At 68.2% G+C, this 48,262-nt stretch carries 43 protein-coding genes and 1 pseudogene (1 of these 44 running past the window's edge); 25 read left to right on the forward strand and 19 right to left on the reverse strand.

Translation table 11 applies throughout. From position 1 onward, the window contains the following. The 5 genes from fdhD to DK26_RS25695 form a co-directional block, all read right to left on the reverse strand. Positions 1-32, reverse strand: partial view of a formate dehydrogenase accessory sulfurtransferase FdhD gene (gene fdhD / locus DK26_RS25675; protein WP_066479062.1) — the start only. 811 nt of this gene lie to the left of the window's left edge; 32 of the gene's 843 nt are visible here — the first part of the coding sequence; it begins with the start codon at positions 30-32; its stop codon lies off the left edge, out of view. Next, the gene (gene fdhF / locus DK26_RS25680; RefSeq protein WP_066478924.1) at positions 19-2,901 is read right to left on the reverse strand and encodes a formate dehydrogenase subunit alpha; all 2,883 of its coding nucleotides are present in this window, start codon (positions 2,899-2,901) and stop codon (positions 19-21) included. The genes fdhD and fdhF overlap by 14 nt, the downstream gene beginning before the upstream one ends. Before the next feature lie 10 nt (positions 2,902-2,911). Beyond that, positions 2,912-4,483, reverse strand: coding sequence for an NADH-quinone oxidoreductase subunit NuoF (locus tag DK26_RS25685; RefSeq protein WP_066478926.1), 1,572 nt, complete (start codon positions 4,481-4,483; stop codon positions 2,912-2,914). Continuing rightward, a complete protein-coding gene (locus DK26_RS25690) occupies positions 4,480-4,950 on the reverse strand; it encodes an NAD(P)H-dependent oxidoreductase subunit E (protein ID WP_066478929.1) in 471 nt (156 codons plus the stop codon). The genes DK26_RS25685 and DK26_RS25690 overlap by 4 nt, the downstream gene beginning before the upstream one ends. Before the next feature lie 235 nt (positions 4,951-5,185). Then, positions 5,186-6,100, reverse strand: coding sequence for a LysR substrate-binding domain-containing protein (locus DK26_RS25695; RefSeq protein ID WP_066478938.1), 915 nt, complete (start codon positions 6,098-6,100; stop codon positions 5,186-5,188). 219 nt (positions 6,101-6,319) lie between these two features. Between DK26_RS25695 and DK26_RS25700 the strand changes: the two genes are divergently transcribed. The 8 genes from DK26_RS25700 (at position 6,320) to DK26_RS25735 (ending at position 13,908) form a co-directional block, all read left to right on the forward strand. After that, positions 6,320-7,843, forward strand: a complete 1,524-nt coding sequence (locus tag DK26_RS25700; RefSeq protein ID WP_066478940.1) for an FGGY-family carbohydrate kinase — start codon at positions 6,320-6,322, stop codon at positions 7,841-7,843. Positions 7,844-7,966: 123 nt separating this feature from the next. Beyond that, complete coding sequence (locus tag DK26_RS25705) at positions 7,967-8,746, forward strand: SDR family NAD(P)-dependent oxidoreductase (protein WP_066478942.1); 780 nt, start codon at positions 7,967-7,969, stop codon at positions 8,744-8,746. Between the two features lie 8 nt (positions 8,747-8,754). Then, the gene (locus DK26_RS25710; RefSeq protein ID WP_248310105.1) at positions 8,755-9,702 is read left to right on the forward strand and encodes an ABC transporter permease; all 948 of its coding nucleotides are present in this window, start codon (positions 8,755-8,757) and stop codon (positions 9,700-9,702) included. A gap of 34 nt (positions 9,703-9,736) precedes the next feature. Next, entirely contained in the window at positions 9,737-10,678 is a 942-nt protein-coding gene (locus tag DK26_RS25715; RefSeq protein ID WP_066478943.1) for a sugar ABC transporter substrate-binding protein, read from the forward strand. A gap of 139 nt (positions 10,679-10,817) precedes the next feature. Beyond that, positions 10,818-11,579: an ATP-binding cassette domain-containing protein gene (locus DK26_RS25720; protein ID WP_066478945.1), complete on the forward strand. Its 762-nt coding sequence runs from the start codon at positions 10,818-10,820 to the stop codon at positions 11,577-11,579. A 5-nt stretch (positions 11,580-11,584) separates the two neighbouring features. Further along, positions 11,585-12,514 carry a nucleoside hydrolase gene (locus DK26_RS25725; protein WP_066478948.1) on the forward strand — a complete coding sequence of 310 codons (930 nt, stop codon included), beginning with the start codon at positions 11,585-11,587 and terminating at the stop codon, positions 12,512-12,514. A 12-nt stretch (positions 12,515-12,526) separates the two neighbouring features. Next, a complete protein-coding gene (locus DK26_RS29475; protein WP_066478951.1) occupies positions 12,527-13,048 on the forward strand; it encodes a hypothetical protein in 522 nt (173 codons plus the stop codon). 5 nt (positions 13,049-13,053) lie between these two features. Beyond that, positions 13,054-13,908 (forward strand): GNAT family N-acetyltransferase, encoded by an 855-nt coding sequence (locus DK26_RS25735; RefSeq protein ID WP_066478954.1) that lies wholly within the window; start codon positions 13,054-13,056, stop codon positions 13,906-13,908. On the opposite strand, the gene DK26_RS25740 is transcribed toward DK26_RS25735, so the two are convergent. After that, positions 13,889-14,797, reverse strand: coding sequence for a nickel/cobalt efflux transporter (locus DK26_RS25740; RefSeq protein WP_066478957.1), 909 nt, complete (start codon positions 14,795-14,797; stop codon positions 13,889-13,891). The two genes, DK26_RS25735 and DK26_RS25740, sit on opposite strands and share 20 nt — an antisense overlap. Positions 14,798-15,062: 265 nt before the next feature. On the opposite strand from DK26_RS25740, the gene DK26_RS25745 reads away from it, so the two are divergent. The 3 genes from DK26_RS25745 to DK26_RS25755 all read left to right on the forward strand — a co-directional run bounded on the left by DK26_RS25745 (position 15,063) and on the right by DK26_RS25755 (position 17,608). Next, on the forward strand, positions 15,063-15,353 hold the full coding sequence (locus tag DK26_RS25745; protein ID WP_066478960.1) for a metal-sensing transcriptional repressor: 291 nt from the start codon (positions 15,063-15,065) through the stop codon (positions 15,351-15,353). Between the two features lie 103 nt (positions 15,354-15,456). Then, positions 15,457-16,221, forward strand: coding sequence for a glucose 1-dehydrogenase (locus tag DK26_RS25750; protein WP_066478962.1), 765 nt, complete (start codon positions 15,457-15,459; stop codon positions 16,219-16,221). Between the two features lie 142 nt (positions 16,222-16,363). Next, the gene (locus tag DK26_RS25755; RefSeq protein ID WP_066479064.1) at positions 16,364-17,608 is read left to right on the forward strand and encodes an alpha/beta hydrolase; all 1,245 of its coding nucleotides are present in this window, start codon (positions 16,364-16,366) and stop codon (positions 17,606-17,608) included. 188 nt (positions 17,609-17,796) lie between these two features. Here DK26_RS25755 and DK26_RS25760 read toward each other — a convergent pair whose 3' ends face one another. The 7 genes from DK26_RS25760 to DK26_RS25790 all read right to left on the reverse strand — a co-directional run bounded on the left by DK26_RS25760 (position 17,797) and on the right by DK26_RS25790 (position 23,791). After that, on the reverse strand, positions 17,797-18,663 hold the full coding sequence (locus DK26_RS25760) for a TonB family protein (protein ID WP_066478964.1): 867 nt from the start codon (positions 18,661-18,663) through the stop codon (positions 17,797-17,799). After that, the gene (gene exbD / locus DK26_RS25765; RefSeq protein WP_066478967.1) at positions 18,660-19,103 is read right to left on the reverse strand and encodes a TonB system transport protein ExbD; all 444 of its coding nucleotides are present in this window, start codon (positions 19,101-19,103) and stop codon (positions 18,660-18,662) included. Before exbD ends, DK26_RS25760 begins: the two co-directional genes overlap by 4 nt. Positions 19,104-19,109: 6 nt before the next feature. Then, positions 19,110-20,189 (reverse strand): tonB-system energizer ExbB, encoded by a 1,080-nt coding sequence (gene exbB, locus DK26_RS25770; RefSeq protein ID WP_157089852.1) that lies wholly within the window; start codon positions 20,187-20,189, stop codon positions 19,110-19,112. A 353-nt stretch (positions 20,190-20,542) separates the two neighbouring features. Beyond that, positions 20,543-21,022: a copper chaperone PCu(A)C gene (locus DK26_RS25775; protein ID WP_066478969.1), complete on the reverse strand. Its 480-nt coding sequence runs from the start codon at positions 21,020-21,022 to the stop codon at positions 20,543-20,545. Positions 21,023-21,063: 41 nt separating this feature from the next. Then, positions 21,064-22,659, reverse strand: coding sequence for a copper resistance CopC/CopD family protein (locus DK26_RS25780; RefSeq protein ID WP_066479071.1), 1,596 nt, complete (start codon positions 22,657-22,659; stop codon positions 21,064-21,066). A gap of 44 nt (positions 22,660-22,703) precedes the next feature. Further along, on the reverse strand, positions 22,704-23,225 hold the full coding sequence (locus DK26_RS25785) for a DUF1775 domain-containing protein (protein ID WP_066478970.1): 522 nt from the start codon (positions 23,223-23,225) through the stop codon (positions 22,704-22,706). A 212-nt stretch (positions 23,226-23,437) separates the two neighbouring features. Further along, the gene (locus DK26_RS25790) at positions 23,438-23,791 is read right to left on the reverse strand and encodes a hypothetical protein (protein WP_066478971.1); all 354 of its coding nucleotides are present in this window, start codon (positions 23,789-23,791) and stop codon (positions 23,438-23,440) included. A 320-nt stretch (positions 23,792-24,111) separates the two neighbouring features. Between DK26_RS25790 and DK26_RS25795 the strand changes: the two genes are divergently transcribed. The 5 genes from DK26_RS25795 (at position 24,112) to DK26_RS25815 (ending at position 29,690) form a co-directional block, all read left to right on the forward strand. Next, positions 24,112-24,426: an NIPSNAP family protein gene (locus DK26_RS25795; RefSeq protein ID WP_066478973.1), complete on the forward strand. Its 315-nt coding sequence runs from the start codon at positions 24,112-24,114 to the stop codon at positions 24,424-24,426. 4 nt (positions 24,427-24,430) lie between these two features. Then, positions 24,431-26,293 (forward strand): TRAP transporter large permease subunit, encoded by a 1,863-nt coding sequence (locus tag DK26_RS25800; protein ID WP_248310106.1) that lies wholly within the window; start codon positions 24,431-24,433, stop codon positions 26,291-26,293. Beyond that, on the forward strand, positions 26,293-27,279 hold the full coding sequence (locus DK26_RS25805; protein WP_066478985.1) for a TRAP transporter substrate-binding protein: 987 nt from the start codon (positions 26,293-26,295) through the stop codon (positions 27,277-27,279). Before DK26_RS25800 ends, DK26_RS25805 begins: the two co-directional genes overlap by 1 nt. 162 nt (positions 27,280-27,441) lie before the next feature. Further along, a complete protein-coding gene (locus DK26_RS25810) occupies positions 27,442-29,379 on the forward strand; it encodes a mechanosensitive ion channel domain-containing protein (protein WP_066478986.1) in 1,938 nt (645 codons plus the stop codon). 83 nt (positions 29,380-29,462) lie between these two features. Next, positions 29,463-29,690: a hypothetical protein gene (locus tag DK26_RS25815; protein ID WP_066478987.1), complete on the forward strand. Its 228-nt coding sequence runs from the start codon at positions 29,463-29,465 to the stop codon at positions 29,688-29,690. 38 nt (positions 29,691-29,728) lie between these two features. Here the strand turns inward: DK26_RS25815 and DK26_RS25820 are convergent, their stop codons facing one another. Together DK26_RS25820 and DK26_RS25825 are read right to left on the reverse strand one after the other, a co-directional pair. Next, positions 29,729-31,057, reverse strand: coding sequence for an ATP-binding protein (locus DK26_RS25820; RefSeq protein WP_066478988.1), 1,329 nt, complete (start codon positions 31,055-31,057; stop codon positions 29,729-29,731). Beyond that, positions 31,054-31,716, reverse strand: coding sequence for a response regulator transcription factor (locus DK26_RS25825; protein WP_066478989.1), 663 nt, complete (start codon positions 31,714-31,716; stop codon positions 31,054-31,056). The genes DK26_RS25820 and DK26_RS25825 overlap by 4 nt, the downstream gene beginning before the upstream one ends. A gap of 208 nt (positions 31,717-31,924) precedes the next feature. Between DK26_RS25825 and DK26_RS25830 the strand changes: the two genes are divergently transcribed. After that, on the forward strand, positions 31,925-32,512 hold the full coding sequence (locus DK26_RS25830) for a DsbA family protein (RefSeq protein WP_248310109.1): 588 nt from the start codon (positions 31,925-31,927) through the stop codon (positions 32,510-32,512). A 53-nt stretch (positions 32,513-32,565) separates the two neighbouring features. Then, positions 32,566-33,228 carry a L,D-transpeptidase gene (locus tag DK26_RS25835; RefSeq protein WP_066479000.1) on the forward strand — a complete coding sequence of 221 codons (663 nt, stop codon included), beginning with the start codon at positions 32,566-32,568 and terminating at the stop codon, positions 33,226-33,228. Between the two features lie 89 nt (positions 33,229-33,317). On the opposite strand, the gene purU is transcribed toward DK26_RS25835, so the two are convergent. The 4 genes from purU to DK26_RS25855 form a co-directional block, all read right to left on the reverse strand. Further along, positions 33,318-34,178: a formyltetrahydrofolate deformylase gene (gene purU / locus DK26_RS25840; protein ID WP_066479002.1), complete on the reverse strand. Its 861-nt coding sequence runs from the start codon at positions 34,176-34,178 to the stop codon at positions 33,318-33,320. Positions 34,179-34,378: 200 nt separating this feature from the next. Continuing rightward, the gene (locus tag DK26_RS25845) at positions 34,379-34,657 is read right to left on the reverse strand and encodes a GNAT family N-acetyltransferase (RefSeq protein WP_066479003.1); all 279 of its coding nucleotides are present in this window, start codon (positions 34,655-34,657) and stop codon (positions 34,379-34,381) included. Positions 34,658-34,766: 109 nt separating this feature from the next. Continuing rightward, complete coding sequence (locus DK26_RS25850) at positions 34,767-36,155, reverse strand: HAMP domain-containing sensor histidine kinase (RefSeq protein ID WP_066479005.1); 1,389 nt, start codon at positions 36,153-36,155, stop codon at positions 34,767-34,769. After that, entirely contained in the window at positions 36,155-36,829 is a 675-nt protein-coding gene (locus DK26_RS25855) for a response regulator transcription factor (RefSeq protein ID WP_066479009.1), read from the reverse strand. The genes DK26_RS25850 and DK26_RS25855 overlap by 1 nt, the downstream gene beginning before the upstream one ends. 450 nt (positions 36,830-37,279) lie before the next feature. Between DK26_RS25855 and DK26_RS25860 the strand changes: the two genes are divergently transcribed. The 7 genes and pseudogenes from DK26_RS25860 to DK26_RS25890 all read left to right on the forward strand — a co-directional run. After that, on the forward strand, positions 37,280-39,808 hold the full coding sequence (locus DK26_RS25860) for a hypothetical protein (protein WP_066479014.1): 2,529 nt from the start codon (positions 37,280-37,282) through the stop codon (positions 39,806-39,808). Between the two features lie 41 nt (positions 39,809-39,849). Next, the gene (locus tag DK26_RS25865) at positions 39,850-40,359 is read left to right on the forward strand and encodes a hypothetical protein (RefSeq protein WP_066479019.1); all 510 of its coding nucleotides are present in this window, start codon (positions 39,850-39,852) and stop codon (positions 40,357-40,359) included. A gap of 38 nt (positions 40,360-40,397) precedes the next feature. Continuing rightward, positions 40,398-40,862 carry a hypothetical protein gene (locus DK26_RS25870; protein WP_157089853.1) on the forward strand — a complete coding sequence of 155 codons (465 nt, stop codon included), beginning with the start codon at positions 40,398-40,400 and terminating at the stop codon, positions 40,860-40,862. A gap of 30 nt (positions 40,863-40,892) precedes the next feature. Continuing rightward, complete coding sequence (locus tag DK26_RS25875) at positions 40,893-43,061, forward strand: cysteine peptidase family C39 domain-containing protein (protein ID WP_083533606.1); 2,169 nt, start codon at positions 40,893-40,895, stop codon at positions 43,059-43,061. Then, positions 43,061-45,619: an ATP-binding cassette domain-containing protein gene (locus DK26_RS25880; RefSeq protein ID WP_066479025.1), complete on the forward strand. Its 2,559-nt coding sequence runs from the start codon at positions 43,061-43,063 to the stop codon at positions 45,617-45,619. Before DK26_RS25875 ends, DK26_RS25880 begins: the two co-directional genes overlap by 1 nt. After that, positions 45,616-46,926, forward strand: coding sequence for an NHLP bacteriocin system secretion protein (locus DK26_RS25885; RefSeq protein WP_066479027.1), 1,311 nt, complete (start codon positions 45,616-45,618; stop codon positions 46,924-46,926). Before DK26_RS25880 ends, DK26_RS25885 begins: the two co-directional genes overlap by 4 nt. Positions 46,927-47,013: 87 nt before the next feature. After that, a pseudogene (locus DK26_RS25890) lies at positions 47,014-48,027 on the forward strand (P1 family peptidase); the annotation flags it as partial. Positions 48,028-48,262 lie beyond the last annotated feature (235 nt).

The raw sequence follows: 48,262 nt of genomic DNA on the forward strand, positions 1-48,262 counted from the left end.
GGCGGTTGGGCAGGAGGGCTATTCCGCGGCATCGGGCAGGCGTCCCGCAATCAGGCGCAACGAGACATCGTGCTCGCGGTTGCGCTCCTGCCATTCGGAGAAATAGTTCGTCCGCCGCACCTCGACCGCCGTTACCTTGTATTCCGGGCAGTTGGTCGCCCAGTCGGAATAGTCGGTGGTGATGACGTTGGCGCCCGTCGTGGCATGGTGGAAGGTGGTATAGACCACGCCGGGCTGCACCCGCTGGGTGATCTCCGCCCGCAGCGAGATGTCGCCGGAGCGGCTGGCGAGGGCGACGAGGTCGCCGTCCTGGATGCCGCGGCTCTCGGCGTCGAACGGATGGATCTCCAGCCGGTCCTCGGCATGCCAGGCCTGGTTCTCGGTGCGCCTGGTCTGCGCGCCGACATTGTACTGCGAGAGGATGCGGCCGGTGGTCAGGATCAGCGGGTAGCGCGGTCCGGTGCGCTCCTGCGTTGGCACATACTCCGTGATCATGAACCGGCCCTTGCCGCGCACGAAGCGGTCGACATGCATCAGCGGCGTGCCGGAAGGCGCCTTCTCGTTGCAGGGCCACTGCACCGAGCCGAGCGTCTCGAGCTTGTCGTAGCTGACCCCGGCGAAGCTCGGTGTCAGCGCCGCGATCTCGTCCATGATCTCGGAGGGATGGCCGTAACCCATCTCGTAGCCGAGCGCCCGGGCGAGCTCGATCGTCACCTGCCATTCGGCCTTGCCGGAGAGCGGCGCCATCACCTGGCGGACGCGGTTGATGCGCCGCTCGGCATTGGTGAAGGTGCCGTCCTTCTCCAGGAAGGAGGAGCCCGGCAGGAAGACATGGCCGTATTTCGCGGTCTCGTTCAGGAACAAGTCCTGGATGACGACGCATTCCATCGAGGCGAGGCCGGCGGTGACATGCTGGGTGTTCGGGTCCGACTGGGCGATGTCCTCGCCCTGGACATAGAGCCCCTTGAAGCTGCCGCCGACCGCCTCGTCGAGCATGTTGGTGATGCGCAGGCCCTGCTCGGCATCGAGCGGCACGCCCCATAGCGCCTCGAAGCTCTGCCGCGTCGCGTCGTCGGCGACATGGCGATAGCCCGAGAATTCGTGCGGGAAGGAGCCCATGTCGCAGGAACCCTGGACATTGTTCTGGCCGCGCAGCGGATTGATGCCGACGCCGTCGCGCCCGATATTGCCGGTCGCCATGGCGAGATTGGCCATCGCCATCACAGTGGTTGAGCCCTGGCTGTGCTCGGTGACCCCGAGCCCGTAATAGATCGCGCCATTGCCGCCGGTCGCGTAGAGTCGCGCTGCGGCGCGGACATCGGCTGCCGGCACGCCGGTGAATGCCTCGCTCGCTTCCGGCGAGTTGCGCTCCTCGGCGATGAACCGGGCCCAGATCTCGAAATCGGCGAGATCGCAGCGCTCGCGCACATAGTCTTCGGCGATCAGCCCTTCGGTGACCACGACATGGGACATGGCGTTGATCAGCGCGACATTGGTGCCGGGCCGGAGCTGGAGATGATGCTCCGCCGCGACATGCGGCGACCGAACGAGGTCGATCCGGCGCGGGTCGATCACGACGAGGCGGGCGCCCTGGCGCAGGCGCTTCTTCATCCGCGAGCCGAAGACCGGGTGGCCGTCCGTCGGGTTGGCGCCGATCACGACGATGACGTCGGACTTGGCGACCGATTTGAAGTCCTGGGTGCCGGCCGAGGTGCCGAGCGTCGTCTTGAGCCCGTAGCCGGTCGGCGAATGGCAGACGCGGGCGCAGGTATCGACGTTGTTGTTGCGGAAGGCGGCGCGCACCAGCTTCTGGACGAGGAAGACCTCCTCATTGGTGCAGCGCGAGGAGGTGATGGCGCCGACCGATTCCCGGCCATACTTGGCCTGGATGCGCTTGAACTCGCTGGCGGCGTAGTTGATCGCCTCCTCCCAGGACACTTCGCGCCAGGGATCGGTGATCTTCTCGCGGATCATCGGGCTGGTGATGCGGTCCTTGTGGTTGGCATAGCCCCAGGCGAAGCGTCCTTTGACGCAGGAATGGCCCTCATTCGCCTTGCCGTCCTTGTAGGGTACCATGCGCACGACCCGGTCGCCCTGCATCTCGGCCTTGAACGAGCAGCCGACGCCGCAATAGGCGCAGGTGGTGACCTTGGAATGCTCGGGCTGGCCGAGCTCGATCACCTTGTTCTCGATCAGCGTTGCCGTCGGGCAGGCCTGCACGCAGGCGCCGCAGGAGACGCATTCGGAACCGAGGAAATCGGTCGGCCCCGCGGCGACGCGCGAGTCAAAGCCGCGCCCGGTGATCGTCAGCGCGAAGGTGCCTTGCACCTCGGCGCAGGCGCGCACGCAGCGATTGCAGACGATGCACTTCGACGGGTCGTAGGTGAAGTAGGGGTTGGACGTATCCTTGGGCAGCCAGCTCTCGTTGGCATAGCCCTCCATCGTCACCGGCTTGACGTGGTTCTCGCCCTCATAGCCGTAGCGGACTTCGCGCAGGCCGACCGCGCCCGCCATGTCCTGCAATTCGCAATCGCCATTGGCCGAGCAGGTCAGGCAGTCGAGCGGATGGTCGGAGATGTAGAGTTCCATCACGCCCTTGCGCAGGCCCGACAGCCGCTCCGACTGGGTGCGCACCACCATGCCTTCCTCGGCCGGGGTCGTGCAGGAGGCGGGCGTACCACGCCGCCCCTCGATCTCGACCAGGCAGAGCCGGCAGGAGCCGAAGGGTTCGAGCGAGTCTGTAGCGCAGAGCTTGGGAATGGCGGTACCCATGCTCATTGCCGCGGCCATCACCGAGGTGCCGGCGGGAACCGTGACGCTCTCGCCATCGATCGTCAGCGTCACCGTCTTCTCGGCGACCCGGATCGGCGTTCCGAAATCGATTTCCTTGATCAGGCTCATGATGAGCTCCTCACTCGGCTGCCTGCGGCAGGGCCTCTGGCGGCGGGCGGTCGAAATCCTCGGAGAAATGGTTCAGCGCGCTCATCACCGGCATCGGGGTCAGCCCGCCCATGGCGCAGAGCGAGGCGTCCGTCATCAGCCGGTTGAGGTCGCGCAGCACCGCCAGGTTCTTCGGCCGCTCATGGCCTGCGATGATCCTGTCGACGATCTCGACGCCCCGCGTCGCGCCGATACGGCAGGGCGTGCACTTGCCACAGCTCTCCTTGGCGCAGAATTCGAAGGCGAAGCGGGCCTGCTTGGCCATGTCGACGCTGTCGTCGAAGACGACGATGCCGCCATGGCCGAGCATCGCGCCGATGCCGGCCAGCGCCTCATAGTCCATCACCGTGTCGAGCTGCTTCGCGGTGAGATAAGCGCCGAGCGGCCCGCCGACCTGCACGGCCCGGATCGGCCGGCCCGAAAGCGTGCCGCCGCCCATCTCCTCGATGATCTCGCGCAGTGAGATGCCGAAGGCGAGTTCGATCAGCCCACCGCGCCTGACATTGCCGCCGAGCTGGACCGGCAGTGTGCCGCGCGAGCGACCCATGCCGTAATCGGCATAGGCCTTGCCGCCATGGTCGAGGATCCAGGGCACGGCTGCGAAGGAGAGAACGTTGTTGACGACGGTCGGCTTGCCGAACAGGCCTTGCAGGGCCGGGATCGGGGGCTTGGCCCGCACGATGGCGCGCCTTCCCTCAATGCTCTCCAGCAGCGAGGTCTCCTCGCCACAGATATAGGCGCCGGCGCCGACCCGGACCTCCATGTCGAAGCTGTGGCGCGAGCCCAGCACCGCGCTGCCTAGCATGCCGGCATTGCGCGCCTTCAGCACGGCGCACTGCATGGTCCTGATCGCGTGCGGATATTCCGAGCGGATGTAGAGATAGCCCTTGGACGCGCCGACCGCGATGCCGGCGATCGCCATGCCCTCGATCAGCAGGAAGGGATCGCCCTCGAACAGCATCCGGTCGGCGAAGGTGCCGCTGTCGCCCTCGTCGCCATTGCAGACGATGTATTTCTGGGTCGACTTGGCGTCGTGGACCGTCTGCCACTTTATCCCGGTCGGGAAACCGGCGCCGCCGCGCCCGCGCAGGCCTGACGCTTTGATCTCGTCGACGATGCCCTGGCCGGACAAGGCGAGCGCGGCTTCCAGCCCCTTCAGCCCGCCATACTTGCGATAGTCTGCGAGCGAGAGCGGATCGGTAACGCCGACGCGCTCGAAGGTCAGGCGCTGCTGGCGCTTCAGCCAGCCGAGTTCTTGGGTTGGCCCGAGGCACAGCTTATGCTTGCCACCACTCTGGAAACCGGCCTCGAAAAGTCCGGCGACATCCTTGGCCGCGACTGCGCCATAAGCGATGCGCCCACCCGTCGTCTCGACCTCTATCAGCGGCTCCAGCCAGAGCATGCCGCGCGAGCCGTTGCGAATGAGATCGACGGCGATCCCGCGCGCCTGTGCTTCCTGCGCAATGGCTTGCGCGACCGCCTCGGCGCCGACCGAAAGAGCGGCGGCGTCGACCGGGACGTAGATGCGGATCGCCTCGCTCATTGCCGGGCTCCGCAGAGGGCGGCGATCCGGTCGGCGTCGACCCGGCCGATCAGCTCGCCCTCGACCAGGGCCGAGGGGCCGAGCGCACAATTGCCGAGGCAATAGACGGTCTCGACCACCGCATCCTGGTTGCCATGATGACTATCGACGACGATGCCGTGCTCGCGCGCGAGGTCCTCGACCAGCGTCTCGCAGCCCTGCGCCTGGCAGGCTTCGGCCCGGCAGAGCTTGACGATCTTGCGCGGCGGCGGGGCGGTCCTGAAATCGTGGTAGAAGGAAATGGTGCCGTGGACATCGGCCCGCGACAGGTTGAGCGCCTCGGCGATCAGCGGCACGGCCTGCGGATCGACATAGCCGAATTCCTCCTGCAGGGCGTGCAGGATCGGCAGGGTTGCCCCCTCGAGATGAGCCAGGCTCGACACAATCGAGCGCGCCTCGTCCTGGTCCCAGGCTGGGTAATGGACCATCGTCCCTCCTCCGTGCGGACCGTTCTCCGGGCCCGCGCCTTTGAGGAAGGGTGGCGAAGTTTAGGATGATTTCAAATCGTTTGTTCTGACTGTTCGATAGTCAGTGACTATCAAAACGATAAGTGGCTGTTCCAAAGACGGGCTTGCGGTGCGATGAAAATGCCGATAGCCATGACTTATCGCGCGACCATACAGGCGAGGCGCCAAGCCCTGCAGCTCGATCGATAGTCGTTGTCTATTTCACGATCGGGCGCCGCGGCAGCGCTGCCTCGGTCACCGTCTCGGACATGGCTAGCAGGTTACGTGCGAGTGGCGCTGCGGGCTGGCGATCGGCCATGATCAGGCCGATCGTGCGCTTGGCGTCGGGTTCGATCAGCGGCAGCGCCTTGGTGCCGAGCGGGACGCCGAAGAACTCCAGCAGCTGGATCGAAACGATGCTGGAGACGCCCTGAATGCCGGCATGCGAGCACAGGTTGAAGATAGAGTTGGTCTCGATCGCCGGCTTCGGTGCATGTCCGACCGAGCGGAAGATGCCGTCGATGATCCGCCGGTTCTGCATGTCGGAGGTCAGGAGGCAGAGCTTCAGCGCCGCGGCCTCGGCCCAACTGATCGTCTCGCGCCCGCCGAGCGGCCCGTCCTCGCGGGTCAAAAGCACATAGGATTCCTGGTAGATCGGCTTTGAGACGACGCGCTCCAGCGGCTCGTTGTCGAGATAGGTCAGGCCGACATCGAGCTCGAAATTGTCGATCCCGTTCTGGATCTCGGTCGAGGTCAGCGACAGCACGGTCAGCGAGGCGCCGGGATAGCGCGTCGAGAACGGCGCGGTGATATGGGCGATCATCGGCAGGGCGGTGGGGACGGCGCCGAGCCTGATCCGGCCGCTGACGCCGTCGCGCAGCTCCGCGATCGCATCCTTCATCTGGTCGGCCTCGGCGAGGATGCGCCGCGCATGGGCGAGCACGAGTTCGCCCTCCCGGGTCAGTCCCTGGAAACGCCGGCCGCGCTCGACGATCAGGATGCCGAGTTCCTCCTCGAGCTGCGCGATGGCGGCAGACAATGTCGGCTGCGAGACATGGCAGGCCTCGGCGGCGCGGCGGAAATGCTTCTCGCGGGCGAGGGCGTCGAGATAGACCAGTTGGCGGATGATCATGCGGCGGTTCTGCCCCAGCCTCGGCGCGAGCCTTTCGTCAGCATGAGCATTTCGGTAGCGGCCTGCCTTGGCAAGCGCTAGAGCCGGCAGGGTTAAGTCCCGTCTCGGTCCGCACGGCTTGATCTGCATGGCTTTATCTCGTCCGCGCCTGTCCGCGAGCGCCTGTCCCGACCCGGCATCAGCCGCGCTCCCGGTCTTCCTCGCTGCGGAGCGCCGAGCGTGAGCGTCGTCCTCGCCTGCGATCTCGGCGGTACTTCCTTCCGCGCCGCTTTGGTCGACGGGAACGGGCAGGTTCTCGCCCAGAATGCCATTCCGGGGCCCGCCAGCCGCGATGTCGCAGGCTCGTCCGAGATCGAGGCCGAAGCCTGGTGGCGAGCGCTGATCGAGGCCTGTGCCGGGCTCGCCCGCGAGGCGCCCCGGCTCTTCGACGCCGTCGAGGCCGTGGCGATCTGCGGTGTGACCCGTACCCAGGTCCTCATCGACCGCGACGGCCGGCCCGTGCGCCCGGCCATGACCTGGAAGGACACGCGGGCGGAGGCGCTTTTGCCTCGTCTCCGCGAGCGGCTAGACCCGGCCCATCCTGAAACCGCTGCGATCAACGCCTTCCACCCGCTGGCACGGCTCGTCTGGCTGCGCGAGCAGGAGCGGGAGAACTTCGACGAGCTCGCCTGCGTGCTCGAGCCGAAGGACTATCTGAACTTCCGCCTGACCGGCCGGCAGGCGAGCGACCCGGTCTCGCTGGCGCGGCTGCTCGCCGCTGCGGAGCAGGCAGCCAGCGGCGACCTGCTCGGCGCGATCGGGCTTTCTGCCGCGATCCTGCCGCAGCTTCTCGAGCCTTGCGAGCCGGTCGGCGAGGTCCAGCCCGATCTGCCGGCGCCGCTCGACCGGTTGGCCGGGCGCCCGGTCTTCTGCGCCTCGAACGACACCTGGGCAGCAGTGGTCGGGCTCGGCGCGATGCGCGAGGGGTTCGCCTACAACATCTCCGGCACCACCGAAGTGCTGGGCGTCATGGGGCCGGAGCCGGCCAGGGCCGAAGGCCTGATGACCGTGGATTGGCGCGGCCTGTTCCAGCTCGGAGGCCCGAGCCAGAACGGCGCCGACACCGTGTCCTGGCTGCTCTCGCTGCTCGGTCGCGACGGGGAGGGCCGCATCGGGCACGAGATCGACGCGCTGCTTGCCGGGGTTCGCCAGCCGCAGCCGGTGCTGTTCCTGCCCTATCTCCAGGGCGAGCGCGTGCCCTACTGGAACCCGGGTCTGCGCGGCGCCTTCATCGGCCTCAATCGCTGGCATGGCGCGACCGATCTCGCCTTCGCGGTGCTGGAGGGCGTCGCTTTCCTCAACCGGATCGTGCTCGCGCGCGCCGAAACTGCGACGGGAAGGCCGGTCGCGGAGATCCGCTTCGGCGGCGGCGGCGCAGCGAATCCTGTCTGGAGCCAGATCAAGGCGGACATCTGCGGCCGGCCGGTCGTAGTCGGAGCCTCGCAGGAGCCGGGATTGCTCGGCGCCGCGATCATCGCCTTCACAGGCCTCGGCCGCTTTGCCTCGCTGGCGGCGGCGCAGGCGGCGCTGGTCACGACCGCAGCTCGTTTCGAGCCCGATCCTGACCGTGAGAGGGCCTATGACGCGCTTTTCGCGCTCTATCGGCAGAGCGAGCAGGCGCTCGCCCCGGTCTCGCAGGCGCTGGCCGCCTGGCCGCCGGACGGAGCCGGGGTTTTCACAGGGGTGGGCGTGCTGCGCAAATGAGGTTGCCGCATTCGCATTTGCGCCTTACCGACGGGCATCCGAAGGTTCGAGACGTCTGATGCCATCGCCCGATCCCGCAGTGCCGGTTCCCTCTCTCCCTTGCCCGGCAGGCGGGGCGGCCTGATGCCGAGGCCCGTCACCCTGATCACCGGGGCTTCCGGCGGCATTGGCGGTGCGCTCGCCGCGACGCTGGCGCCCGCTCACCGGCTCGTCCTGTCCGGGCTCGACGCCGGTCCGCTCTCCGAACTCGCCCAGCGGCTCCAGGGCGAGGGCGCCGAAGTCGCGGCGCTGACCGGCGACGTTCGCGACCACGGGCTCGGCTCGGCTTTGGTCGAGCTCGCCATCGAGCGCTTCGGCCGCCTCGACAATCTCGTCACCGGGGCCGGCGCCTCCCGCCCGGTGCCGATGGTCGAGATGGAGGATGAGGAATGGGAGAAGTTCGTCGACATCAACCTCTCCGCCGTGTTCCGCATTTCCAAGGCGGTGTCGAAGCAGCTGATCGCGCACGGCGAGGGCGGTGCCATCGTCCACATCTCCTCGATCGCCCATAGCAATGGCGGGGCGAACCTCGCCTACGGCGCGGCCAAGGGCGGCGTCGCTACGCTGACCTACGGCATGGCGCAGCAGCTCGGCCGACACGCGATCCGGGTGAATGCGGTGGCACCAGGGATCATCGACACGCCGATGGTCCGCGGCGGCTTCGCGAGCCAGTTCGATGCGCTGGTCGAGGGCGCCGCGCAGCGTACCCCGCTCGGCCGGCTCGGTCGGCCTGAGGATGTCGCCGGCGTCATCGCCTTCCTGCTCTCGCCGGCCGCCGCCTTCGTCACCGGCGCGCTGATCCCGGTCACCGGCGGCATCGAAATCCTCTCGCCGATCTCGGCGATCGCCAAGGGGCCCGCTTGATGGCCGGCATGAGCATGCGCGACTTCATCGGCCGCTACGGCACCGCGGTTGCGGGGCTTCTGCTGATCACCTTCTTTGTCGTCTTCGCGCCGAACTTCGCGACGACGATGAACATCGTCAACGTGCTGAAGGATACGAGCTTCCTCGCCATCCTGGCGCTCGGCTTTGCCCTCGCCTTCACCGTCGCCGAGCTCGATCTCTCGATCTCGGAGGTCGCGAGCCTCGCCGCCGTGGTCTGCGGCTGGCTGGTCCAGTTGCAGTACCCGCCGCTGGTCGCGGTCGCGGCGGCGCTCGCCGTCGGCGTCGTGCTCGGCTCGGTCAATGGCTACGGCGTCACCGTGCTGCGCATCCCCTCGCTGATCATGACGCTCGGCACGGCCGCGATCGCCAAGGGCTTCGCCTTCATGATCACCCAGGGCGTCGCCTTCGTCGGGCGCTGGCCGACTGGCTTCACCGGGCTGGCGCGCGGCTACACCTTCGGCATCCCCAATCTCGTGCTCTGGCTCGCCGGCGTCACGCTCTTCGCATGGGGGCTGGTCAAATGGACGCGCACCGGTGCCCATATGGTCGCGACCGGTGAGGCGGACGAGGCGGCGCGGCTTGCCGGCATCGCCACCGCGCGCATGAAGCGCATCGGCTTGCTGCTCGCCGGCGTCCTCGCCAGCATCACCGCTGTCCTGCTCGCGGCGAATTTGTCCTCGGCGGCGCCGAACATGGCCGGCGACTACCTGCTCTACGCCATTGCCGCCGTGCTGCTCGGGATGACCATGTTCGAGCCGGGCAAGCCGAACGTGCCTGGCACTGTCTTCGCGGCGCTGGTGCTCAAGGTGCTCGGCAACGGCTTGGTGCTGCTCGGCCAGCCCTATTACGTTCAGGATATCGTTCTCGGCCTCATCATCATCGGCTCGGTCGCCTTCTCGGCCAGCGCGATGAAGAAGGCGGCGTTCAAGGTCTAAGTCAGCCATCGTAAGGCTACGGGGAGAGCTCATCATGGTCGGTATCAGGAAAGTGCTGCTGGCGGCGGTCGCCGTGGTCGGGTTGGGGCAGGGCGCGCAGGCTTTCGAGCTTGGCGTCATCGGCTTTCAGTTCTCCTCGGAGACGCATGCCCGCGTCGCCAATGCCGCAGCTGCTGCGGCCAAGGCCAAGGGCTGGAACGTCACGCTGCTCAACTCGGAGGGCGCACTGCCCAAGCACGCCGAGCAGTTCGACGCGCTGATCGCCAAGAAGGTCGATGCGATCATCATCGCCATGGGCAAGCCGGTCGAGGCCGACGCCCAGTTCAAGGCGGCCAAGGACGCCAAGATCCCGGTCATCACCGTGCAGTCGGGGGCGAGCCCGCACGCGCTCTTCGACATCCAGACCAACGAGTACAAGGTCGGCGCCGAGGCGGCGCTCTACCTGCTCGGCCAGCTCGGCTACCAGGGCAACATCGTTTCGGCCCGCTTCGATCTCAACGTCGCCTCGCGTATCCGCGGCAAGCTGCTCGACGCCGTGCTTTCCGAGAACCAGGCGGTGAAGGAACTCGGCAAGTTCTCGATGGCCCGCACCCAGAGCTGGCGTGATGATGTCCGCGCCGGCATGCAGGCGCTGCTCCTGCAGAACCAGGGCAAGATCAATGGCATCTGGGCTTCCTTCGACGGCCAGGCCTACATCATCGACGATCTCCTGCAGGCGCAGGGCGTCAAGAAGGGCCAGATCCCGCTGGTCTCGGTCGATGGCGGCAAGGAGACCTATGCCCGCATCGCCGACCCGGCTTCGACCTTCATGGCGACCGTCTCCATCCCCTTCGAGGAGATGGGCAAGCAGGCGGTCGACGCGGTTCAGACCATCGTCGTCGACAAGAAGCCGAAGGAGACGGTGACCTCCGGTCCCTACCTCTTCACCGACGCCGTGCTGGTCGACAAGAGCAACGTCCAGCAGTTCCTGAAGTGAAGATAAGGGCGAACCTCTCATCGTCATGGTCGGGCTTGTCCCGACCATCCACGTCTTCCTTCGCCAGCTTTGGTGTTCAAGACGTGGATGCTCGCCACAAGGGCGAGCATGACGGACGGAGCGTCCGGAGCCAGTTGCGATGACCGCCACCCCCCTCCTGTCCCTGCGCGGCATCGGCAAGAATTACGGCCCGGTCGTCGCCGTGCGCGAGGTCGATCTCGACATCCATCCCGGCGAGGTGGTGGCGATCTGCGGCGACAACGGCGCCGGCAAGTCGAGCCTGATCAAGGTGATCTCCGGCGCCGAGGAGGCGAGCTCGGGCACTATTTCGATGCGCGGCAAGGAGGTCGTCTTCGCCTCGCCGCATGATGCGCTGAGCCACGGCGTCGCCACCATCTATCAGGACCTCGCGCTGGCGCCGCGCCTTTCCATCGCCCAGAACGTCTTCATGGGCTCGGAGCTGACCAAGCCCGTGCTGCTGCCCTTCCTGCGCGTGCTCGACAAGAAGAGGATGGCGCAGGAGGCGCGCGGCTTCCTCAAGCAGCTCTCGGTCACGGTCGAGGACATGGACCGCCCGGTCGAGCGGCTTTCCGGCGGCCAGCGCCAGGCGGTCGCGATTTCGCGGGCACTGCGCTGGAAGGCCGAGATCATCATCATGGACGAGCCGACGGCGGCGCTCGGCGTCAAGGAGACGGCGCTCGTCCTCGACCTGATCCGCAAGCTCAAGGCCGATGGCAAGACGGTGCTGCTGATCAGCCACAACATGCGCGACGTGGTCGCGCTCGCCGACCGCGTTGTGATCATGGGCGCGGGTCGAAAGTACGTCGATCAGCCGCTCGGCGATCTCACCGCCGACGATCTCAGCCACATGATCATGGCTGGAAACGCCCGCGCGGCCTGAAGATCATGCGCGAAACCACCATCATCGACACCGATCCCGGCCAGGACGACGCCGTCGCCCTGCTGCTTGCCTTCGCCAGCGCTGGCGAGCTCGACCTGAAGGCGATCACCACCGTCGCCGGCAATGTCCCGGTGGCGCAGACCACGGCCAATGCGCTACGCATCCGCGAGCTTTGCGGGCGCGAGGACGTGCCCGTCCATCGCGGCGCGGACGTGCCGCTGGTCTACCCGCTATCTACGGCGGAGTTCGTCTGCGGCCCGGACGGGCTTGCTGGCGCCGACCTGCCGCCGCCGCGCGGCGAGGTGGCGCCCGGCCATGCGGTCGAGGCGCTGATCGCAACCTTGCGCGCAGCGCCGGATGACGGCGTCACGCTCTGCCCACTCGGGCCGCTGACCAATCTCGCGCTTGCTTTCCGGCTGGCGCCCGATGTGTTGCCGAAAGTGAAGCGCATCGTCTTGATGGGCGGGGCGCTGGCGCTCGGAAACGTCACCCCGGCTGCCGAGTTCAACATCCATGTCGATCCGCATGCGGCCGCGATCGTCTTTGGCTGCGGCCGGCCGATCGTGATGATGGGCCTCGGCGTCACGCTGCAGGCCATCGCCGCGCACGAGCAGGTCGCGCGCCTGCTCGAACACGGCAACGCCGCCGGCCGCGTTGTGCACGGCATGCTGACGCGGCCTCGCCCCGGCGGGCTCGGCACGGTCGGCCATCCCATGCACGACCCCTGCGTTATCGCCTTTCTGCTCTGGCCCGAGCTGTTCTCCGGCCGCGACTGCTTCGTCGAGGTCGAGACCAGTGACGGCCCCTTGCGCGGGCGCACCACCATCGACTGGAACGGCCGCCTGAAGCGCGAGCCCAACGCCCATGTCGTCGCGACTGTCCAGGCCGAGACGCTGTTCGAGCGGATGTTCGCCCGCCTCGCGACGCTGCCCTGACCGGAGAAGATCATGCCCCATTTCGTCGAGGAACTGCAGCAGGAGGCTGTGGACTCCATCGCCGCCATGCAGAAGGCTGCCCTTGCCGCGCGTCACATCCACGCCCGCGCCGAGCTGATGCGGCACATGCTGACCACTGCCCGCAAGGTCGCCGACAAGCCGAAGGCTGAGGCCGTCGAAACGGTCGTGCGCGAATGGATGGACGCCTGGAATCTCGGTCGCGCGGAATGGCCGCATATCGCCCGCGAGATGGAGGCCTTCACCGAGGCCTTCCACGACTATGCCAATGATCCGAGCGACGCCCATGACGCCGCGCTGCGCCAGAGCTGCGAGGCGCTCGACGCCGCCCTCGCGCGCGAAGGCACCTCGATCAGCGACCAGATGGCCTTCCGCTCGCAATGTGCCCATCGCTGGTGGGAGCTGGTCGTGCCGGTCCCGGCCGATCTGCCCGGCGCCAAGCCGCGCCCCTCGGTTCCGCCACTGGCGGAAGCGGCGCGGTTCTGGGACGCCGGCTGCGCCGACTTCTGCCGGTGAGCGCCTTGCCTAACGCCGTTGGCGCAGCCCATCTGCGCGCGCTGACGCCGGATGATCTCGACGCCTGCCATCGCCTGTCGCAACAGGTCGGCTGGGCTCATCGGCGCGAGGACTGGGCGCTGGTGCTAGGCCTCGGCCAGGGGCTCGCCGCCATCGCCGCGGGCGAGGTGGTCGGCACCGCGATGTGGTGGACGTTCGGCTCCGGCCACGCCTCGCTCGGCAGCATCATCGTCGCGCCCGAGCGCCAGGGCGCCGGCCTCGGCAAGCTGCTGATGCAGGGGCTGCTCGATGCCACCAGAGGCCGTTCGCGCGGCCTGATCGCGACCGAGCAGGGGCGGCCGCTCTATGCGAAATACGGCTTCGAGCCGGTCGGGACGGTGCTGCAGCACCAGGGGCCGGCGCCCGCAGTCGGGCTTCCGCCTCTGGGGCCGAGTGAGACTCTGCGCCTTGCGACCGAGGCCGACCTTCCCGTTTTGGCCGCGCTCGACGAAGCCGCGACCGGTCTTCCGCGTGCCCCGGTTCTCTCGGCCCTGCTCGGTCGCGGCGAGGCGTATGTTCTGGATCGGGACGGCGTCGCCGCGGGCTTCTCGGTCCTGCGCCGCCGCGGGCTTGGCTGGCTGATCGGCCCCGTCGCTGCCGTCGACTATCGGGCCGCGCGCTGCCTGATCGCGCATGGCCTAGCGGCCCGGCCGAGCGAGTTCATCCGCGTCGACGTGCCTGCGCCGACGGGCCTCGGCAGCTGGCTGACGGAGCTGGGCTTGCCGGAAGTCGATACCGGCCTGGTGATGCTGTGCGGCGAGCGGCCGGCGCCCCCCGGTCCGGCCAGGCTCTTCGCGCTGGTCAACCAGGCGCTGGGCTGACCAGCATCGCCGCGGCGCGCGCCGCCTGCACCTGCAGGCCGCTCCAGCCGTGATAGACGGTGTACAGGCCGACGAGCACGATCAAGACGCCCGAGACATAGGGCGCCCTTGCCGAGAGAGTCGAAAGCCAGTTCGACCGCTTCTCGACCGCTCGCAGGCTGAGCGAGGCGGCGATACCGACCGAAACCAGCGTCAGTGCCAGACCGATCGAGAAGCACAGCACCAGCACCGCGCCGAGCGCGATCTCGCGCAGCTGCATGCAGATCAGCAGCACGGTGATCGCGGCCGGGCAGGGGATCAGCCCGCCGGTCAGCCCGAACAAGGCGATTTGCCAGGTCGTCACCGGCCGGTCGGTGAAGCGTCTGCGAATGTCCTCCGCATGGGCGCGCTGATGGGCGTCCATCGGTTCTTCGCTGTCGGCGGCATGGTGATGACGATGGCTCTGACCGTGCGAGTGGCCATGCGCGTGTCCATGCCCGTGCGAATGACTATGGCGATGCCCGCCGCCCTCGCCATGGCCGTGACCGACCGGCCGCAGTGCGCGCTGCCCCTGCCAAGTTCGCCATAGCATCCAGAACGCGATCGCAATGATGATCAGGCCGGAGGCGAGCTGGAACCAGGGCTCCGTCGCCTCGGCGTCGAGATCACGCGCCAGATAGAGACCGGTGAGGGCGACTGCCCAGACCACGAGCGTGTGGGACAACGTCGCGGCGAGCCCGAGCAGGATTGCTTGCGGAACGGACCCTCGTACAGCGACGATGAAGGCCGCCATCATCGTCTTGGAATGGCCGGGCTCGAGCCCGTGCAGTGCGCCGAGCAGGATCGCGCTCGGAATGAACAGCCAGGCATGGCCCGCACCCTGTGCGAGCAGTTCGGTAAAACTAGGCACGAAATGGCCCCGGATCCGGAACGGATCGCGCGCTGCCGTGCCGTCCGGCTCTGCCGGCGCTGGTCGGGGGCGCCCGTCTCGTCCTCGCCCGCCCGATCTTCGGGGATGCGCCCGGTCTCGCGCCGGCGCCTGCCCGATCGGACCGCTGCTTGCCTTGGCACGCATCCCGCCCCGGCCCGACGCAGCCGGCTGGCGGCCATGCGCGCGATCGATATGCGCAAGCACCGTGGCAGGTCTATAACCTCCCGGGGAGGATAGGAGCAAGATGCAGGACGAGGCTCACGCCCGGATCCACCATCACCGGAATCCGGAGGTCATCACCCGGCTGAGGCGGGCGGAGGGACATTTGCGCGCGACCATAGAGATGGTCGTCAATGTCCGCTCCTGCCTCGACATCGCGCAGCAATTGCAGGCGGTCGAAGGCGCAATCGCGAATGCTCGCAAGATTCTGATCCAGGAGCATATCGACCATTGCCTGGAGGAGGCTGCCGGTCACATCCCGGACGGTTCGCGCGAGCTCCTGGCCGAGTTCAAGGCGATGACCAAGTTCCTCTGAAACGGCGCCAGCGAATGGCCGGGTTGCCCGCATGGCGGTGGCGGTCCGGCGCCCGGTCGCGCATGATCGTGATTGAAACGATTAAAACCAAAGCGGAGGAATTATGCTTGACGACCTGAAGGGCATGCGCGCCCTGATCACCGGCTCCAGCACCGGCATCGGCGCGGCCGTCGCCAAGGCCTATGCGGCCCATGGCATGCGCGTCATCGTCCACTACAAGTCGAGCGAGGCGGAGGCGAATGCGGTCGTCGCCGAGATCCGCGCTGCGGGCGGCGAGGCCCATGCGCTCCAGGCGGACGTCTCCGACAGCGCTGCGACCGAGGATCTGGTCGGCAAGGCGGCCGAAAAGCTCGGCGGGCTCGACGTCCTCGTCAACAATGCCGGCGCGCTTGTCAAACGCACCCCGATCGGCGAGGTCGACGATGCCTTCTTCGACAGCGTCGTCGATCTCAATGTCCGCTCGGTCGTGATGGCCTCGAAGGCGGCGCTGCCGCACCTCAAGCAATCCGGCCATTCCAGCGTCATCAACCTGAGCTCGGTCGCGGCGCGTAATGGCGGCGGCCCGGGCTCGTCGCTCTATGCCAGCTCCAAGGCCTTCGTGCTCAACCTGACCCGTGGCATGGCCAAGGAGTTCCTGCCCTTCGGCATCCGCGTCAACGCGGTCTCGCCGGGCGTGATCATGACGCCGTTCCATGAGCGCTATTCGACGCCGCAGCAGATCGAGGCGATGCGCCAGACGATTCCGATGGGTCGCCTCGGCACGCCGCAGGAGAATGTCGGCGCGTTCCTGTTCTTCGCCAGCCCATCGATGAGTGGCTACATCACCGGCCAGACCCTCGAGGTCAATGGCGGCCAGTTCATGGTGTAGCCGGCAAGGCGTCGACGTGGAGCTTGACGCGCCCGTCGGCGCCGACAATGGTCGGGCGCGTTGAGGCGGCTCGGGGTGGCCTGTGACTTTGTTCAGCAGCAATCAGGCCGCGGCCCGGCATCGACGTTCCGCGGCGCCTGCGGTGTTCCTGCTGGGCGGCCTGCTCGCCGGCTGTGCCGGTGACGTCAAGGGCGTGCTCGGGCCCGTCGCGGCGACAGTGCCGGGAACCAGCAAGGTCACCATGCTGGTTGGCACGACGCGCGCGCCCGATGCGGATGAGGGCGTGCTGTTCTCGGGCGAGCGTGGCAAGAGCGCTTTCGCCGAGATCACCGTCTCCCTGCCGCCGGACGGCAAGCGCGCTGTCGGCGAGGTGCAGTGGCCGAGCAAACTGCCCGGCAATCCGGCGACCGATTTCGTAACGCTGAAGGTCGAGAAGCTCGATCGGACCGCCGCGCTGGCGCGCCTGCATTCGGCAGCGTCGAAGGTGCCGAAGCGCCGGGTCATGGTCTTCATCCACGGTTTCAACAACCGCTTCGAGGATGCGGTCTATCGCTTCGCCCAGATCGTTCATGATTCCGGCGCCGAGGTCGTGCCGGTGCTGTTCACCTGGCCATCACGCGGCTCGATCTTCGCCTATGGCTATGATCGCGAGAGCACCAACTACTCCCGCCACGCCCTCGAGAACCTGCTGCAAGCGCTCGCCCGCGACCCGGCGGTCGGCGAGGTCTCGATCCTCGCCCACTCCATGGGCAACTGGCTCACGCTCGAGGCGCTGACGCTGATGGCGATCCGCAATCGCGGGATTCCCGCGAAGATCGCCAATGTCATGCTGGCGTCGCCCGACGTCGACGTCGACGTCTTCCGCACCCAGGTCAAAGAGATGGAGGGGCGCCGTCCGAAGTTCACCCTGTTCGTCTCGCAGGACGACCGGGCGCTCGCCGTCTCCCGCCGCGTCTGGGGCTCGACGGCCCGCCTCGGCGCGATCGATCCTGATGTCGAGCCCTATAAAAGCGAGATGGAGGCGGACAAGATCACCGTCCTCAATCTCACCAAGCTGAAGAGCGGCGACAGCCTCAACCACGGCAAGTTCGCCGAGAGCCCCGAAGTGGTGAAGCTGATCGGCACGCGCTTGGTTTCCGGCCAGCCGATCACCGATTCGCGCGTCGGCATCGGTGACCGGCTGATCCAGGCGACCGGCACGGCGGCGGCAGCCGTCGGTACCGCGGCGGGCCTCGTCGTCTCGGCGCCGATCGCCGTCATCGACCCGCATACCCGAAACAATTTCGGCGACAAGGTCGAGGAACTCGGGCGCAACATCCAGGATGCCGGCGAGACGGCCGGACACGCCGTGACCTCGCCATTGGAGCGCGTCAGCCAGCCCAGGTAAAGGAGCGGGGGGCGGCCGATCGAAAGGCAGGTCCAGGCCCGGTGCTGAAAAGTGGAGATCACTTTGGCGCGCCCACGCCTCGGCGACGGATGGCGCCGGCCAAGGATGGATCGCTGCTCCGCGACCGGTCGGTTGGACACAGGTGACGTCGGACGCCAGCGACGGAGCGCGCCGGCCGCCTCTGCTTCTCAGCGGTTGAAGCGAACTGGCACCGACAGCGAGATCGCGCCACCCCCGCCGACCCCGGCAGGAGGAGCGGGAACCGGACTGGCGCGCCGGATCATCGCGGCGGCCTCCTCGTCGAGCGCCGCATTGCCCGACGTGCCGACGACGCGCGAGGACAGGACGCGCCCAGCCCGGTCGATCGAAAAGGCGACCTGGACGGTCCCGGGATTGGCTCCGCCCGGGAAGCGCTTGTAGCGGTTGAGATGGGCGATCAGCATGCCGCGCCAGGATGCGTTCGAGACCGATGGCTGCGAGGCCGTGCCTTGCGCCGCGGCGGAGGGCGCAGCGGCACGCGGCGTCGAAGCCTCCGGAGCGGCGGCCTCGCGGGCCTTCGGGCGGTCAGGCTCGACCGGCCGGCGCACGATCTTGGGCTTCGGCTTCTCTTTCTTCTCGACGATCTTCTTCGGCGGCGGCTTTTTCTCCGGCGGCTTCAGATCGGGCGGCGGCGGCAGCAGCACGGCGTCGAGCTGCGGAATCGAGGGCAACTCCGGCAGCTTGATCTCCGGTTGCTCGATCGGCGTCGGTTCGGGCTCCGGTTCAGGCTCGGGCGGCGGCGGTTCCGGCGGGGTCTCCTTGACCGGCTCTGGCGGCTGCTCCTGTTCGACCTTCTCGGGCGCGACCGGAAGCTCCTCTGCCGGCGCCTCGGGCGCGACGGAGACGGCAGCGAGCTCGATCATCACGGCTGGTTCGGGAGCGCCAGCTGCCGCCTCGGTTGGACGCCAGTTGAGCGCGACCCAGGCCATGCCGCCATGGACTGAAGCGACCGCCAGTGCCGCCGTGGCCCAGCGCAAGGCGGCGAGGCCTCGCCTTTGGGGCGCGATCGCGATCACGGCTTGGTTGCTCCCGCCTGACCGGTATCCTCGAGCCCGACCAGCGCGATCTTGAGATAGCCGGCATGGCGCAGCTTGTTCATGACTTCCATGAGCTCGCGATAGGCGACTGCCCCGTCGGCTCGCAGGAAGACGCGCTGCTCGCGGTCATTGCCGGTCTGGCGGTCGAGCGTCGCCTGCAATTGCTCGCTCGCCACGGTGTCGTTGCCCAGCGCTAGCGAAAGGTCCTGCCTGACGGTCAGGAATATCGGCTTGTCGGGGCGGGGCTGCGGCTGCGCGTTCGAGACCGGCAGGTCGACCGCGACGTCGACCGTCGAGAGTGGCGCCGCCACCATGAAGATAATCAGCAGCACCAGGATGACGTCGATGAACGGCGTGACGTTGATCTCGCTGACTTCGCCGAGATCACCGTCCTGGGGCTCCTTGAGCGAGACAGCCATCGCCGCTTACTCCACCCGGGCGCGCGGCATCGCCGCGGCCTGTGCCGGCACCGCATGGAGGCCGGCGCGTGCTTGCAGGGCGACGGCGCGGCGTGTCCGCTCAAGATCGCGCGAGAGATGGCGCAGCACCTCGCCGGAAGCGTCGGAGAGCGTCGCCCGGTAGCCGGCGATCGAGCGCGAGAAGACGTTGTAGATGATCACCGCCGGGATCGCCGCGACGAGGCCGATCGCGGTGGCGAGCAGCGCCTCGGCGATGCCGGGCGCGACGACGGCGAGATTGGTGGTCTTCGCCTGGCTGATGCCGATAAACGAATTCATGATGCCCCAGACCGTGCCGAACAGGCCGACGAAGGGGGCGGTGGAGCCGATCGTCGCCAGCAGGCCGGTACCGCGCGCCATGCTGCGCCCGGCCCGGGCCTCGATCCGCGACAGGGAGATTGCGACGCGTTCCTTGACGCCGTCCTCGCCGAGATCGGTGGAGCGCTCGCGCTCGGTCTGGGCTGCGGCGACCAGGAAAGCCACCGGGCCTTGCGCCTGGCCCTTGCGGCCGGCGATGGCCTGAGCCGCTTCGTCCAGGCTGGCAGCCTGCTCCAGCCGGCGCGTCGCGCGCTGGGCGCGGGCCTTGGCGGCGGCAAGCTCGATCGCCTTGGCGAGCCAGATCGTCCAGGTCACCAGCGAGGCGAAGGCGAGGCCGACCATCACCGCCTTAACGACGATGTCGGCCGCCATGAACATGCCCCAGGGCGAAAGATCATGCGGCAGGGCGGCCTGCACGACGGGCGCCGGGGCCGGGACTGCCGGCGGCGAAAGCGGAGTCATCGCGGAAGGAGTGAACGGGCCGCCGATCGTGCCGTGCGGCACCGGCTGAGGCGCTTCCGGCACAGGCGCGGCGGGTGCCGCCGGCGCCGGCAGGGCTTGCGCCTGACCGGGCTGGGCCGGCGCAGCTTGGGAAGGGGCAGGTTGCGAGGGAGCAGTTTGAGAGGGGACGGCCTGGGGCTGGACGGTCTGCGCGATGCCGGCCGAGCGCGCCCCCGGGAGGGCAACGAGGCTCATCGAGAGCAGGACAAGGCCGATCAAACGCCGCATCGAATTGGTTCCGTAGCCTGGGCCGCGCACCTCTTGGCGGGAGCGCTGGGTGAAACGACGGTGGCGCAAGCGCCTTGCCGTCTTACGGCCGCAGGGTGTGCATCCGGGCAGAATGCTGCCGGCGCGACCGTAGGGAGCAGTTAGCCCAAGCAAGATAAGTTAGCAAATACAATAGTTTACAGGTATTCTAAAGTAACGCTTGCGCCGCCTTGTGCTCCGAGCAGTTCAAGTATTCGGGGGCTTCACGACGCGCATCTTTCGTGCAGGCGTGGCGGTCTCCGGCGGCAGGAGGCCGTCAGGCGCTGAAATCGCCTGACGGCCTCGCTCCGGTCGGCGTGGACGCTCGGGCGTGGTCAGTGCTTGTGGCCGGCGGCCGGCGTGCGGGCGCCGACCGACTGGACCGAGAACTCGACTGCGACCGGGCCGGCCTTCTCGAAATTGAGCGTCGCCTTGATGCTCTCGCCTTCCTTGAGCTGACGCTTCAGGTCCATCAGCATCAGATGGTAGCTGCCGGGCTTGAGCTCGGTCTTCTCGCCGGGCTTGATCTCCAGCCCTTCGGGCAGGCCGCGCATGGTCATGACGCCATCCTTCACCGCCATCTCATGGACCTCGACCTTGCCGGAAACCTCGCTGGTGCCGCCGAGCAGGCGGTCCGGGGTGTTGCCGGTATTGGTCACCGCGAGGTAACCGCCGGCGATCTTGGCGCCGGCCGGCGTCGCCCGCGTCCAGGGCTGCTCGAGTTTGAGCGGTCCGGCGGTGTAGTCGTTGGCGAGCGCCGCACAGCCCGCGAGCGAGAAGGCCAGGGCGGCGGACATGCGAATGAGAGAATTCATCTTGAGGCTCCTTCGGCCGGGTTGGATAGGTTGAACGGTAATCAAGGCTTGATCTCGATGGTGTCGCCGAGGCGGATCATCTCGAAATCCGAGACCAGGATTTCGATCTCGACGCTCCAGCGCCCGGCGACCGGGATGGTGAGGCCCTCCACCAGCCAGTTGCCGTCTGGCTGGCGCAACGCCGGCCGCTCGACCGCCTCGATGCCGGCGGCGCGGTTGGCGAGCGAGAGGCGCACCTCCTTGGCGGTGAGCGGCCCGAAATTGCCGTCGAGCAGCGCGACCGAGACGTTGGCAGGGCCTGGCCGTCCGGGCCTGACGCTGATCTCGGCCATCGCCTTTTCGCTGTGGATATGGACCGAGGCAGGCACTGCCGTGGCGCTGGCGATCGTCAGGGTCCGGGGCGGCGGCGTGAAACGCCAGAGCGCCGCGGTGGCGAGGATCGCCAGGACGATGGCGACCTCGACGCCAATCACGCCTCGCAGCCGCCGTTTGGCCGGCTCGGCGCCCTCTCGCGCCGGCGCGGTCAGCCGGTAGCGGTTGAAAGTCGCGAGCCCGAGCAGGACAGCTACCAAAGCGAGCTTCGCTGTGAGAACGAGGCCGTATGTGCTGGTCAGCAACGCACCGGGCTGCTCGACCTGAACGATGGCGAGGGCGGCACCGCTGGCGAACAGGATGATCAGGAAGAACGAGATACGGCGCGAGAACCGCGCCAACGTCGCGGCGCCATCCCCCCCTCGCAACGCCTGTGCGAGCGGCAGCAGGGCGCCGGCCCAGGCGGCCATGGCGATGCCGTGAAGGAAGACGGCGGGGCGCATCAGCCATTGCGGGGATGCGGCGCTGGCGTGTCCGCTCGCCGCCAGAGCCAGCCCGGCACCGAGCAGGGCAGCGAGCGCGAGCGCCCGTCCGGCGCTGCCCGCCAGCGACAGTGATACCAGCCCGGCCAGCAGGGCCAAGGTCGCGATCGCGGCGGTGTGGCCAAAACTGCTGCCGATCCCGGCCCGCCAGATCTCGGGACGCAGCACATCGGAAGCCGGGGCTGCCAAGGCGTCGAGGCCCTGCGCCGCCAAGGCGAACGGCACGGCAGCAAGGCCGAGCACAATGAGCACGCGAAGCGGCCTGCGGGCGCTCGCGGGCAAGGGCCCGACCCAGGCCGAGAAGGCGACGCCACCAATGCTGAGAGCGAGGCCGAGATAAAGTCCGACGCGCCCCAGCCAAAGAGCCAGGGTGATCGGCAAGTTTCGTTGCGCGCTCGCCTCCGGCGGCCTTGCGCCCGGCGCTCCGATGGAAAACAGCACCGAGCCGCCGACCGGATGACCATCCTCCGACACCACCCGCCAGCTCAGGACATGGCTGCCCGCAGCGAGATCGGTCGGCACTTCGATCGTCAGCTCCCTGTCGCGCAGCGCGAAACGTTCGAGCGCGCGTGTCTCGCCGTCCGGGCCGATAAGGCGCAGCACCAGCGGCGAGACCGGCTCGCTGAAGCGCAGCGTGAAGGCAGCCGGCGGCCGCGCCAGCACCGCGCCATCGGCCGGCGTGGTCGTGACTAGGGCGGCATGCGCAAGCGCGGTCCCGGGGCGCAGCGTCGCCGCAGCGCAGGCGCCGAGCAGCAGGAGAAGGACGAGGAGGCGACGGAGCATGGCCTGGAGCCAGCGGCCGGGCACGAGGCCCGGCCGCCTTCGCCTTATTTCTTCGGGGTGAGCTTGAGGCCGGGAGCGGGGAACTTGTAGTCGTCCGCGCTCTTGCCCTCGGCCGGGATCTCGATCCAGCGCTCGACGCTGCCGCCCTCGCATTCCTGGACGACCGGCACATGCAGCGTCGTCTCAGGCTTGAGGTCGGTGGTCAGATAGCCGCGCAGCACGAACTCGTCATAATGCTCGTCGAGCAGCTTGCCGCCGCTCCAGATCACCTCGGTGACGCCCTCGGCGGTCGGCGTGCCGTAATAGTCATAGGTCTTGCCGTACTTGCCTTTCACCGTGTCCAGCGCCCAGCCGGCCTTGGGCATCGGTTTGACCGCGATCATGCCTTCCGGCACGCGGACGCGGACCTTGATCGTCGGAGCGCCCTTGCAGCCATGGGGTACGCGCAGCACCGCCTTGTAGGTCGAGCCGACCGGAGCCTGCTGGGTTTCGAGCGTGACATGGGCGAGGGCTGGGGAGGTGGCGAGGGCGGCAAGCACTGCCGCGAGGAATGCCGATTTTGACATGGTTTGAGGCCTTTGAGGTCTTCGGCCTTCTGGGCCGAAGGGGCATGGTCGCCCTGAAGATGAGCCTGCGCGCGGGCCGACCACGTTGATCGGGAGCAACGAAGGCGCTGTTTGCTGAGAAAATCGCCCATTGCACGCCGCGCGACTGCCTACGGAGGCTGCGCGGCTTCACGTGAAGGGGCGGGAGCTGCCGGCGCGTCTGCGCGGGCGGCTCAGGCTGCGGCGGGTGGCGCGCGCGGATTGGCCGGGGAACGCCCGGCGGCAAAGCCATGTGGCAGGTCGCGCCGCAGCTGGAAGGCGATCAGATCGACCGGGCGATGGACAACCGGGGTGAAGCCGGCCGTCGCGGCAGGTGCGCCGGAGCCGGAAAGGAAGCAGCCGAGCATGCAGCAGCTCGGCATTTCGTGGGCTGCGGCGCCGTCATCGCCGGGCGGCATCTCGCCGGGAGCGCAGAGCGTCATGCCCAGCGAACGGTCGAGGCTCATGCCGGCCGCATGCGCGCCGGAGGCCAGCCCGCCGAACACCGCCTGCAGCACGAGCAGATAGGCGGCGGCGATCGCGGCCAACCGGCTCCATCCTGCTTTGCGGCGCACTGCGGACAAGATTTGCTCTCCTGCCCCTTCGATAGCATGGCGGCGCGGCGCGTCAATTTCGCCGCGACGGGCGCGTTGCCGCAGGGCGTTGCAGGCTTCCGGGGAAATTCCTCCCACGATGACGGCGCTTTAAGGTGGCTGTTTCTATTGACCGGCCCCAACCCCGCCGCGATTGTCCGCGCCGTGCTTCGGCCGAGGGCAGGACCAGTTCTCTCCGGTCCGATGCGTACAATGGACGGGCAATGGAACGGCTGCACGGCGCGTCGCACTGCGGCCCAGGAACAGGTTGGATCATGATCCTCGACGAGCGCACCTATGCCATCAAGCCGGCCCATGTCCGGGATTATCTCGACCTGTATGTGAAGGAAGGGATGGAGCTGCAGGTGTCGCATCTCGGCCAGCTGATCGGCTGGTTCACCACCGATAGCGGCGTCGTCAATGAGGTCGTTCACATGTGGCGCTTCGAGGATGCGGGCGACCGCGAGCGCCGGCGCGCGGCGATGGAGGCCGATCCGCGCTGGCAGGAATTCCGCGCCAAGGCCGCTCCCTATGTGCTGGAGATGCGCAGCCGCATCCTGCGCCCGACCGCCTTTTCGCCGCTGCGCTAGCGCCGTGAGCCTCGCCGCCCGAGGACCTGTCCCGCCTGCGCTGCGCCGACAGAGCGAGCGCGGGCTCGTCGGCGTCTCTGCGGTGCTGGAATGGCTCGGCGCAACCGTGCTCGGCCTGCTCTTCACCATCGTGATGCTGGCGGTGCTGCGGCGCTATCTCTTCGGCGCCGGGCTGATCTGGTCTGACGAGCTGGCGATCTGGCTCAATGTCGCACTTGTCGCGCTCGGCATGCCGCTGGCGGCGACGAGCGCCCTGTCGATGCGGCTCGACGTCCTCGTCCGGCTGCTACCGGGGGCCGGTCAGCGCCTTGCCGCCATTCTGGCCGATGCGGTGGCGGTCCACGGCGCGCTCGTCATCGCCATAGGGGGCGCCAGCGTCGCCGCTCTGGTCGGCGGCACCTCCACGGTGCTCGGCTTGCCGGAGAGCCTGCGCTTTGCCGCTTTTGCTGTGGGGGGCGGTTTCACCGTGCTGCTCCTCCTCTGGCGCGCCGCGCTCGACCGCTCGCTCGCAGCTGCGCTGGCTTCGCTGCTCATTGGCGCTGGCTTCTATCTCGCGGCCCAAGGTGCGACAGGTCTTTCGTTGGGCGCGCCGAGCCTCGTCGCGGCGCTCGCTGCCGGGTTCGGGCTCCTGATCGGCGCGCCGTTGCCTTTCGCGCTGCTCGCCGGGGTCTCGCTCTCCGGCGCCTTCGGTGGCCTGCTGCCCGAGCCGGCCATCGTCCAGAACACCGTCTCCGGCGTTTCGAAATTCCTGCTGCTGGCGATCCCCTTCTTCCTGCTCGCCGGAGAGTTGTTGACAGCCGGCGGTCTCGCCGAGCGGCTGGTGCGCTTCGCCGCCGCGCTCGTTGGTCATTGGCGGGCGGGGCTGGCGCAGACGGCGCTGGTCGCCAGCACCCTGTTTTCCGGTGCCTCGGGCTCCTCGGTGGCGAACGCCGCCTTCGGCGCCAAGGTGATGGCGCCGGCTCTGGTGGCGCGCGGCTACCCGCCGGCCAATGCGGCGGCGATCGTCGCCGGCGTCTCGATGATCGACAACATTATCCCGCCCTCGATCGCCTTCCTGATCCTGGCGGCTGCGACCAATCTCTCGGTCGGCTCGCTCCTGGTCGGCGGCTTTGTCGCCGGCGCGGTGCTGGTGCCGGCGCTTGCCATCGGCATCCATCTCAGCGTCCGTGGCGTCGTCGACGAGGCGCCGAAGGCGACGGCGGCCGAGCGGGGGCGGAGCTTCGTCGGCGCCTTGCCCGCGATCGGGCTCGGCGTCGTGGTGGTGGTCGGCATCCGCTTCGGCGTGGTCACGGTGACCGAGGCCTCGGCGCTCGCCGTCGCCTACGCGCTCGTCGTCTGCCTCGCCTTGCGCAGCCTCGATCTTGCCGGGGTCGGCCGCGCCTTGCGCAGCTCGGCTGGCGAGGCGGCGGCCGTCGGGCTGCTGATTGGAGCTTCGGCGCCTTTCGCCTTCCTGCTCGCGGTCGACCGTGTCTCGGACCAGATGGCGGGGCTCGTCACCGCGCTCGGCGGTGGCCCCTATGCGGTGATGCTGCTGGCTAACCTCGTCCTGCTCGTCGCCGGGCTCTTCCTCGATATCGGCGCGGCGATCCTCTTGCTCGCGCCGCTGATGCTGCCGGTGGCGATCGCGGCCGGGCTCGATCCGATCCAATTCGGCGTCATCCTCGTCGTCAACCTGATGATCCACGGGCTGACGCCGCCGCTCGGCATCCTCGTCTATGTCGTCAGCGGCATAACCCGCGTCCCGGCGGCGTCCGTGTTCAGGGCAGTGCTGCCTCTGCTCGCCGCGCTGCTCGCGGCGCTCGCCGTCCTCTGCCTCGGCGCTGCCGCCTGGCCCTCGCTTCCGCCTTCGATCAAGGAGCTGTTCTGATGTCCTTCACCCGCCGCCAGATCGCCGTCGGGCTCGTCGCTGCGCCCGCGCTTCTCTCCGCAGGTGCAGGCCTTGCCGCCGGCCGGCCGGTCACGGTCGCCTCTCTGCTCGGCGAGGACAAGCCGGAGACCAGGATCTGGCGCAGGATCTCCGAGATCCTGGCGAAGACCGCCCCCGGCCGCTTCGACCTGCGCATCGTCGCCAATGCCGCGCTCGGCGGCGAGAAGGAGGTCGCCGAAGGCATCAAGCTAGGCTCGGTCCAGGCTTCGCTCTCGACCATCTCGGCCCTGTCGGGCTGGGTGCCGGAGGGCCAGATCCTCGACCTGCCCTTCCTGTTCCGCGACCGCGGCCACCTGAAGCGAGTGCTCGCCGGGCCACTCGGGGACGAACTCAAGGCGAAATACGAGGCGCAGGGCTTCGTCGTGCTCGGCTTCATCAATTATGGCGCCCGCCATCTCCTCGCCAAGGAGCCGATCACCACGCCGGCCGGCATCAAGGGCAAGCGCATCCGGGTGATCCAGAGCCCGCTGCACACCGAGCTCTGGTCCGGCTTCGGCGCCTTCCCGACGCCGATCCCGATTCCGGAAACCTACAACGCGCTGAAGAGCGGCGTCGTCGACGCGATGGACCTGACCAAGTCGGCCTATGTCGGCTTCAAGCTGCACGAGGTCGTGCCCTGGCTGATCGAGACCGGCCATATCTGGGCGACGGGCGTGGTCTATGTCTCCGCGAGCTTCTGGAAGGGGCTCTCCGCCGAGGACAAAGCTGCGTTCGCTGCGGCGGCCGCGGAAGGAGCAGCCCATTTCGACGAGCTGATCATCGCCGACGAGGAGGCCTCGATGGCCAAGGCCAAGGCCGAGGGCGGCAAGGTCGCACAGGCCGAAGACCGGGCCGGCTGGGAGGCCGGAGCCCGCAAGGTCTGGACCTCCTTCGCTCCGAAGCTAGGCGGCATGGCGAAGATCGAGGCGATCGCCGCCACGCCGTGAGGGCGGCCGCTCCTCGCAGCGCGAGGCGCGCTGTGACAATCTGGATCGCAGCCGCGTCTTCGACTATCCCATGACGTTGGGGTGGTAGCGCATCGGCCCTCCCGCTGATCTCGCCGAAGCAGCAGCAAGCTGCGTGGATGCGCGAAGAATGGGGAGCGCCGCATGCAAAGCGGCCCGTCAGTTCCGGCCGCAGCGCCGGTGCCGGCCTCGGCGATGGCCTCGCCGCTGGACGGCGTGACGCTGTTGCTCAAGCGCATCGAGGCGGAGGCCCTGGGCGCGCTCGATGCCGCCCCCCAGCTTCCGGACGCGCTCTGGCGCATCATGCCGGGTACGCCCTCCGCCTGGGTGCTTCTGGCCGAGGGACTGCTGGTCGCCGGCGCCGTGCTCGCCGTCTATCTGCTGACCGGGCATCTGCTCAGGCATCGCCGCCAGCGCGCCGGTGCGGCGCGCTCGGCCTTCGCGGGGATCACCCGGGTCGCGGGGCTCGATGCGCTGGTGGTGCTCGCGGCGACGGTGACCGGCAGGTTTCTTCTGGTTCGCGTGCTCGGCATCGCGCCGGGAACGAGCACCTTCCCGAGCGATCTGACCAGCGGACTGATCCGCTGGCTTCTGCTGCTGACTCTGCTGCACATCCTGTTCCAGCCGACAATGCGACGCCTGCGCCTGGTCGCCGTCGACGATCATGGCGCCAGCAAGGCCGTCTGGCAGTTCGGTATCATCTTTGCCGTCGGCCACCTGCACAACGCGTTGCTCGGCGCTGCGCAGCGCATGGGTCTGCCGCTGCCCTCGCTGCGGCTGATCTCCTGGGCCGTGGCGCTCTGCATGGCGCTGGCGGCGCTGCGGCTGCTGCGAAGTCTCGGCCGACACGGCTTGCCCGTGCTGACGCGCCTGCTCGCCTCAGGCATGGTCCTCTTGCTGTTCGCCTTCTGGACTTGGGGCTGGATAGAGCTCGATTTCGACCTTTATCGCGGCGCCGTCGGCATGATCGTGATCCCGCTGCTGGCGGTCGCGCTCGACCGGGCGCTGGCGGTCAGCATCCGCGATTCCCGCAAGCCGGAGATCATGCGCCGCTTCTTCGTCGTCCGTGTCGTCGTCGACGCGCTGGCGGCGGCGCTCCTGGTCCGCATCGTGATTCAGTTCTGGTGGCGGGATGTGTTCGGCGGCTTCACGCCCGAGGCGTGGCTCAGCTTCACCCACCGCCTGACCTTCGCCTCCTTCATCCTCGTGCTGGGCGTCACCTTGTCGGCGGCGATCCATGTCTGGACTGAGGCGAAGCTGACGCCGCGCGAGGCCGGTCCCGGCGCGGAACCGGGTGACGACAGGATGGCGCGGCTTACCACCGTGCTGCCGATCCTGCGCTTCGTCGCGATCGGGGTGATCGGCGTGGTCTTCCTGCTGGTCGCGCTCTCGACCATGGGCATCGACACCACGCCCCTGCTCGCTGGTGCCAGCATCGTCGGCCTCGCCATCAGCTTCGGCTCGCAGACGCTGGTCAAGGATATCGTCTCCGGCGTCTTCTACATGCTCGACGATGTCTTCAGGCTGGGCGAGACCATCGAGGCCGCCGGCCGCTGCGGCCGGCTCGAGCAGATCAACCTGCGCAGCGTGCGACTGCGCGACCAGTCCGGCCGCGTCCACACCATCCCGCTCGGCGAGCTCGGCACAGTCACCAACCATAGCCGCCGGCTGGTGCATGTGACGGTCGAGGTGCCCTTCGCGACGTCGCCGGGGCAGGCGGGGATGACCCGTTTCAGGCGCAATGCGGTCGCGGCCCTCCGCAGCGAGCCGACGATCCATGCCGCGATCGTCGGCGATATCGCGGTGCTGCGGAGCGAACCGCAGGACGGCACCGGCGGCAGCATCGGCTTCGGCTTCGACATGGTGGCGCCTGCGATCGAGCGCGTGCCGCCGCTGGTGCGGCATCTGATCGAGGAGGTCGCCGAGGAATCGCGGATGACCGGCAGCCCGGGGCCGGTCTCGGTCTCGGTCGCCGAACTACCGGTCACGCCGCCGGCCACGGAAGAGCCGACGCCGCCGAGCCCGGACTCCGCCGGCCTCGCTGCGCCCATGCCTGCCAAGCCGTCCGCGGCGGCGCCATGACAACGGCATGGGCTGCCTGGGTTCGCTGACCACTTCGCCGCCCCGGATACCGGGCCGGAAGCTCACGGTGAAAGGACGATCCGATGAATAGGTCTCTTCTCGTCGCCTGCGCCATTCTCCTCCAGGGCGGTTCCGCCGCGCTCGCCCAGCCGGAGCCCACCGCGCAGGAGCGTGCCGCCTGCCGCTCGGACGCGATGAAGCTCTGCGCCTCGTTCGTCGGCAAGCCTCCGCAGATGAACGCCTGCCTGCGTGACAACAAGACGAAGCTCTCGGATGGCTGCCGCAAGGTGGTCGAGGCCCGTGGCGGCTGAAGTGCCGGGTCCGCGGGAGTCTGCGCGCTTCTGAAAGCTCAGCCGCCGAGCTCGATCTCGGCCCGCAGGCCCGGGCGGTCCACCCGGTTGCTCAGGCGCAGCGAGGCGCCGAGCTGCCTTGCCGCCGCATCGGCGATGGCGAGGCCAAGGCCGGTGCCGAGCGCGCTCTTGTGCCGGCCGCGGAAAAAGCGTTGCGTGACCAGCGCCAGCTCGTCTTCGGGTATGCCGGGGCCCTCGTCTTCGATGGCGATGCCGCGGCCGCTCGCCGTGGACCGCCAGCTGATGCGCCCGTCCGCCGGCATGTGCTGCACTGCGTTCTCATGCAGGTTGCGCAGGATCAGGGTCAGCAATTCGCGGCTGGTCTGCAGGGTCAGCGCCTGCAGCGCCGGATCGAGCGTGACCGAAGGATGCGGCGCGGCGCCGGGTGCGGCCTCGGTGATCTCGTCGAAGATCGCGCCGACGGAGACCGTCTCGCGGGCGGGTGGCGGGCCGCTCGTGTCGAGCTTCGCCAGCGCCAGCAATTGCCGCACCAGCCTGGTCGTGCGGTCGACCGAGAGCGCGATCCGCTGCAAGGCGCCGTGCCGTACGGCGGGATCCTCCGCCGCCATCGCGATCTGCGCCTGCGTCTTCAGTCCCGCCAGCGGCGTGCGCAATTCGTGCGCGGCGAAGGCGGTGACCTCGCGCTCGTGACGGCGCGCCGTCTCGACCTTGGCGAAAAGCCCGTTGAGCGCCTGCGCCAGCGGCTTCACCTCGGCCGGCGCATGGGCGGCGTCGATCGGGCTCATATCGTCGGCATCGCGATTGCGAACATCGCCGGCCATCGCCCGCAGCGGCCGCAGACCCTGGCCGAGGCTGATCCAGATCAACAGGCCGAGCAGCGGCGCGATCAGCAGGGTCGGGGCGAGCAGACCCTTGATCAGCTCCGAGACGAGGCGATCGCGCAGGCCGAGCCGGTCGCCGACCATGATGTGGATGCCCGCGGTCTCGTTGGCGACGGTGTAGACGCGCCAGGGCTCACCATCGACGATGCGGTCGGAGAAGCCGGAGCGAACCTCGGTCAATCGGCCATGCGGCGTACCGTCGGAGCGCGCGACGAGGCGGCCGTCGAACGACCAGATCTGGCAGGAGAGCTGGCGCTCATAGCCCCCGGCTTCGGCGGGCGAGCCGGGCAGCGCCGCCATCGCCACGGTCATGTTGGCGCTTCCGACCAGCGAGTTCACCATCCGCGCCGCCTCCTGGAGGCGGGTGTCGAGGACGCGCTCGAGCTCCCGATGCGTGCCGAAATAGATCCAGACTGCCGCCGAGAGCCAGATCAGGCCGGTCGCCGTCAGCAGGATCGCGAACAGCCGGCCGCGCAACGAACTCATGACGCGACCCTGATCCGGTAGCCTAGTCCGCGCACCGTTTCGATCGTCTCGCGGCCGATCTTGGCGCGCAGATGGTGGATGTGGACCTCCACGGCATTGCTCTCGATCTCTTCCTGCCAGCCATAGAGCCGGTCCTCGATTTCCACCTTGGAGAGCACGATGCCGGGGCGCTCCATCAGCGCCGACAGCACCGCGAACTCGCGGCGCGACAGGGGCAGCGGCACGCCATTCAAGGTCGCGGACTGGCTGGCCGGGTCGAGCACGATGCCGCAGGCTGTGAGGCAGGGCGCAGCCCGGCCGTTGCCGCGCCTGGCGATCGCCCGCACGCGGGCGCTCAATTCGTCGAGGTCGAAGGGCTTGCCGAGATAATCGTCGGCGCCGCTGTCGAGGCCGCGCACGCGATCCGGTGTATCGTCCAGCGCGGTCAAGAGCAGGATCGGCGTGCGGTCGCCGCTGCGGCGCATCTCGCCGAGCACGTCGAGGCCGGAGCCGTCGGGCAGCATCAGGTCGAGCACCATCGCGTCGAAGGTCGAGGTCGCGAGCGCAGCGCGCGCATCGGCGCAGCTCTCGACACGGTCGACCGTCATTCCGGCAAGGCCGAGGCCGACGGCGAGGCCGTCGGCGAGGATCGGGTCGTCTTCGACCACGAGAATACGCATGCGCTCGCTCCTTCGCCCGCGACCAGACAGGCCAGCCTTAAGGCTGGCTTAAGCTGGAGACCCGACAGCGCGGCTTCAACCGATCGAGAGGTCGCCGATGTCCCACCGGTATCATGCCGCCGGGCACCGGTGCCGACCATGTCGCCTGCTGGAGATGCTCATGAACCGCCGCACTGCGCTCGCCCGAATGGCTGTCTCGGGTCTCGCCATGAGTGGTGTTCCGGCGCTGCTCGGCGCCTCCTCGGCCTGGGCGGTGGAAACCGGCGCCGATGCGGTGCTCAACGATCCCGAAGCGCCCAATGGCGGCAATCTGAAGGGTGATGTCACCATCGCCGCCTTCCTCGACTACAATTGCCCCTACTGCAAGAAGACGGCTCCGGATCTCGCCCGCATCGTCAAGACCGATGGCAGGATCAGGCTGGTCTATAAGGACTGGCCCATCCTCGGTGATGCCTCGGTCTACGGCGCGCAGCTCGCGCTCGGCGCGCATTACCAGGGCAAATACGAGACCGTGCACCATGCGCTGATGGCGCTGCCCAGCATGCGGATTCCCAAGGACAAGATTCTGGGAGCGATCCAGGCGGCCGGCGTCGACATGATCAGGCTCCAGGCCGATCTCAAGGCGAAGTCGGACGCGATCACCGCGCTGCTCCGGCGCCATCTCGCCCAGGCCGACGCCATCGGCCTCGAAGGCACGCCGGCCTATCTCATCGGCCCGTTCCGGACCTCGACGCTCGATTATGACGGCTTCAAGCAGGCCGTGGCCGATGCTCGCGCCCGGCAGGCCAAAAAGTAGTCGCGCCCCGGCCGCTCACCCCGACTTCCCACGTCCTTAGCCGAAAGCCACGCATGATCCGCGCCCTCCTGTCGGCGAAGCGCCTCGCCGTCATTGCCCTTGCCCTGTCGGCGGCCGCCTGCACCACGGTGCGGCCTCCGCCGCCACAGATCGCTGCCGCGCCTGCCATCGATCCGCTGGTGGCGCAACGCTACGAAGCTATCGAAACCGAGAAGTTCAATATCCCGGCGGTCAATCTCGAGGATCTGCAGCCTCAATATGTCCGCCAGCTCGTCGATTACCGGACTAAGCACGAGCCGGGCACGCTGATCGTCGATCCGAAGAACCGCTTCCTCTACCTGGTGCAGGAGGGCGGCAAGGCGTTGCGCTATGGCGTAGGCGTCGGCAAGGCCGGGCTCGAATTCAGCGGCACGGCGGTGGTCGAGCGCAAGGCGCAATGGCCGCGCTGGACCCCGACGCGCGACATGATCCGGCGCGAGCCGCAGCGCTACGCCAAATGGGCCGGCGGCATGGCCGGCGGCGAGAACAACCCGCTCGGCGCCCGCGCGCTCTATCTGTTCAAGAACGGCCAGGACACGCTCTACCGGATCCACGGCACCAATGAGCCGGAAACGATCGGCGAAGCCGTCTCCTCGGGCTGCATCCGCATGATGAACCAGGACGTGATCGACCTCTACAACCGCATCCCGAGCGGTTCGAAGGTGGTCGTTCTGTAGGACCACGATCCAGGCGCTGTCATCGACGCGCCGGAGCAACGCCCGCCTGACAAAAGGGAGCAGCCCTCTGCTCCCTTTGCCTTGTGGCGTCAGTCCCGGAAGACCACGGTCTTGCTGCCATTGCCGAGGACGCGCCCGTCGAGATGCCAGGCGACAGCGCGGGCAAGCACGCGTCGCTCGATGTCGCGGCCCTTGCGGACCAGATCCTCGGGCGTGTCGTGATGGCTGATGCGCTCGATGTCCTGCTCGATGATCGGCCCCTCGTCGAGGTCGGCCGTTACGTAATGCGCGGTGGCGCCGATCAGCTTCACCCCGCGCGAATGCGCCTGATGATAGGGCTTCGCGCCCTTGAAGCCGGGCAGGAAGGAGTGGTGGATATTGATGCAGCGCCCGGAGAGCTTGCCGGCGAGGTCGTCCGACAGCACCTGCATGTAGCGGGCTAGGATCACGAGATCGGCGCGCGCTTCCTGCACCAGCGCCCAGATCTGGGCCTCCTGCTGCGGCTTGGTGTCCTTGCTGATCGGCAGGTAATGGAAGGGGACGCCGTCGAAATCGAGGTGCTGGTAGATCTCGCGTGGATAGTTCGAGACGATGCCGGCGATCTCCATGTCGAGCTCGCCGGTCCGCCAGCGATAGAGCAGGTCGGCCAGGCAATGGTCGAATTTCGAGACCAGCAGCAGCACGCGCTGGCGCTCGCGGCGCGGCCTTGCATGCCAGCTCATCGCATGGCGCTCGGCGATCGCGCCGAAGCCCTCGCGGAACTGCGCGAGCGAACCGCCTTCCGGGAAATTGAAGACCACGCGCATGAAGAAGTCGCCGGTCTCGACATCGTCGAACTGGTTGGCCTCCTGGATATTGCCACCGCATTCGAAGAGATGGCGCGACACGGCCGCGACGATGCCCGGACGGTTCGGGCAGGACAGGGTCAGGAGGTACTGTTCGGTCGGCATGCTGGCGCTTTCAGGGTCGACGTCCCCCGTGGGATCGAGGGCGGCTGCCGCAGCCCCGGCGGGCACTGCGGTCGTCATCGGATACCGGCTGGTCGCACGGGGCTTGATGGCGCGCCCGGCCCGCGCCGCCCACCTATCGGCTGGGCCCGGCGTTCCGCAAGGCTTGTGTGCGGCGCGAGGGTGAGGTTCGCTGACGCGGCCTAGCCGTCGACGATGTCGTTGTATTCGGGATGCCGGCTTACCCAGCCCGCCATGAAGGAGCAGCGCGGCACCACCTTGCGCCCGCTCGCCCGGATCTGCTCGAACACGCCCTTCGCCAGCCGTGAGCCGACGCCCTGGCCCGAGAGCGCCTGGGGAACCTCGGTATGGGTGAGGACGATCCGGTCGCCGTCGATCCTGTAATAGGCGAGGGCGAGTTCGTCGCCGATCGCCAACTCGAAGCGGCTCTGATCCGGTCTGTCGACGACGGCATTGTCCATCAGCGGCCCTTTCCGTGGGTCCAAGTCAGCGAGCCGCCGCGAGCGGATCGCTGCGGCAGGTGACCAGCAGCAGGCCCGGCGCGTCAACCCGTAAAGACACGGACCTTCCTCAGCGCGAATGAACGGGTGCCGGGGTCGGTTCTACTTCGGATGCCAGCGGCAGGCGAATGATGAAGGCGGTTCCCTGGCCCTCCGCCGAACGCAGCGTGATCGAGCCGCCATTGGATTGGGCGACGCGCTGGACGATCGCCATGCCGAGGCCTGCACCCGATCCACCGCTGCGCTTGCGCCGCCAGAAGCGCTTGAAGATGTGCTCGTGCAGCTCCTCCGGAATCCCCGGGCCATCGTCCTGCACGGTCAGGCTGCCATCCTTGCCCAGGACGACGTCGATCGTGGTGCCCGCCGGCGTGTGGCGGATGGCGTTCTCCACGAGATTGCGCAGCATGTGCCAGACATCCTGCTCATGCGCCTGAACACGCAGGCTGGTTAGGCCTTCCGGCTCGACCAGTCCGAGCGATTGCCCTTTCTTGATGGCCTCGATCGCGAGGTCACCGACTACGGAGCGGCTGACATCGAGCAGGTCGGTCTCGCCGCCTGCCCTGTCCTCCTGCTCGAGCGTCGCCATGTCGAGCAGCTGGTTGACGATGCGGGCCATCAGTCGGGCATCCGCGAGCAGGGCCGTCCGCGCCTCGGATTCCGGCAGTGTCTGCAGGCGCGCGTCGAGCACGGCCAGCGGGGTGCGCAGCTCATGGGCAGCGTCGGCGGTGAACTCCTTCTGCACCTTGTAGCTCTGCTCGACGCGGGTCAGCGCGACGTTGAAGGCCTCCGCGAGCGGCAACACTTCGGCCGGCAGGTCGGCCGTCGCGAGGCGCGCGTCGCTGCGCGCCGGATCGAGCGCCGCCACTCGCCGGGAGACGTCGAGCACCGGCCGGAAGAAGCGCTTCACGATCATTGCATTCAAGGCGAGGAGCACCGCCAGCAAGGGCACAGCGATCGCCAGTGCGGCCCAGAGGAAGTTACGCAGCAGATCGTCGTGGATCACGTCCTCTTCGCTGAGGTTCCAGCCGAGGATGACCCAATAGGGCCGGTTCTCGATCGTCACCGGAAAGCTCACCGCCCGGTACTGCCGCCCGTCCGCCGCAAGCGAGAAGAATTTCGGTGCGTCGCTGCGCCCGAGCGCGCTGAGCAGGCGTTCGGCGAAGGCGGAGGAGGTGAGCTGGACCGTGCCGTTCGCCTCCACCACCGCGTAGCCGAATTCGCCGCTCTCGCCTTCTCGCGAATAGCGGCCCGGCGCCAGTTGCAGCTTGCCGTCCGGCCCTGCGGCCAGCGCCTCGGCGATCAGCCTCGCCCGGTCCGTCAGGACCTTGGCTTCGAAGAAGCTCGCGCGCTTCTGCAGCATCGCGTTGATGGCAAGCGGAACGATCAGCGCCGCGAGACACAGCACTGCAGCCTGCAGCAGGAAGATCTTCGACAGCAGGCTGCGGCGATGGGGGAGCATCAGGCGGCCGCCGTCAGGACATAGCCGACGCCGCGCACGGTGTTGATCGTCACGGCGGCCTTGCCGTCCTGCAGGCGCTTGCGCAGTCGGTGGATATAAACTTCGACCGCATTGGAGCCGAATTCGTCGTCGAGGCCGAAGAGCTGGTCCTCGACCGTTCCCTTGGGCACGATCTTGTCGGCCCGGCGCATCAGCAGTTCGAGCAACTGGGTCTCGCGGGCTGACAGGGGAAGGGGCCTTTCCTCGACGCTCGCCTGCCGGCCTTGCGTGTCGAAGACGAGGTTGCTCACAGTCAGCTGCGCGCCCAGCAGGGCGCCCGGCCGGCGCAGCAGCGCCGCAAGGCGCGCCTTCAACTCCTCGAAGGCGAAGGGCTTGGCGAGATAGTCGTCGGCACCCTGTTCCAGGCCCTTGACCCGCTCGTCCATGGCGCCGCGCGCGCTGAGGATCAGAACCGGCAAGGGAAGCTGCTGGCTGCGGACATGGCGCAGCACTTTCAACCCGTCGCCGTCCGGCAGGCCGAGATCGAGGATCATCGCCGTATAGCTGCGGGAATCTAGCACCGCGATCGCGTCCGAGACGCAGTCGACGCGGTCGACGCCATAGCTGGCGGCTTCCAGCTGGCCGCCTATCAGCTTGGCGAGGTCGTCATTGTCTTCGATGAGCAGCAGTCTCACGAGCAGTCTGGCTCCCGCCTTGCCGGGATGAGGCAGGACCTGTCATCCACGGCGCTTGCGCCTCAAAACGCGGCTAGCTAAGCCGCCCAATCGTTGAACAATCGCAAATGGCGCCCTTCCCGCCGAGGCGTCGCTGGGCGGTTCCACCCCGCGCGGCGCTGCGTGAGCGGCTTGCCAGGCTTTTCATCGCAGGCGGCAGCACCTGGCTTCCGTAAGGCTGCTGTAAGCGCGCGCATCTAGCTTTCCCCCATCGCAGGGCGCTGTTGGCGCGTCAAAATGCAAGGAAATCCTGAGTTTTTAACTCAACGGCAATTTGTCGGCCGCTAGTGGTTCGGTAGTCATTATCGGCCGGGATCGCAGGTCCTGAGCCGACAAAAACAAGAATCGCAGCAACGGCAACCGGGTATTGGCTCAACGAGAGGGAGCGCGGCAAACGTCGCGCGTTCGGACATGACGCAGACTCAGGATCGAGGCGGCAAGTCGCGCCGGCAGCAGGACTCCATTTCGCTCGACGTGTTGAAGTCGATCGTCGGCGGCGCCAATCCCAATGAGAAGAAGCATATCGACGGCGATTTCGCGATCGCGCTGACCGCCGGCAAGCAGGACGCGGCGCCGGTCGTCGCGCCGCAGGTCAAAGTCGATGCGGCCACCACCGACAAGGCGGCTGCTGCCAAGCCCGCGGCGACGGTGCTGGAGAGCAAGGTCAACTACGGCGAGGACAAGCGCTTCGACCTGCGGCTGGTTGTCGAGACAGGGTCCAAGAACTCCGGCAAGTCGCCTTCCGACGCCAGGGTCACCTTCGTCGCCTGGGGCCAGAAGGGCGATGCCGACGGCGTCAGGATCGTGATGTCGAACCAGGAGACAAGGGCGAAGGAGAACCTGACCCCGGCCCAGGTCGCGGCGAAGGCGCAGGCGGGCGATCCGCTGTTCAAGCAGCTCGACGCGCAGCTCCAGGAAATCCAGGGCGGCAAGAAGGGCCAGCCCGATTTCAGCCGGGATGTCGAGGACGGCTTCCGCAAGAACGCCGACGGCAAGACCGCGGCGCCGGCCGGCAAGCTCGCCGTGGCCGACACCTATGCCAAGGCCGAGGTGAAGACCGTCCCGGTCAAGGACCCCGCCACCGGCAAGATCACCCAGAAATGGGAGTCCTCGGTCTCCACCCCGGCGCGCGACGCGGCCAAGGCGGAGGCGGACAAGGCGCAGAAGGTCGAGGCCCAGAAGAACCTCACCGACAAATGGGATGCGGCCAAGGCCCAGCAGGCGGCTGACAAGAAGGCCGAGCAGCAGGAGCAGGCCCAGCAGCAGAAGAAGGCTGCCGAGAACCCGCTCAAGGACATGCGCGACGCCGACAAGGCGCATAAGGACGCGCAGAATTCGGTGACCAAGACCGGGGAGACCAAGCGGCTCGCCGAGTCCGAGCGCGACATCGCCAAGGCCAGGGTCCCGGGCACCGATGCCGGGATCAAGCTCGCTGCCGCCAAGCAGGACCCCGCCCAGATGAAGGACGCGGTCAAGGCGCACAGCGATGCGCTCTACCGCGAGGCCGTCAGCCAGAACAAGGTCGAGAAGGCCACGACCGCCCATAGCGACGCCAAGGCCAAGGAAGCCGAGACCAAGGCGGCTTCCGAGGCTGCCCAGAAGAAGTTCGCCGAGGCGAAGCAGCAGCTCCAGGGCTCCAAGGACAAGCTCGGCAGCGAGGCCGCCACCCAGGCCGCCGCCAAGAAGGCGGCGGGCGAGGCCGGCGGCAAGGAGCGCTCGAACTCGGTCGGTGCCAACCCGGTGAAGACCGGCAAGGACAAGGCCGAGGAGACCCGTCCCCGCGCCGACACCATGCCGAAGCAGATGGCCACGAAGAGCGTCGAGCCGCCGAAGCCGACCCGCACCGACCAGGTCCGCTCGGTGGCCGAGAAGGGCTGGGGCAAGGTCAACGAATACGGCTCCAAGCAGTTCGAGCAGGCCGACAGGGACGCCGCCAAGGCGGCCGGCAAGCTGTACAGCACCGACCACGAGAACGTGCTCGCCGGCGGCATCACCAAGGCCAAGACGACCGACGGCGACGTCACCAAGGAGCGTACCACCATCGCTCAGGTGAAGACTGAGAGCGGCACCACGACCTACACCAACGGCGTCGGTCGCGGGGCGAGCGCCCATTGGAACATCCGCGCCGAGGCCGGCATCGAGGACAGCAAGACGACCGACCACGGCAATGGCGTCTCGACCACCGTCACCAACAAGGCCTATGCCGGGGCGTCCTTCGAGAACAGCGCCAAGGCGGTGGTGACCGCCAACAGCGTCAGCGCTGAGGCCGCGACCAAGGTCACGGCCCATGCCGAAGCCAGCCACTCGCACACCACCAAGTTCGGCGATGTCGAGCACAAGCACACGATCGCCGCGACCGCCCATGCCGAGGCGAATGCCAAGGCCGGCGCGCGCCTCGGCTTCGACGGGCTGTCGCTGCAGGCCAAGGCCTCGGTCGAGGCTTCGGTGAAGGCGAACCTGACCAGCGAGACCAAGGTCGGCGACCACACCATCCGCAACGATCTCGAGGTCTACGCAAAGGCGAAGGCCGAAGCGAAGGCCGAGGCCGAGGTCACCTTCAATCCCTTCGCCAAGGACGGCAAGATCAAGGCCAAGGTCGGCGTCGGCGCCGAGGCTTCGGCCGGGGTCGGCGTCGAGGGCACGACCGGCTTCCACGGCAAGAATGGCGGGGCCGATATCGGCGCCGGCGCTTATATCGGCAAGATCGGCGCCAAGATGGACGGCGATTTCGAGATCAAAGACGGCAAGGTCGCCACCAGCCTGAATGTCGGTGCCGCTCTCGGCGTCGGTCTCCAGCTCAACTTCAAGATCGAGAGCAACGTCAAGCAGGCGATGCAGGATGCGGCCCGAGACATCGAAAAGGGCAATTTCGGTGCGAAGGTCCTCGGCCATCTGACCAACAACCCGGTCGGCGGCTTCTTCCGCGGCCTGTTCAGCTGATGCGCGTTGCGCGTCGCCACGCATAATCGAGAGGATGAGCGATGATCAACGACAAGAGTTCTCCCGAGGAGATCGCCGCCTACAAGGCCGAGCTGGCGCGTGACCTCCCGCCGGCCGCGGCCGAGCTCGATGCCAGCTCCCGCAAGAAGATCCTGGAGCGGGCCGAGGCCGAGGGCTGGTCGAAGTCGCAGGCCGACTGGCTCGACAAGCTCGCCAAGCAGCCGCTGTTCCAGGCGGTGGCCGATGGCGTGCCGGGCACCGAGGCGTTGGAGCAGGCCTACGCGATCGCGCGGCGCAAGCTCGCCGCCGGCTATTTCGACAACGCCCTGGACGAGGGCAAGAACCGCTACACCGCCTTCCTGACCGTGATCGACCTCGAGAAGCAGGTCGCCGAGCGGCGTGGCGATGCGGCGCCGGACTATCCGGACCCGATCCTGCTCGAGGCCTGCCGCGCCGTCGAGGCGGCGGCGGAGAAGGGGCTTTCGACCGAGGACCAGATCGCCACCGGCTATGGCGTGATCCGTGAGCTGAGCGAGCGCGGCCTGAGCTGATCCGGCGCGCGCCGGATTCCGCTGCGGAGGATGAGAAGATGATGTTCGTGCCGTTCGCCATGCCTCCGCAGCCGCCCGTCCTGGTCCAGGCCGAGCAGCCCGGCACCTCGGTCGAGGAGACGCTGAGCCGCCGGGCGCAGGCCGATGGCTGGTCGGCCTCGCAGGCCGAGTGGATCGGCAAGATCGGCGCCGCCGCCATGGCGAAGGATGCCAGCACGCCGGCTGCGACGCTGGACGAGGCCTACAAGGCGGCCCGCCGCATCCTGACCATCGGCTATTTCGACAACGTCCTGGCACAGGGCAAGACGAGACTCGTCGCGTTCCTGACGGTGGTCGATCTCGAAAAGCAGGTGGCGCAGCGCGCCGGCGGGCCGGTTCCGGACTATCCCGACGCCTCGCTCAAGGCGGCCTATGTCGAGCTGGCCAAGGCCGCCGAGCGTGGTGCATCGAGCGCCGAGCAGATCGAGATCGGCTTCGCGGCGCTGCGCGCATGGGCGAAATGATCCTCGCTGCCAAGCCGCCGGAAGGCTGCCATGGCTGAACGCGGCCCTGGGCCAGTCAGGCGCGCCGGGCCGGTTCCGACCGTCCTGCAGATGGAGGCTGCGGAGTGTGGGGCGGCCTGCCTCGCCATGGTTCTCGCCGCCTTCGGGCGCTGGGAGACGCTCGATGCCGTCCGGGACAGTTGCGGCGTCTCACGCGATGGCGTCTCGGCGGCCGATATCGTCGAGGCCGCGGGTCGGCGCGGGCTGGAGGCCAGCGCCTATAGCCGCGAGGTCGAGGACCTCGCGGAGCTGCCGCTGCCGCAGATCCTGTTCTGGGACTTCAATCATTTCGTCGTGCTGGAGGCGATCGGCCGGCGCGGCTTCACCGTCAACGACCCCGCTCATGGCCGCCGCGAGATCGGTCGCGAGGAGTTCGGGCGGCGCTTCACCGGAGTGACGCTGGCCTTCCGTCCCGGACCCGATTTCCGGCCGACGCCCAAACCGCCGGCGACCAGCCGGCGCCTTGCAGGGCTCCTGTGCGGTTCGGGCGGCATGTTCGCCTCGGTCATCCTGGTCAGCGCGACCATGGTCGCGCTCGGCGTGCTGGTGCCCGGCCTGACCCGGGTCTTCGTCGACGACTATCTGGTCCAGGGGCGAGGCGACTGGCTCTTGCCCTTGCTCGGCGGGCTGATCGCCGTCGGCGCGCTGCATGCCGCACTCGCCGCCGTCTATATGCGCGGCCTCCTGCTACTGCAGACCAAGATCGGCGCCGCGGTCTCGGCGGTGTTCGTCTGGCGCCTGTTCCGCTTGCCCTATGAGTTCTTCGTCAGGCGCAGCGCCGTCGAGATATCGAGCCGGCCGCAGCTCGCGGCGCAGCTGGCCGGCATCGCCTCGGGCCCGATGGCCCAGATGGCGACGCATCTTCTCGCCATGCTCGGCTACCTCCTCGTCATGCTCGCCTATGATCTCTGGCTGACCGGGGTCCTGGTCCTGTTCGCGGTGCTCGAATTCTCCGTGCTGCGCCTGGTGCGCAAGCGCGTCGAGGAGCGGGCGGTGCATCTGCAGATGGCGGCGGGCCAGGCCCATGCCGCGGCCGTGCAGGGTACGGCGCTGCTGGAGCAGGCCAGGGCAGGGGGCGGAGAGGGGCTGCTCTTCAATCGCCTGCTGGAGGCCCAGGCCCGGCTGGTGAATTCGGAGCAGGAGAACGGACGCACAATCCGCCTGCTCGCCGCTTTGCCCTATCTCGGCAGCCGGGCGACGACCTTGGCCGTGCTCGGCGTCGGCGCGCTGCTGGTGATCAAGACCGAGATGACGCTGGGCACGCTGCTCGGCTTCCTGATGCTGGCGTCGCTGTTCTCCTCGGCCCTGGGCGCGCTGACCGGGATCAGCACGGCGATCGGCCAGTCCTCGGCGGCGATCGGGCGGCTGGGCGATGCACTGGGTCATGGCGCGGCCGGCAAAGTCGTGGAAGCGACCCGGTCTGCGGACGAAATTCCTGTGGCGACCGGCCGCATCCGGCTGCGCGATGTCGCCTTCGGCTACTCCAATGGCGAGCTTCTGCTGCGCAATCTCCAGCTCTCGGTCGAGCCCGGCGAATGCGTCGGCATCATGGGCAGTTCCGGCAGCGGCAAGAGCACGCTTGCGCGCCTGCTGACCGGGCTGGTCACGCCGGTCTCGGGCGAGGTCTCGTTCGAGACCCGCGCCGCGGACTGGCGGCCGGCCGGTCTCGGCGTCGGCTATGTCGACCAGGAGCCCTTCCTTCCCGCCGGCTCGTTGCGTGCTGCGCTGACCCTTTGGGACGACAAGGCCGACGATGCAGAAATCCAGCGTGCGCTCGATGATGCCGAGATCGCCGAGGCCGTGGCGAGCCGGCCGGGCGGGGTCGACGGTCTGGTCGGCGAAGGCGGCAGTGGCTTCAGCGGCGGCGAACGGCAGCGTCTGGCGCTCGCTCGCGCGCTCGTCATTCGCCCCGACATCCTGGTGCTGGACGACGCCACCAGCGCGCTCGACGAAGCGACCGAGGCGCGCATTATCGGCAATCTGCGGCGGCGCGGGGTCACCGTGATCCTGCTCACCAACCGGGCGAGCGCGATCCGGCATCTCGACCGGGTCGAGGGGCTGCACCACGGCAGATTATTCCCGCTCGCTATCGAAGATGCCTATCAGGCCTCCGATGGAGCCGCGGCGATGCTGCGGGAAACCGCCGCGGAGGATGCCTGATGGACGTCGCTTCGCCGCCCGCGATCCGGCTCGCCGCCCGGCAGAGTTACGAGCTGACCGAGGACACTCCCCTCACGCTCGGCGAGGGCGAGGCCGATCTTTATCTCGCGCTGCCCGACGGCCGGCAGCGCTTCGTCGCGGCGCTCCCCATCGGCGCGCTGCTGCCGGCGCGGCCGGGTGACCCGCGCTTCTTCGTCAGGGCTGGACGCTGGGCGACGCTCGATCCGGGCGGCGACATCGATGGCGCGATCCTCTGGCTCGAGGCGCTATCGCGGGTGATCGGGACGCCGGCCGGCGCCTTTGCTCATCCTGAGGATGTCGAGACCTATGCGCGCGAGACGGACAGGCTGCTCGCCATCCTCGCCGAACGTTGCGAGGCCGAGCAGCTGCGCAGCGTATCGGAAGCGAAGGTCCAGGCGCGGCGCGGCGACAAGGCTTTCACTGACACGCTCGGCGGCTTCGATCGCCTGCTCGCCGGCCGCTTCAAGCGCCTTCCCGCCGGAGTCCATAGCCCGCTCGCGATCGCCGCGACGCGGCTCGTCGAGGCGAAGCGGCTCAAGCCCCTGCCGATCCGCGAGCGCGACGGCGAAAGCCGCGAGGACTTCATCGAGCGTTTTGCCGCCACCCATGGCCTGCGCCTGCGCCCGATCCGGCTCGATACCGGCGCACACCCTGAGGGCGACGGCCCCTTCCTCGTCTTCGACGGCCGGCAGCGCCCGCTGATCCTGCGCCCGCGCCTGCGTGGTGGCTTTCTGATCGAGGATCCCGAAGCCGGCACGAAGCCTCGCCTGCTCCAGGCCACCGATTGGCAGGGCCTCGCGCCGGAAGCCTTCGCCTTCTATGCGACCTTGCCGGCCGGCAAGCTGAGCTATCGCGAGATCATCCGTTTCGGCCTGCGCGACAGCGCTTGGGATTTCGCGCTTCTGGCGGCCTGCGGCATCATCGGCGCCCTGCTCGCCTTGCTGACGCCGATCGCCTCCGAGCAGATCGCCAACATCGCCGTACACACGGCCGATACGGAGTTCCTTGCCAATCTCCTGGCGATCCTCGCCGTCGCCCTGCTGGCGGAGACCGCGTTCTTCGTGATCGGTCGGCTGGCGGAACTGCGGGCGCAGGGCCGCTCCGGCCTCGCCTTGCACGCCGCGATGGTCGACCGCCTGTTGCGCCTGCCGCCAGCGGCGCTGCGAGCCTCGACCACGCTGATCCTCGCCACGCAGATGGAGACGGTGGAGAAATTCCGCCGCTCGCTCCTCGCCTTTGCGGCAAACGGCATGCTGGCGCTGGTCAACGGGCTCGCGGCCGCCGCGCTCGTCGCCTTCGTCTCACCGGCCGCCGGGCTCGTCGCGATCGGGCTGGTGCTCGTCCTGCTCGGGATCACCGCCCTGATCGGCTGGGCCCAGTTCAAGGCGATCTATGAGGGCGAACGCATGGACGTCATCGTCCTCGCCTTCGTCTACGATCTCGTGCGGCTCGTGCCGATCGTGCGCGCGGCGCGGTTGGAGAAGCGCGCCTTCAGCCAGTGGAGCGAGAATTTCCTCGCCTTCCAAAGCCGGCTGATGCGCTCGGCGACGATCTCCAACCGGCTCGCCGTCATCGAGCCGTTCTGGGACATGGTCGTGCTCGGCCTGTGCTTCGCGGCCATCGCCTATGCCGGGGCCGCCGCCCATATCGGCGCTGGCGAGGCGATCGTCTTCGTGATGGCGCTCGGCCGGCTGCTCCGCTCCGGCAAGGAACTTGCCCATGCCCTGATGGGCTCGGCCAAGCTGATGCCGATGGCCAAGCTCGGCCGCTCGCTGATCGAGCAGGAGATCGAACCGCTCACCTCCGGTGCCCCGGTCGAACGCCTGTCGGGCGCGGTCGAGATGAGCGGCGTCAGCTTCTTCTATGGCGCGCGGCGCGTGCTCAGCGATGTCGATCTGTCCATTGCGCCCGGCGAGTTCGTCGGACTGGTCGGTGCCTCCGGCAGCGGCAAGTCGACCGCGCTCGCCTTGCTGACCGGGCTCGAGCGGCCGCATGCCGGCCGCGTCCTGCTCGACGGCAACGATGTTGCGGGGCTCGACCGCCGGCAGCTCACCCGGCATCTCGGCATCGTCATGCAGAACAGCCGTCTCTTCTCCGGCTCGATCTATGACAACATCCGCGGCGTCAGCGGCATCGATCTAGCCGGAGCCTGGGACTACGCCGCGGAGGTCGGGCTCGCGGACGAGCTGCGCGCCTTGCCGATGGGGCTGCACACGATCATCGGCGAGACCGGCGCCGGCCTGTCGACCGGCCAGGTCCAGCGCATCCTGATTGCGCGGGCCCTGGCGCGAAAGCCCGCGATGCTGGTGCTGGACGAGGCGATGAGCGCGCTCGACGGCTCTTCCCAGCAGCATATCCTCGGTGCGCTGGATCGCCTCGCCGTGACCCGCATCCTGGTGGCGCATCGGCCTTCGACGCTGGCGAAGGCCGCCCGGTTGATCCTGTTCGAGCGCGGCAGCATCGTCGACACCGGCACACCCGCCGAGATCATGCGCCGCCACGCCACCTTCCACGCCCCGGGGCGCGAAGCCAGATGAACGACCAGAATGTCTTCCGCCCCGAGGCCGAGGCCGTGCTGCGGCGACCGGAGCAGCTCGCCAGCGGCCTGCGGCTGGTCAATCCCGGCTATCTCGCCGCGGTCGCGACGCTGTGCCTGATCGTCGTCGCGAGCATCGTCGCGGCCGCCTTCATCAAGGTGCCGATCACGGTTTCCGGCGCCGGCGTCATCCTCAGCTCCAAGGGCGTGCTCGAATTCACCATCGCCTCGGCGCATGAGGGGCGCGTCACCGACATGCTCGTCGATGTAGGCCAGCGGGTGGTGCCCGGCCAGGAGATCGCGCGGATCGTCCAACCCAATCTCGACACGGAGCTGAAGCTGGCCGAGAGCGAGCTCGAGCTGATCAACCGCGAGGAAGCGCGCGTTCGGGCCTTGCAGGCCCAGACCACCGAGCTGTTCGAGGGCGTGCGCAAGCAGCAGGAAGCCAATGCGCGCGAGACGATCGACCTGCTCGACCAGCGCCGGGTGTTGCTCCAGCAGTTGGCGGAAGGCCAGGAGGCGCTGCGCAAGACCGGCAACATCACCTTCGAGCGCTATCTCCATGTGAAGGCCGACCTCGCCGAAGTGCTCGAGCGCACCTCGACCAAGCGCGGCGAAATGCTCGGCCTGAGCCTCTCGGCCCGCGAGCGCGAGGCGCAATACGAGCGCGAGCTGCACGCCTTGGCGACGCGAAAAGCCCAGTCGGAACGGCAGATCGACCGTCTGCGTGACCGCGTCCGTACCGACACCGTGGTTCGCAGCACGCAGTATGGCATCGTCTCCGAGCTCAAGGTCTTTCCGGGCGACCTGATCCGCTTCGACACCGCGCTGGTCAGCCTGCTGCCGGTTGACGAGAGCTTCACCGGCCTCAGGCCCGGCGGCACGCGCCTCGTCGCGGCCGTGCTCGTCCCGGCCAAAGACGGCAAGAAGATCCGCACCGGCATGACCGCGCTGATCGACCCGACCTCGGTTCGTCGTGACGTCTTCGGCGCGATCGCGGGTGTCGTGTCGAAGACCTCGGACGTTGCCGCGAGCCCCGAGCAGCTGCGCCACATCCTGCGCAATGACGACCTCGTCAAGAAGCTCACCGCCAGCGGCCCGCCCTTCCTGATCACCGTCGAGATGACGCGCGACAAAGCCACCAGCACCGGCTTTGCCTGGACCACCTCGAACGGGCCCGACACCCAGATCACGGCCGGCACCTTGCTGGAGGCGCAGGTGCTGACCGAGCGCGTCTCGGTCCTCGGCCTGCTCGTGCCGGCGCTGAAGGAGATGCTCCGCGGGCCGAACCGGAGCCATGCGATCTGACCGCCTCTCGACTGTCGGAAGAGGGTGGAGGCGAAGACCTTGGCGACGAAGGACAGGAGTAGGGCGATGATCGTTGACCATCGAAGCGAAATTCTCGGCGGCTGCATCGTCGACGTGCCCGGTATCAGGCTCGGCCATCACACGCTGACCACGCGCCCGACCGGCTGTTCCGTCATCCTTTGCGAGGACGGGGCGGTGGCGGGCGTCGACGTTCGCGGCGCGGCGCCCGGCACGCGCGAGACCGACCTGCTCGACCCCAGCAATTACGTCCAGAAGATCCAGGCCGTGCTGCTTTCCGGCGGCAGCGCCTATGGGCTGGCGGCGGCGACCGGCGTGGCGCGCTATCTCGAGGAAAAGGGGCACGGCTTCCCGATCGGTGCCGGCGTGGTGCCGATCGTGCCGGCGGCGGTGCTGATGGACCTCGGCGTCGGCGACTTCTCGATCCGGCCGGATGCAGAGGCGGGCTATGCGGCCTGCCGTGCTGCAACCAGCGCGCCGTCCGCCGAAGGCAATGTCGGCGCCGGCGCCGGTGCGACCATCGGTAAGCTCTTCGGTCCCAGCCTCGCGATGAAGGGCGGTCTCGGCACGGCGAGCTGGACGGTTCCGGGCACCGGGATCGTCGTCGGCGCGGTCGTCGCGGTCAACGCCGTCGGCGATGTCTACGATCCCAGGAACGGCCGCATCCTCGCCGGTGCGCGCAGCGGGGAGGGGACAGGCTTCCGCGATACCGTGGCGGCGATGATGGGCGGCTATGGCGTCACCGGCTTCGGCGGCGCCAACACCACCATCGGAGCGATCGCGACAAATGCCGCCTTCGGCAAGGCCGAGCTGCGCAAGATCGCGCAGATGGCGCATGACGGCTTCGCCCGCAGCATCAATCCGATCCACACCATGTTCGATGGCGATACGATCTTCGCGCTGTCGACCGGCAAGGCGACCGGCATCTCAGCCGATGTCACCGTCATCGGCACGATTGCCGCCATGGTGATGGCCCATGCCGTGGCGCGCGCCGTCATGCAGGCGCAGAGCCTGCCGGAGCACGATCTTCCGGCCTGGCGCGACTATGATGGCGGTGCGGACGCGCCGTCGCGGTCAATGTGAGGCGTAAGGCGCGCTGGAATGAGCTTTGCCGCCCCTGGGACGTTTTCGCAGAGGCTGTTCCGTCGCGCCTGACGCCAGGCGCCGGGAAACAGCCTCGCCCCCGTAGCGATTGACCACGCTCCCCCCTTATTAGCGAGGGCGTGGGTTCGAGTGAGGTCGCTGCTTTCTCCGTAAAGTCTTTGAATTATTGTCGATTTTCACGTGTCTCGCTTTCTGTCTAAAAAACTTCATGAAG

The sequence above is a fragment of the Allobosea sp. WAO genome, from assembly GCF_001509835.1.
GTDB lineage: Bacteria > Pseudomonadota > Alphaproteobacteria > Rhizobiales > Beijerinckiaceae > Allobosea.

Excerpts from the sequence above, each read along its gene's own strand:
- DK26_RS25810 (WP_066478986.1), top strand. The coding sequence starts at position 27,442 with ATGCAAAGCGGCCCGTCAGTTCCGGCCGCAGCGCCGGTGCCGGCCTCG.
- DK26_RS25835 (WP_066479000.1), top strand. The coding sequence starts at position 32,566 with ATGATCCGCGCCCTCCTGTCGGCGAAGCGCCTCGCCGTCATTGCCCTT.
- exbB (WP_157089852.1), bottom strand. The coding sequence starts at position 20,189 with ATGCGGCGTTTGATCGGCCTTGTCCTGCTCTCGATGAGCCTCGTTGCC.
- DK26_RS25865 (WP_066479019.1), top strand. The coding sequence starts at position 39,850 with ATGATCAACGACAAGAGTTCTCCCGAGGAGATCGCCGCCTACAAGGCC.
- DK26_RS25795 (WP_066478973.1), top strand. The coding sequence starts at position 24,112 with ATGATCCTCGACGAGCGCACCTATGCCATCAAGCCGGCCCATGTCCGG.
- DK26_RS25860 (WP_066479014.1), top strand. The coding sequence starts at position 37,280 with ATGACGCAGACTCAGGATCGAGGCGGCAAGTCGCGCCGGCAGCAGGAC.
- DK26_RS25720 (WP_066478945.1), top strand. The coding sequence starts at position 10,818 with ATGACCGCCACCCCCCTCCTGTCCCTGCGCGGCATCGGCAAGAATTAC.
- DK26_RS25785 (WP_066478970.1), bottom strand. The coding sequence starts at position 23,225 with ATGTCAAAATCGGCATTCCTCGCGGCAGTGCTTGCCGCCCTCGCCACC.
- DK26_RS25780 (WP_066479071.1), bottom strand. The coding sequence starts at position 22,659 with ATGCTCCGTCGCCTCCTCGTCCTTCTCCTGCTGCTCGGCGCCTGCGCT.
- DK26_RS25725 (WP_066478948.1), top strand. The coding sequence starts at position 11,585 with ATGCGCGAAACCACCATCATCGACACCGATCCCGGCCAGGACGACGCC.
- purU (WP_066479002.1), bottom strand. The coding sequence starts at position 34,178 with ATGCCGACCGAACAGTACCTCCTGACCCTGTCCTGCCCGAACCGTCCG.
- DK26_RS25695 (WP_066478938.1), bottom strand. The coding sequence starts at position 6,100 with ATGATCATCCGCCAACTGGTCTATCTCGACGCCCTCGCCCGCGAGAAG.
- DK26_RS25690 (WP_066478929.1), bottom strand. The coding sequence starts at position 4,950 with ATGGTCCATTACCCAGCCTGGGACCAGGACGAGGCGCGCTCGATTGTG.
- DK26_RS25845 (WP_066479003.1), bottom strand. The coding sequence starts at position 34,657 with ATGGACAATGCCGTCGTCGACAGACCGGATCAGAGCCGCTTCGAGTTG.
- DK26_RS25825 (WP_066478989.1), bottom strand. The coding sequence starts at position 31,716 with ATGCGTATTCTCGTGGTCGAAGACGACCCGATCCTCGCCGACGGCCTC.
- DK26_RS25875 (WP_083533606.1), top strand. The coding sequence starts at position 40,893 with ATGGCTGAACGCGGCCCTGGGCCAGTCAGGCGCGCCGGGCCGGTTCCG.
- DK26_RS25850 (WP_066479005.1), bottom strand. The coding sequence starts at position 36,155 with ATGCTCCCCCATCGCCGCAGCCTGCTGTCGAAGATCTTCCTGCTGCAG.
- DK26_RS25870 (WP_157089853.1), top strand. The coding sequence starts at position 40,398 with ATGATGTTCGTGCCGTTCGCCATGCCTCCGCAGCCGCCCGTCCTGGTC.
- fdhF (WP_066478924.1), bottom strand. The coding sequence starts at position 2,901 with ATGAGCCTGATCAAGGAAATCGATTTCGGAACGCCGATCCGGGTCGCC.
- DK26_RS25685 (WP_066478926.1), bottom strand. The coding sequence starts at position 4,483 with ATGAGCGAGGCGATCCGCATCTACGTCCCGGTCGACGCCGCCGCTCTT.
- DK26_RS25830 (WP_248310109.1), top strand. The coding sequence starts at position 31,925 with ATGAGTGGTGTTCCGGCGCTGCTCGGCGCCTCCTCGGCCTGGGCGGTG.
- DK26_RS25775 (WP_066478969.1), bottom strand. The coding sequence starts at position 21,022 with ATGAATTCTCTCATTCGCATGTCCGCCGCCCTGGCCTTCTCGCTCGCG.
- DK26_RS29475 (WP_066478951.1), top strand. The coding sequence starts at position 12,527 with ATGCCCCATTTCGTCGAGGAACTGCAGCAGGAGGCTGTGGACTCCATC.
- exbD (WP_066478967.1), bottom strand. The coding sequence starts at position 19,103 with ATGGCTGTCTCGCTCAAGGAGCCCCAGGACGGTGATCTCGGCGAAGTC.
- DK26_RS25715 (WP_066478943.1), top strand. The coding sequence starts at position 9,737 with ATGGTCGGTATCAGGAAAGTGCTGCTGGCGGCGGTCGCCGTGGTCGGG.
- DK26_RS25815 (WP_066478987.1), top strand. The coding sequence starts at position 29,463 with ATGAATAGGTCTCTTCTCGTCGCCTGCGCCATTCTCCTCCAGGGCGGT.
- DK26_RS25805 (WP_066478985.1), top strand. The coding sequence starts at position 26,293 with ATGTCCTTCACCCGCCGCCAGATCGCCGTCGGGCTCGTCGCTGCGCCC.
- DK26_RS25820 (WP_066478988.1), bottom strand. The coding sequence starts at position 31,057 with ATGAGTTCGTTGCGCGGCCGGCTGTTCGCGATCCTGCTGACGGCGACC.
- DK26_RS25705 (WP_066478942.1), top strand. The coding sequence starts at position 7,967 with ATGCCGAGGCCCGTCACCCTGATCACCGGGGCTTCCGGCGGCATTGGC.
- DK26_RS25750 (WP_066478962.1), top strand. The coding sequence starts at position 15,457 with ATGCTTGACGACCTGAAGGGCATGCGCGCCCTGATCACCGGCTCCAGC.
- DK26_RS25745 (WP_066478960.1), top strand. The coding sequence starts at position 15,063 with ATGCAGGACGAGGCTCACGCCCGGATCCACCATCACCGGAATCCGGAG.
- DK26_RS25880 (WP_066479025.1), top strand. The coding sequence starts at position 43,061 with ATGGACGTCGCTTCGCCGCCCGCGATCCGGCTCGCCGCCCGGCAGAGT.
- DK26_RS25710 (WP_248310105.1), top strand. The coding sequence starts at position 8,755 with ATGAGCATGCGCGACTTCATCGGCCGCTACGGCACCGCGGTTGCGGGG.
- DK26_RS25885 (WP_066479027.1), top strand. The coding sequence starts at position 45,616 with ATGAACGACCAGAATGTCTTCCGCCCCGAGGCCGAGGCCGTGCTGCGG.